59 protein-coding genes (1 of these 59 cut by a window edge) are annotated in these 56,800 nt (G+C 63.1%); 18 read left to right on the top strand and 41 right to left on the bottom strand.

All coding sequences use genetic code 11. The features are described 5' to 3' along the window. From ACFQ6Y_RS12555 to ACFQ6Y_RS12540, 4 genes are all read left to right on the top strand, one after another. Positions 1-508, top strand: partial view of a DUF1003 domain-containing protein gene (locus tag ACFQ6Y_RS12555; RefSeq protein WP_003945067.1) — the 3' portion only. Its footprint begins 35 nt before the window's first position; only the last 508 of its 543 coding nucleotides appear in the window; its start codon lies off the left edge, out of view; its stop codon occupies positions 506-508. Positions 509-583: 75 nt separating this feature from the next. Then, positions 584-2,047, top strand: coding sequence for a lytic transglycosylase domain-containing protein (locus tag ACFQ6Y_RS12550; RefSeq protein WP_378632627.1), 1,464 nt, complete (start codon positions 584-586; stop codon positions 2,045-2,047). Between the two features lie 145 nt (positions 2,048-2,192). Further along, positions 2,193-3,053: a lytic transglycosylase domain-containing protein gene (locus ACFQ6Y_RS12545; protein ID WP_378632624.1), complete on the top strand. Its 861-nt coding sequence runs from the start codon at positions 2,193-2,195 to the stop codon at positions 3,051-3,053. A 24-nt stretch (positions 3,054-3,077) separates the two neighbouring features. Then, positions 3,078-4,214, top strand: coding sequence for an Mrp/NBP35 family ATP-binding protein (locus ACFQ6Y_RS12540; protein WP_378632622.1), 1,137 nt, complete (start codon positions 3,078-3,080; stop codon positions 4,212-4,214). A 64-nt stretch (positions 4,215-4,278) separates the two neighbouring features. On the opposite strand, the gene tatB is transcribed toward ACFQ6Y_RS12540, so the two are convergent. The 4 genes from tatB to sigE all read right to left on the bottom strand — a co-directional run bounded on the left by tatB (position 4,279) and on the right by sigE (position 7,308). Next, positions 4,279-4,671 carry a Sec-independent protein translocase protein TatB gene (tatB, locus tag ACFQ6Y_RS12535; protein ID WP_003945177.1) on the bottom strand — a complete coding sequence of 131 codons (393 nt, stop codon included), beginning with the start codon at positions 4,669-4,671 and terminating at the stop codon, positions 4,279-4,281. A gap of 74 nt (positions 4,672-4,745) precedes the next feature. Further along, complete coding sequence (locus tag ACFQ6Y_RS12530) at positions 4,746-6,224, bottom strand: S1C family serine protease (RefSeq protein ID WP_378632619.1); 1,479 nt, start codon at positions 6,222-6,224, stop codon at positions 4,746-4,748. Between the two features lie 75 nt (positions 6,225-6,299). Continuing rightward, a complete protein-coding gene (locus ACFQ6Y_RS12525) occupies positions 6,300-6,659 on the bottom strand; it encodes a hypothetical protein (protein ID WP_003945180.1) in 360 nt (119 codons plus the stop codon). A gap of 52 nt (positions 6,660-6,711) precedes the next feature. Continuing rightward, positions 6,712-7,308: an RNA polymerase sigma factor SigE gene (gene sigE, locus ACFQ6Y_RS12520; RefSeq protein ID WP_029255812.1), complete on the bottom strand. Its 597-nt coding sequence runs from the start codon at positions 7,306-7,308 to the stop codon at positions 6,712-6,714. A 330-nt stretch (positions 7,309-7,638) separates the two neighbouring features. Between sigE and ACFQ6Y_RS12515 the strand changes: the two genes are divergently transcribed. Continuing rightward, positions 7,639-8,274, top strand: coding sequence for an O-methyltransferase (locus tag ACFQ6Y_RS12515; protein WP_007736091.1), 636 nt, complete (start codon positions 7,639-7,641; stop codon positions 8,272-8,274). Here ACFQ6Y_RS12515 and glgC read toward each other — a convergent pair. Continuing rightward, complete coding sequence (gene glgC / locus ACFQ6Y_RS12510) at positions 8,271-9,485, bottom strand: glucose-1-phosphate adenylyltransferase (protein ID WP_003945185.1); 1,215 nt, start codon at positions 9,483-9,485, stop codon at positions 8,271-8,273. The genes ACFQ6Y_RS12515 and glgC overlap by 4 nt on opposite strands. A 132-nt stretch (positions 9,486-9,617) precedes the next feature. On the opposite strand from glgC, the gene glgA reads away from it, so the two are divergent. Then, entirely contained in the window at positions 9,618-10,790 is a 1,173-nt protein-coding gene (glgA, locus tag ACFQ6Y_RS12505) for a glycogen synthase (protein WP_378632616.1), read from the top strand. A gap of 6 nt (positions 10,791-10,796) precedes the next feature. On the opposite strand, the gene ACFQ6Y_RS12500 is transcribed toward glgA, so the two are convergent. From ACFQ6Y_RS12500 to dapE, 10 genes are all read right to left on the bottom strand, one after another. After that, on the bottom strand, positions 10,797-11,636 hold the full coding sequence (locus ACFQ6Y_RS12500; protein WP_378632613.1) for a putative RNA methyltransferase: 840 nt from the start codon (positions 11,634-11,636) through the stop codon (positions 10,797-10,799). Positions 11,637-11,753: 117 nt separating this feature from the next. Further along, positions 11,754-11,921: a DUF3117 domain-containing protein gene (locus tag ACFQ6Y_RS12495; protein ID WP_003945169.1), complete on the bottom strand. Its 168-nt coding sequence runs from the start codon at positions 11,919-11,921 to the stop codon at positions 11,754-11,756. Between the two features lie 151 nt (positions 11,922-12,072). After that, positions 12,073-12,642 (bottom strand): DNA-3-methyladenine glycosylase I, encoded by a 570-nt coding sequence (locus ACFQ6Y_RS12490; protein ID WP_378549815.1) that lies wholly within the window; start codon positions 12,640-12,642, stop codon positions 12,073-12,075. After that, entirely contained in the window at positions 12,642-13,019 is a 378-nt protein-coding gene (locus tag ACFQ6Y_RS12485; RefSeq protein ID WP_378632608.1) for a DivIVA domain-containing protein, read from the bottom strand. Before ACFQ6Y_RS12485 ends, ACFQ6Y_RS12490 begins: the two co-directional genes overlap by 1 nt. Before the next feature lie 32 nt (positions 13,020-13,051). Continuing rightward, positions 13,052-13,993, bottom strand: coding sequence for a glucosyl-3-phosphoglycerate synthase (locus tag ACFQ6Y_RS12480; protein WP_378632604.1), 942 nt, complete (start codon positions 13,991-13,993; stop codon positions 13,052-13,054). Further along, positions 13,990-14,889, bottom strand: coding sequence for a dihydropteroate synthase (folP, locus tag ACFQ6Y_RS12475; protein ID WP_230817391.1), 900 nt, complete (start codon positions 14,887-14,889; stop codon positions 13,990-13,992). The genes ACFQ6Y_RS12480 and folP overlap by 4 nt, the downstream gene beginning before the upstream one ends. Before the next feature lie 30 nt (positions 14,890-14,919). After that, positions 14,920-16,692 (bottom strand): long-chain-acyl-CoA synthetase, encoded by a 1,773-nt coding sequence (locus ACFQ6Y_RS12470; protein ID WP_378549804.1) that lies wholly within the window; start codon positions 16,690-16,692, stop codon positions 14,920-14,922. 112 nt (positions 16,693-16,804) lie between these two features. Further along, entirely contained in the window at positions 16,805-17,362 is a 558-nt protein-coding gene (locus ACFQ6Y_RS12465) for a TIGR00730 family Rossman fold protein (protein WP_378632587.1), read from the bottom strand. Next, entirely contained in the window at positions 17,356-18,159 is an 804-nt protein-coding gene (locus tag ACFQ6Y_RS12460; protein WP_003945176.1) for a TIGR00730 family Rossman fold protein, read from the bottom strand. Before ACFQ6Y_RS12460 ends, ACFQ6Y_RS12465 begins: the two co-directional genes overlap by 7 nt. Before the next feature lie 16 nt (positions 18,160-18,175). After that, positions 18,176-19,246 (bottom strand): succinyl-diaminopimelate desuccinylase, encoded by a 1,071-nt coding sequence (gene dapE, locus ACFQ6Y_RS12455; protein ID WP_378539208.1) that lies wholly within the window; start codon positions 19,244-19,246, stop codon positions 18,176-18,178. Positions 19,247-19,295: 49 nt separating this feature from the next. On the opposite strand from dapE, the gene dapD reads away from it, so the two are divergent. Together dapD and ACFQ6Y_RS12445 are read left to right on the top strand one after the other, a co-directional pair. Next, positions 19,296-20,249: a 2,3,4,5-tetrahydropyridine-2,6-dicarboxylate N-succinyltransferase gene (gene dapD / locus ACFQ6Y_RS12450; RefSeq protein ID WP_378549798.1), complete on the top strand. Its 954-nt coding sequence runs from the start codon at positions 19,296-19,298 to the stop codon at positions 20,247-20,249. After that, on the top strand, positions 20,249-21,631 hold the full coding sequence (locus ACFQ6Y_RS12445; RefSeq protein WP_378632575.1) for an amino acid permease: 1,383 nt from the start codon (positions 20,249-20,251) through the stop codon (positions 21,629-21,631). Before dapD ends, ACFQ6Y_RS12445 begins: the two co-directional genes overlap by 1 nt. A 9-nt stretch (positions 21,632-21,640) precedes the next feature. Here ACFQ6Y_RS12445 and ACFQ6Y_RS12440 read toward each other — a convergent pair whose 3' ends face one another. Both ACFQ6Y_RS12440 and ACFQ6Y_RS12435 read right to left on the bottom strand, forming a co-directional pair. Further along, positions 21,641-22,399, bottom strand: a complete 759-nt coding sequence (locus tag ACFQ6Y_RS12440; RefSeq protein ID WP_378632573.1) for an ABC transporter permease — start codon at positions 22,397-22,399, stop codon at positions 21,641-21,643. Beyond that, a complete protein-coding gene (locus ACFQ6Y_RS12435; protein WP_378632570.1) occupies positions 22,399-23,388 on the bottom strand; it encodes an ABC transporter ATP-binding protein in 990 nt (329 codons plus the stop codon). Before ACFQ6Y_RS12435 ends, ACFQ6Y_RS12440 begins: the two co-directional genes overlap by 1 nt. Before the next feature lie 124 nt (positions 23,389-23,512). Between ACFQ6Y_RS12435 and ACFQ6Y_RS12430 the strand changes: the two genes are divergently transcribed. Then, entirely contained in the window at positions 23,513-24,805 is a 1,293-nt protein-coding gene (locus tag ACFQ6Y_RS12430) for a DUF222 domain-containing protein (RefSeq protein WP_378632565.1), read from the top strand. Here the strand turns inward: ACFQ6Y_RS12430 and ACFQ6Y_RS12425 are convergent. The 8 genes from ACFQ6Y_RS12425 to ACFQ6Y_RS12390 all read right to left on the bottom strand — a co-directional run bounded on the left by ACFQ6Y_RS12425 (position 24,802) and on the right by ACFQ6Y_RS12390 (position 33,989). Further along, complete coding sequence (locus ACFQ6Y_RS12425; protein WP_378632562.1) at positions 24,802-26,403, bottom strand: substrate-binding domain-containing protein; 1,602 nt, start codon at positions 26,401-26,403, stop codon at positions 24,802-24,804. The two genes, ACFQ6Y_RS12430 and ACFQ6Y_RS12425, sit on opposite strands and share 4 nt — an antisense overlap. A 213-nt stretch (positions 26,404-26,616) precedes the next feature. Then, positions 26,617-28,029: an acyl-CoA synthetase gene (locus ACFQ6Y_RS12420; RefSeq protein WP_378632559.1), complete on the bottom strand. Its 1,413-nt coding sequence runs from the start codon at positions 28,027-28,029 to the stop codon at positions 26,617-26,619. Positions 28,030-28,041: 12 nt separating this feature from the next. Then, on the bottom strand, positions 28,042-28,722 hold the full coding sequence (locus ACFQ6Y_RS12415) for a rhomboid family intramembrane serine protease (protein WP_378632555.1): 681 nt from the start codon (positions 28,720-28,722) through the stop codon (positions 28,042-28,044). A gap of 64 nt (positions 28,723-28,786) precedes the next feature. Next, entirely contained in the window at positions 28,787-29,890 is a 1,104-nt protein-coding gene (dapC, locus tag ACFQ6Y_RS12410) for a succinyldiaminopimelate transaminase (protein WP_378632552.1), read from the bottom strand. Between the two features lie 5 nt (positions 29,891-29,895). Continuing rightward, a complete protein-coding gene (fdxA, locus tag ACFQ6Y_RS12405) occupies positions 29,896-30,219 on the bottom strand; it encodes a ferredoxin (RefSeq protein ID WP_003945248.1) in 324 nt (107 codons plus the stop codon). Positions 30,220-30,365: 146 nt separating this feature from the next. After that, on the bottom strand, positions 30,366-31,124 hold the full coding sequence (locus ACFQ6Y_RS12400) for a hypothetical protein (protein WP_378632547.1): 759 nt from the start codon (positions 31,122-31,124) through the stop codon (positions 30,366-30,368). Continuing rightward, positions 31,124-33,682: a bifunctional FO biosynthesis protein CofGH gene (locus tag ACFQ6Y_RS12395; protein WP_378632881.1), complete on the bottom strand. Its 2,559-nt coding sequence runs from the start codon at positions 33,680-33,682 to the stop codon at positions 31,124-31,126. Before ACFQ6Y_RS12395 ends, ACFQ6Y_RS12400 begins: the two co-directional genes overlap by 1 nt. Positions 33,683-33,800: 118 nt before the next feature. Then, the gene (locus ACFQ6Y_RS12390; protein ID WP_283301526.1) at positions 33,801-33,989 is read right to left on the bottom strand and encodes a hypothetical protein; all 189 of its coding nucleotides are present in this window, start codon (positions 33,987-33,989) and stop codon (positions 33,801-33,803) included. Positions 33,990-34,071: 82 nt separating this feature from the next. On the opposite strand from ACFQ6Y_RS12390, the gene ACFQ6Y_RS12385 reads away from it, so the two are divergent. Both ACFQ6Y_RS12385 and ACFQ6Y_RS12380 read left to right on the top strand, forming a co-directional pair. Then, positions 34,072-34,575: a PH domain-containing protein gene (locus ACFQ6Y_RS12385; RefSeq protein ID WP_214885416.1), complete on the top strand. Its 504-nt coding sequence runs from the start codon at positions 34,072-34,074 to the stop codon at positions 34,573-34,575. Continuing rightward, complete coding sequence (locus ACFQ6Y_RS12380; protein ID WP_378632543.1) at positions 34,572-36,143, top strand: PH domain-containing protein; 1,572 nt, start codon at positions 34,572-34,574, stop codon at positions 36,141-36,143. Before ACFQ6Y_RS12385 ends, ACFQ6Y_RS12380 begins: the two co-directional genes overlap by 4 nt. Here the strand turns inward: ACFQ6Y_RS12380 and ACFQ6Y_RS12375 are convergent. The 6 genes from ACFQ6Y_RS12375 to typA form a co-directional block, all read right to left on the bottom strand. Continuing rightward, the gene (locus ACFQ6Y_RS12375) at positions 36,103-36,948 is read right to left on the bottom strand and encodes a uroporphyrinogen-III synthase (protein ID WP_378539217.1); all 846 of its coding nucleotides are present in this window, start codon (positions 36,946-36,948) and stop codon (positions 36,103-36,105) included. The genes ACFQ6Y_RS12380 and ACFQ6Y_RS12375 overlap by 41 nt on opposite strands. A 51-nt stretch (positions 36,949-36,999) precedes the next feature. Next, positions 37,000-37,416 (bottom strand): hypothetical protein, encoded by a 417-nt coding sequence (locus ACFQ6Y_RS12370; RefSeq protein ID WP_378632539.1) that lies wholly within the window; start codon positions 37,414-37,416, stop codon positions 37,000-37,002. A 93-nt stretch (positions 37,417-37,509) separates the two neighbouring features. Further along, positions 37,510-37,668 carry a hypothetical protein gene (locus ACFQ6Y_RS12365; RefSeq protein WP_003945210.1) on the bottom strand — a complete coding sequence of 53 codons (159 nt, stop codon included), beginning with the start codon at positions 37,666-37,668 and terminating at the stop codon, positions 37,510-37,512. Positions 37,669-37,775: 107 nt separating this feature from the next. Then, on the bottom strand, positions 37,776-38,660 hold the full coding sequence (mshB, locus tag ACFQ6Y_RS12360; protein WP_378632536.1) for an N-acetyl-1-D-myo-inositol-2-amino-2-deoxy-alpha-D-glucopyranoside deacetylase: 885 nt from the start codon (positions 38,658-38,660) through the stop codon (positions 37,776-37,778). Beyond that, on the bottom strand, positions 38,657-40,435 hold the full coding sequence (locus ACFQ6Y_RS12355) for an ABC transporter family substrate-binding protein (RefSeq protein ID WP_378539220.1): 1,779 nt from the start codon (positions 40,433-40,435) through the stop codon (positions 38,657-38,659). The genes mshB and ACFQ6Y_RS12355 overlap by 4 nt, the downstream gene beginning before the upstream one ends. A gap of 151 nt (positions 40,436-40,586) precedes the next feature. Beyond that, the gene (gene typA / locus ACFQ6Y_RS12350) at positions 40,587-42,494 is read right to left on the bottom strand and encodes a translational GTPase TypA (RefSeq protein WP_378449029.1); all 1,908 of its coding nucleotides are present in this window, start codon (positions 42,492-42,494) and stop codon (positions 40,587-40,589) included. 324 nt (positions 42,495-42,818) lie between these two features. On the opposite strand from typA, the gene ACFQ6Y_RS12345 reads away from it, so the two are divergent. After that, the gene (locus ACFQ6Y_RS12345) at positions 42,819-42,995 is read left to right on the top strand and encodes a hypothetical protein (RefSeq protein ID WP_019744526.1); all 177 of its coding nucleotides are present in this window, start codon (positions 42,819-42,821) and stop codon (positions 42,993-42,995) included. Here ACFQ6Y_RS12345 and ACFQ6Y_RS12340 read toward each other — a convergent pair. Continuing rightward, on the bottom strand, positions 42,973-43,398 hold the full coding sequence (locus ACFQ6Y_RS12340; RefSeq protein ID WP_378632532.1) for a (deoxy)nucleoside triphosphate pyrophosphohydrolase: 426 nt from the start codon (positions 43,396-43,398) through the stop codon (positions 42,973-42,975). The genes ACFQ6Y_RS12345 and ACFQ6Y_RS12340 overlap by 23 nt on opposite strands. A 16-nt stretch (positions 43,399-43,414) precedes the next feature. On the opposite strand from ACFQ6Y_RS12340, the gene ACFQ6Y_RS12335 reads away from it, so the two are divergent. From ACFQ6Y_RS12335 to ACFQ6Y_RS12325, 3 genes are all read left to right on the top strand, one after another. Beyond that, positions 43,415-43,717, top strand: coding sequence for a 4a-hydroxytetrahydrobiopterin dehydratase (locus ACFQ6Y_RS12335; RefSeq protein ID WP_283301546.1), 303 nt, complete (start codon positions 43,415-43,417; stop codon positions 43,715-43,717). A 271-nt stretch (positions 43,718-43,988) separates the two neighbouring features. Beyond that, positions 43,989-44,732, top strand: coding sequence for a hypothetical protein (locus tag ACFQ6Y_RS12330; protein ID WP_003945233.1), 744 nt, complete (start codon positions 43,989-43,991; stop codon positions 44,730-44,732). A gap of 78 nt (positions 44,733-44,810) precedes the next feature. Continuing rightward, entirely contained in the window at positions 44,811-45,212 is a 402-nt protein-coding gene (locus ACFQ6Y_RS12325) for a hypothetical protein (protein WP_378539223.1), read from the top strand. Here ACFQ6Y_RS12325 and ACFQ6Y_RS12320 read toward each other — a convergent pair. Next, positions 45,203-45,661, bottom strand: coding sequence for a MarR family winged helix-turn-helix transcriptional regulator (locus ACFQ6Y_RS12320; RefSeq protein ID WP_378632528.1), 459 nt, complete (start codon positions 45,659-45,661; stop codon positions 45,203-45,205). The genes ACFQ6Y_RS12325 and ACFQ6Y_RS12320 overlap by 10 nt on opposite strands. Positions 45,662-45,747: 86 nt before the next feature. Between ACFQ6Y_RS12320 and ACFQ6Y_RS12315 the strand changes: the two genes are divergently transcribed. Further along, on the top strand, positions 45,748-47,193 hold the full coding sequence (locus ACFQ6Y_RS12315) for an MFS transporter (protein ID WP_378539225.1): 1,446 nt from the start codon (positions 45,748-45,750) through the stop codon (positions 47,191-47,193). Between the two features lie 235 nt (positions 47,194-47,428). Continuing rightward, positions 47,429-47,929, top strand: coding sequence for a nuclear transport factor 2 family protein (locus ACFQ6Y_RS12310; protein WP_378539226.1), 501 nt, complete (start codon positions 47,429-47,431; stop codon positions 47,927-47,929). On the opposite strand, the gene ACFQ6Y_RS12305 is transcribed toward ACFQ6Y_RS12310, so the two are convergent. Beyond that, the gene (locus ACFQ6Y_RS12305) at positions 47,916-48,698 is read right to left on the bottom strand and encodes a DUF1906 domain-containing protein (RefSeq protein ID WP_378449024.1); all 783 of its coding nucleotides are present in this window, start codon (positions 48,696-48,698) and stop codon (positions 47,916-47,918) included. The two genes, ACFQ6Y_RS12310 and ACFQ6Y_RS12305, sit on opposite strands and share 14 nt — an antisense overlap. A gap of 879 nt (positions 48,699-49,577) precedes the next feature. On the opposite strand from ACFQ6Y_RS12305, the gene ACFQ6Y_RS12300 reads away from it, so the two are divergent. Next, the gene (locus tag ACFQ6Y_RS12300; RefSeq protein ID WP_378632523.1) at positions 49,578-49,817 is read left to right on the top strand and encodes a PLD nuclease N-terminal domain-containing protein; all 240 of its coding nucleotides are present in this window, start codon (positions 49,578-49,580) and stop codon (positions 49,815-49,817) included. Here the strand turns inward: ACFQ6Y_RS12300 and ACFQ6Y_RS12295 are convergent. The 7 genes from ACFQ6Y_RS12295 to ACFQ6Y_RS12265 all read right to left on the bottom strand — a co-directional run bounded on the left by ACFQ6Y_RS12295 (position 49,805) and on the right by ACFQ6Y_RS12265 (position 56,710). Further along, positions 49,805-50,746: an antibiotic biosynthesis monooxygenase gene (locus ACFQ6Y_RS12295; protein ID WP_378632519.1), complete on the bottom strand. Its 942-nt coding sequence runs from the start codon at positions 50,744-50,746 to the stop codon at positions 49,805-49,807. The two genes, ACFQ6Y_RS12300 and ACFQ6Y_RS12295, sit on opposite strands and share 13 nt — an antisense overlap. A 1-nt stretch (position 50,747) precedes the next feature. Then, positions 50,748-52,148, bottom strand: a complete 1,401-nt coding sequence (locus ACFQ6Y_RS12290) for an amidohydrolase family protein (RefSeq protein ID WP_378632515.1) — start codon at positions 52,146-52,148, stop codon at positions 50,748-50,750. 69 nt (positions 52,149-52,217) lie between these two features. After that, entirely contained in the window at positions 52,218-52,916 is a 699-nt protein-coding gene (locus tag ACFQ6Y_RS12285; RefSeq protein WP_283303001.1) for a CPBP family intramembrane glutamic endopeptidase, read from the bottom strand. Positions 52,917-53,084: 168 nt separating this feature from the next. Beyond that, positions 53,085-54,047 carry an iron-siderophore ABC transporter substrate-binding protein gene (locus ACFQ6Y_RS12280; RefSeq protein WP_378539230.1) on the bottom strand — a complete coding sequence of 321 codons (963 nt, stop codon included), beginning with the start codon at positions 54,045-54,047 and terminating at the stop codon, positions 53,085-53,087. Positions 54,048-54,157: 110 nt separating this feature from the next. Beyond that, complete coding sequence (locus ACFQ6Y_RS12275; protein WP_378539231.1) at positions 54,158-54,637, bottom strand: VOC family protein; 480 nt, start codon at positions 54,635-54,637, stop codon at positions 54,158-54,160. Between the two features lie 85 nt (positions 54,638-54,722). After that, a complete protein-coding gene (locus ACFQ6Y_RS12270) occupies positions 54,723-55,709 on the bottom strand; it encodes an alpha/beta hydrolase (protein ID WP_378632512.1) in 987 nt (328 codons plus the stop codon). Beyond that, positions 55,706-56,710, bottom strand: a complete 1,005-nt coding sequence (locus ACFQ6Y_RS12265; RefSeq protein WP_378632507.1) for an alpha/beta hydrolase — start codon at positions 56,708-56,710, stop codon at positions 55,706-55,708. Before ACFQ6Y_RS12265 ends, ACFQ6Y_RS12270 begins: the two co-directional genes overlap by 4 nt. Between the last annotated feature and the right edge of the window lie 90 nt (positions 56,711-56,800).

The raw sequence follows: 56,800 nt of genomic DNA, 5'->3' as shown, positions 1-56,800 counted from the left end.
ACGACTGGAAACGCCTCGCGGAAGCCGCCGGTTCAATCTCGATTTCGACGTCGAAGCTGTCGGACGCGTCAGTGAACGCATCGCCCGCTTCCTCGGCACCGGGCGTTATCTCGCAATCCAGACGATCATCGTGATCGTCTGGATCCTGATCAACGTGTTCGCGGTGGCTCTGCAGTGGGACCCGTACCCGTTCATCCTGCTCAACCTGGCCTTCTCCACCCAGGCCGCCTACGCGGCGCCGCTGATCCTCCTGGCACAGAACCGTCAGGAGAATCGCGACCGGGTCTCTCTCGAGGAGGATCGCTCACGCGCCGAGCAAACCAAGGCGGATACCGAATTCCTCGCCCGTGAACTCGCAGCTCTGCGCATCGCCGTCGGCGAGGTTGCCACCCGCGACTACCTGCGACGGGAGCTCGAGGAGATCAAGTCGATCCTTGCTGCCGACGGCGAACCGACCCCGAAGAAGAAGCACCGTGACTCGAATACTGCGAAACAAAGTCACAACTAGCTGAGCGTTCGCTGAGTTTTGCTGCACGCACCGTGACCGATATGTAACGTAAGTCACAGCAATACGGATATCACGGTGGGTACTCCGGAGCGGGAGCGCCAGCAAAGGGGAATCGTGCGAGTACGCGGAATGATTGCAGCATCCACACTGGTGGGGGGACTGCTCGTCGTCACAGGTCCAGCGGCCCTCACTGCCGGAAGCGCACCGACCGGAGGGTCACAGGTTCCCATCGCACTGGCGGGCGCCGCCTCGATTGCGCAGCCGGACTCTGTCGACTTCCTCCCGACGCCCCGCACGGTCCGAACGCAAAGATCTGCCCCGCCCAGCGATACGGTCGCCGGCGCCCCGGCCGCCCCTAACGCCGCGGCTGTCGTCCTCACCTCCCTGGGCATCCCCGAGATCGTCCTGAACGCATACCGCTCCGCGGAGCTGGTGATGATGACCGAGGCACCGGGATGCGGAATCCCCTGGCATCTCCTGGCCGGCATCGGCCGCATCGAATCCGGTCACGCCAACGGCGGCAAGACGACGTCGGTGGGTACAACGGTCACCCCGATCCTCGGCCCTGTCCTCGACGGACGGCTGGCAGGCAACGAAGTCATTCGAGACACGGACAAGGGCGCGATCGACGGCGACCCCACTCACGACCGCGCCGTCGGGCCGATGCAATTCATTCCGGCCACCTGGGCCGGATATGCCAGCGACGGTAACGGGGACGGAATCAAGGACCCCAACAACGTCTTCGATGCGGCACTCTCGGCAGCGAAGTACCTCTGCAGCGGCGGACTCAATCTGCGCGATGTCGCTCAGGAGACCAAAGCTGTTCTGCGATACAACAACTCAGCCGCGTACGCAGCAAACGTGATCATGTGGTCGACGGCATACAAGAACGGTGTCATTCCTTCCGGTCAGCTGCCGTACACCTCGGGCATCAACACCGGTAGCTCGGCGATCAACGCCGCCGCCTCGGCAGACTCCGCCGCTTCGGCCGTACTCGCCGCTGCTGCGGCTACCGATCCGGCAGCCGGCGACAAGGAATCAGCGTCGACGACGGCAAGCCCGACCACCACTCCCCTCTTCCCCGGTATGCCGGACATGCCCGCGCTCTCACCCGAGATCCAGGCACTGATCCCGCCGGGAGTAATGCCGGCCGGCCCGACTCCGGGACCCAACGCCGCCCGGAACGCAGCCCCCGGCCCGATCATCCCGCTCCCCGTCCTGACCTCACGGGGTCTCGTCTGGCCGATTCTGACGGCCGAGGGATGGCGCTGGCCCGACGACATGTGCGTGATCCTTCCGGACCCCGCAGCCCTCGACGCCTTGCAGGACGGCATCCTTCTGCCGTGCACGGTCCCAGGCATGGCTGTGGCTGCCACGGCACCCGCCACCACCGACGCCGCACCCGCGGAATCTTCGCCGCCCGCCGCCCCCTCGCCGGAGCCCGCACCGGCACCCGCACCCGCACCGGAGCCCGCTCCGGCCCCGGCTCCGGCATTCGTGCCGTTCTTCCCGGGTCTGCCCGGCATGCCCGCTCTGTAACCTAAAAATCACGAAAGAACAGTGCATATGCCCCAAACTGCCCTTCTAGATCACGGTTGAATAACGGAAACGCAACAAATCAGGTAGCCTCGACTCCGTCAGTTGAACGGAAAACCTCCTCGCGGAGGTTCAGGAGGCATACACAGTGGGTCGGCACAGCAAGAAGACAGATTCGCACATCCGTCGAAATTCGGTCATCGCGCTCACCGGACTCATCCCTATCGGACTCGTCACCGCAGCCAACACGGCCGGCGCCGCTCCCAAGGTCCCGTTCTTCAACGCCAGCTCCGCCGAGACGGTCGACGCTGCGCAGGCCACGCAGGAACCGCAGGCGCAGATCCTGCCCGCTGTCGAAGCAATCGCCGAGCCCGCTCCCGCCGCAGCGCCCGAGCCCGCGCCGTTGGCTCCCGTGCAAGCGACTCCCCCGCTCCCGGCATCCATGGCCGAGGGCGCACTCGGAATCCCGAGCGTGAGCGTCGCCGCCTACCAGAACGCCGAGCGGATCCTCGCCGTCGAGAAGCCCAACTGCAACATGCACTGGACGCTCCTCGCCGGTATCGGCCGCGTCGAATCCGGTCACGCCAACGACGGCAAAGATGCCGACGCGAACGGCAACCTCTACAAGCCCGTGATCGGTCTGCCGCTCAACGGCAGCCTGCCCGGCCAGGCCGTCATCATGGACACCGACGGCGGCGCCCTCGACGGCGACACCGTTTACGACCGTGCAGTCGGCCCGATGCAGTTCATCCCGTCCACCTGGAACCAGTACGCCGGCGACGGCAACGGTGACGGAATCGCCGACCCGCAGAACCTCTTCGACTCCGCATTGACCACCGGCAAGTACCTGTGCGACGGCGGACTGAACATGCAGGACGTCACCCAGGTCGCGTCCGCGATCCACCGATACAACAACTCCGCGGCCTACGTCGCCAACGTTCTGGCCTGGTCGCTCGGGTACTCCACCGGCATCGTCCCCGCCGCATCGGACCTGCCGCGCATCCACTGACCTACCTGGACTTACCATGGAGTCATGTCTGTACTGACCGAGTCCGACGTACGCTCAGCGCTCGCGCGAGTTCTGGACCCAGAGATCCGCAAACCCATCACCGAACTGGGGATGGTCAAGGGGATCGCTCTCTCCAGTGACAACAGCGTCGACATCGGCATCTATCTCACGACCGCCGGTTGCCCGATGCGCACCGAGATCACCGAACGCGTCACCAAAGCCGTCGCCGACGTCGCCGGAGTCGGCGCGATCCGCGTCGAACTCGACGTCATGGATGACGCCCAGCGAACCGAGCTCCGCAAGTCGCTTCGCGGCGATTCCGCCGAGCCGGTCATCCCCTTCGCCCAGCCGGGTTCACTCACCCGCGTCTACGCCGTGGCTTCCGGCAAGGGCGGCGTCGGAAAGTCCAGTGTGACAGTCAATCTCGCGGCGGCGATGGCCGCGCGCGGACTGTCCGTGGGTGTACTCGACGCAGATATCTACGGTCACTCGATCCCCCGCATGCTCGGCACCGACGCCAAGCCGACTCAGGTCGAGCGCATGATCATGCCGCCCGTCGCCCACGACGTGAAGATGATCTCCATCGCGCAGTTCACCCAGGGCAATACACCTGTCGTCTGGCGCGGACCGATGCTTCACCGCGCGCTCCAGCAGTTCCTCGCCGACGTGTTCTGGGGCGATCTGGACGTGCTGCTGCTCGATCTGCCGCCCGGCACCGGTGACATCGCCATCTCGGTGGCTCAGCTCATCCCGAGCGCCGAGATCCTGGTCGTCACCACACCGCAGCAGGCTGCCGCCGAGGTCGCCGAGCGCGCGGGCGCCATCGCCCTGCAGACCCGTCAGCGTGTGGCCGGCGTCGTCGAGAACATGTCGTGGCTCGAACTTCCCGACGGCACCCGTATGGACGTCTTCGGCGAAGGCGGCGGGCAGACCGTCTCCGATCGCCTCACGAAAGCCGTCGGCGCCAAGGTTCCGCTTCTCGGACAGATTCCGCTGGATCCGTCCGTCCGTGAGGCAGGCGACGCCGGTACACCGATCGTCCTCAGCGCCCCCGACTCACCCGCCGCCATCGCACTCAAGGACATCGCCGACAAGTTGGCCGTCCGTCAGCGCGGTCTGGCCGGAATGTCGCTCGGCATCAACACGGTTCGCAACCTGTAGAATCCCGTCATACGAAAGGGCGCCTGTCACCGATCGGTGGCAGGCGCCCTTTCGTATGTCGAATCTAGGTGGCGTCGAAGTCCACGGGAGGACGTTCGCCGGCAGTGAGTGGCTTGTCCTTCGACAGCGTCTTCGGCTCCTGCACTCCGCTCTGCGGCTTCTTGTCGAAGTTGCCAGTGAAGATGGAGTCGTCACCGTCGAGGAGGTGCTGGGTGATCACAGCGCGCGGCGTCATTCCGCGCAGCTTGTTCAGATCTGCGAGTGGTTTACGCAGATCCTCGAAGTCGGTGCCCAGTTCTTCCTTGAGCTGATTGGAAGCGCCCGAGGCATATTCGCGCACCTGCCTCAGGGATTTCGTGACCCAGGAGACCGCACCAGGAAGCCGCTCAGGTCCCAAGATGACCAGAGCCGCTACGAGGAGGATCATGAACTCGCCCCAACCGATGTTGCCAAACACAGGGTCAGCCTACTGTGTGCTCGCTCGGTACGCGCATGTCCGGATCAACCTCACAGGAAGATCGCAGGGTCCGATCAGTCCGACACCGGCGTGACCGAAATGTCGACCTGCCGTCCGTCGCGGATCAACTGAACATTGACAGGCTGATCGACGGTCGTCGCGTTGACCGCAACCACCAATTCGTCGGCACTTGTCACCGGTCGGTCACCGACCTTGACGATGACGTCACCCTCGACGATCCCCGCACGTTGAGCGGGGCTGCCGTCGCGGACGTTGGCCACGGCAGCGCCGCTGGTCGCGTCGTTGACTGCGGTGCGGGCATTCGCGCCGATGTCGGGGTGATGAACCTTGCCGTCGCGGATGATGGTCTGCGCCACCTCGGTGACCGTGTCGATCGGAATCGCGAAGCCGAGCCCGACCGAACCACCGGACTCACTGAGCATTGCCGTGTTGATACCGATGACGCGGGCTTCATCGTCGACGAGCGCACCACCGGAGTTGCCGTGATTGATCGCAGCGTCGGTCTGGACGGCGTCGATGACGGCGTTGGTGTCGGTGCCTTCACCCGACAACCGCAGAGGCCGGTTCAGCGCACTGACGATTCCGCGGGTGACGGTCTTGCTCAATCCGAGCGGTGAGCCGACGGCGACGACGTCGTCGCCCACCTGAACATCCTCGGATTTTCCGAGCTGAGCGACCGTCAGATTGTTGGCCGACACCTTGAGCACCGCGAGGTCTGTCTTGACGTCACGGCCGACGATCTGAGCGTCGGTCTTGGTTCCGTCGGAGAAGATCACCTGGATCTTCGCGTCCTGAGCGGGCGGAACGGCAGAGGAGATCACGTGGTTGTTGGTGACGATGTATCCCTTGTCAGAGATGACCACGCCGGATCCCGTACTCCCCTGGTCACCGACGGCGACCTGAATCGACACCACGGAAGGCAGCACCGCGTCGGCGACCTTCGCCACCTGAGACTCCGGTTGTTCGCCGCCGCCGGATTGGACGAGGGTGACACGTGAGCTGGTGAGTGAACTGCGATCGGCAGTGATGACCGTGGTGAGTAAGCCACCGACGAGAGCGATGACGAGCGCCATCCCGGCAAGTGCGGCCAGCGCCGAGGGAGCGACCTTGCGACCGAACAACACCTCACGCACATCGAGCTTCCGGGCGGGCTGCAACTGCACCGGCGCCTCGGACTCTGCGGGATTGCCCAGGGAGACCGCGGATTCCGGATCACGCCACGGATCGCTCGGCGGCTCTTCTTCGGGCGCGTTGTTCGCCGACGCCTCGGGATCGCGGCCGATCGACTCGGTGGCGTCCGCTGGTCGTCCGAATGCCTCGGCCAGAACCGGGTCCGGAGCGCCGATCACGACGTCGGAGGACGGGGTCGATCGCGCAGCCACCGGAGTGAACGAGCCTTCGACTCCACTCGGCCGACCGAACACCTGGCGCGAGGCCGGATCGATCTGGGGTCGATAGACCGGACGGGGGTCGAGAACCGGCGCATCTGCCGGTCTGTCCACCGAACCGTTTGCCGAAGAATCCGAACTCACTCCGGAGTGCCCCCTTTTTCCGTCAGTCACATCGTCCAGTATCACTGATCCGCGCCGGGAAGCAGGCGCGCGGCGTCATTTGCGCCAGCGACGGGACAACCTCTTGCTGATGGTGGAGAAGCCGGCGGGCTGATTACCGACGGAACTGTCGGCGTTTTCCGAATTGGGTCCGGTAGTCGGACTGTTGCACGAGGGAATCTGGCTGAGAAGTCCCACCAGGGACAACGGCATCGTCATCTCGCCGCTTCGACGCAGCGCACCACGCGCCTGCTGCTGAGCATCGACGGCTGCTGCGCACTCGGCGCAGATCGAGATGTGATGGGAGGCCCTCAGGTAGGCCTGCATCCGGAGCTCTCCGTCGACGTAGGCAGCGATTGCCTCGCTGGCCAGATGTTCGGTCGAACCGAACTGGCGATGTGCCCGCGCCTCCGTCATTCGTCCCTCCAGGTGATTGACCACGTCCCGCTCTGTAGCTCGAACCCGACCGTCAGAAACCGACGAGTTCGGATTCGGCCGCGCGCTGCGCTGCCAGATGATCGCGAATCGCCTGTCGCCCACGATGGATACGGCTACGAACCGTTCCGAGCTTCACTCCCAGTGTGGCACCGATTTCCTCGTACGACAGACCTTCGATGTCACAGAGCACAACAGCTGCACGAAATTCAGGTGCGAGCGAGTCCAGTGCGGCCTGCAGACCTGCGTCGAGGCGCGCGTCATGGTAGATCTGCTCGGGGTCGGGACCAGGTGAGGGAACGCGGTCGTAGTCCTCGGGCAGCGCTTCCATACGGATGCGGTTGCGTCGGCGAACCATGTCGAGGAACAGGTTTGTGGTGATGCGGTGCAACCAGCCCTCAAACGTTCCGGGCTGATAATCGGAGAGCGAGCGGAACACCCGGATGAAGGTGTCCTGCGTCAAGTCCTCGGCGTCCTGGGCATCGCCTGACAACCGGTAGGCCAGGCGGTACACCCGGTCACCGTGCTGACGCACGAGTTCGTCCCAAGACGGCATGGAGGACTTCTCACCAGTTGCATCGAACACAGCTGTGCCGATCAATTCGGAATCCACAGCCGATTCCGTCGTCAAAACTTCCGACTCTCGAGGGCGAGGCTCGTCGTTGACCTGGTAAATAAGTTGATCCTCCTGCTCGGGATCGCGTAGTTCGATCACCGCGTTGTCCGAATCACGTGATGCGCGATATTCGGGAGAACCAGCCGATGCTGTGATTTGTTCCCGATGACCGAGCTGCGAAAGATCAACTTGGTAGAAATCGATACCGCCGTGCGATCTTCGATCCGGCGATGTATACACCTTTTCTCATCGCGGTGTGCACGCCATATGAGGAGCCTGAGGGATTCCTGAGAATCCTGGTGACTGCGCGCCTTGCAGCGACAATCCGAACCGCCCGATAACCTCATGAGCGTGACCCACGCCGAACAGATACTCCGCCACGTCGAGGACGTAGTTTCCGAGGACGAGATTTTGACCGCGGCGCGAGATCGAGCGCTGGATCTCGGAGCCCATCCGGTGACGCCCGCCGTCGGCGCGACTCTCGCCATGTTCGCGAGAATGCTCGACGCGAAGACAGCCGTCGAGGTGGGCACCGGAGCCGGCGTGAGCAGCCTGTGGCTTCTGCACGGCATGCGCGACGACGGCGTCCTGACCACGATCGACAGCGAACCCGAACACCAGCGGGCGGCCAAACTGACCTTCCGCGAAAGTGGAATCGCTCCGGCACGCACTCGCCTGATCAACGGACGCGCACTCGACGTCCTTCCCCGGCTCGCCGACGGCGGCTACGACCTGGTGTTCGTCGACTGCGCCGCGATCGACCACCCGCACTACGTCCGCGAAGGTGTCCGCCTGCTGCGCTCCGGCGGAGTCATCGTTCTGCACAACGCCCTCGCCGACGGACGTGTTGCCGACAGCTCCGCTCGCGATGCGACGACTGTTGCGGTCCGAGAAGCAGCGAAGGCCGTGACCGAGGACGAGCGACTCATTCGAGTGCTCCTCCCCCTCGGCGACGGCCTCCTCTGCGCGAGCAAGCTCTAGATCCAGACGCCTTTCCCGATGGCGACGACGCCACCCTGACTGACGGCGAACCGTTCGCGGTCACGTTCGAGGTCGACGCCGATGATTTCGCCGTCACCGACCACGACGTTCTTGTCGAGGATCGCGCGCCGTACGACGGCACCCTTGCCGATGCGCACACCCGGCATCAGCACGCTGCCCTCGACGGTCGCGCCGTCCTCGATCATCACGTTGGAGCTGAGTACCGAATTGCGCACGGTCGCGGCAGAGAGGATCGACCCCGCACCGACCACCGATTCCTGGGCGAGTCCGCCCTTCACGAACTTGGCGGGCGCGAGGTTCTCGGTGGCGCCGCGGATGGGCCAGCGACGGTTGTAGAGATTGAAGATCGGATGCACGGACACGAGGTCCATGTGAGCGTCGTAGAAGGCGTCGAGGGTACCGACGTCGCGCCAGTAACCGCGATCTCGATCGGTGGCGCCGGGAACGACGTTGTCCTTGAAGTCGTAGACCGACGCCTCACCTGCCGCGACCAAGGCGGGAATGATGTCGCCGCCCATGTCGTGGTCGGAATCGGAGTTCTCGGAATCAGCGCGGATGGCGTCCACGAGCACCTTGGTGGTGAACACATAGTTACCCATGGACGCGAACGTCGAGTTGGGGTCGTCCGGTGTCCCGGGAGGATGGGCGGGCTTCTCGAGGAACTGGGTGATGCGTCCGGACTCGTCACTGTCGATGCAGCCGAAAGCAAAAGCCTCGCTTCGCGGTACACGAATTCCCGCGACCGTCACCCCTGCCCCGGATTCGATGTGATGCTGCACCATCTGTTCCGGATCCATCCGGTACACGTGGTCGGCACCGAAAACCACGATGTACTCGGGGTCCTCGTCGTAAACGAGATTGAGCGACTGCAGGATTGCGTCGGCGCTGCCGGTATACCAGCGCGGCCCGAGCCGCTGCTGGGCCGGGACCGGAGTGATGTACTCACCCGCGAAACCGGACAACCGCCACGTCTGCGAAATGTGGCGGTCCAGTGAATGTGACTTGTATTGCGTCAACACACAAATACGCAGATATCCCGCGTTGACAAGGTTGCTCAACACGAAGTCGATAAGTCGATATGCACCTCCGAAGGGCACTGCGGGCTTCGCTCTGTCCGCGGTCAGCGGATACAAGCGTTTGCCCTCGCCCCCGGCGAGCACGATTCCAAGCACATGCGGCTGGCTTCTCACACCGCTAACCTATCCGCACCGGTGAACTCCCGCTAGCGAAGCAGTCCGAGAGGTCCGATCGTGTCCCTCTCCGAACGGGTGGGGAAAGCGCGATCGGTAGCCGGATCGACCACGGGCGGTTAGGTTTAGCGCGTGCGAGTCGCGATGATGACCAAGGAATACCCGCCGGAGATCTACGGCGGCGCAGGAGTACACGTAACCGAGCTTGTCGCTCAGATGAAGCGGTTGTGCGAGGTCGACGTGCACTGCATGGGCGCCCCGCGCGAAGGCGCGATCGTCCACTCTCCCGACCCCGCACTCGCCGGATCCAACCCCGCCTTGACTACGCTCTCGACCGAACTGCGGATGGCGGACGCAGCGGCGGGCGTCGACATCGTCCACTCCCACACCTGGTACACCGGACTGGCCGGGCATCTCGCCTCGGCGCTCTACGACGTACCGCACATCCTCACTGCCCACTCACTCGAGCCCAGACGCCCGTGGAAGGCCGAGCAGCTAGGTGGTGGCTATCGGATCTCGTCGTGGTCCGAACGCAACGCCGTCGAGCACGCAGACGCGATCATCGCCGTCAGTTCCGGAATGCGACTCGACGTCCTCGACGCGTATCCCGCTGTCGATCCGAGTCGCGTGCACGTTGTACGCAACGGAATCGACACTGCGGTATGGCATCCCGGCGGATCTGCGCCGGGAGCGCCGTCCGCGCTCGCGTCGATCGGTGTCGATCCAGCCAAACCCATCGTGGCCTTTGTCGGACGCATCACCAGACAGAAGGGAGTTGGTCACCTCGTCGCGGCGGCACACCACTTCGACCCGGAGATTCAACTCGTGCTGTGCGCCGGCGCTCCCGATACACCGGAGATCGCCGCCGAGACGGAGAAGGCGGTGGCCGAACTCGCCAGGCATCGAGGCAACGTCTTCTGGGTGCGCGAAATGCTCCCGACCGAACAGATCAGGGAAATACTCTCGGCAGCAACGGTATTCGTCTGCCCCTCGGTGTACGAGCCCCTCGGGATCGTCAATCTCGAGGCCATGGCGTGCGAGACCGCCGTAGTCGCTTCCGATGTCGGCGGCATCCCCGAGGTGGTCGCCGACGGCGTCACCGGGCGACTCGTGCATTACAACGCCTACGAACCGAACGCATTCGAGGAGTCACTCGCGGCCACCGTCAATGCCGTTGTCGCCGACCGAGAGGGCGCCGAAGCGATGGGTCGTGCGGGCAGAATCCGTGCGATCGACGAGTTCTCCTGGGCCGAAATCGCCAAGCAGACACTCGAGGTCTACGCCGATGCCGTCACGAGACGCTGATCCAGGTCAGATTTTGCGGTAGGTCGAGATCGTCGCCGACGCGGTCACGGTGCTCGGCTGCGGCAGCTTCGCCACGGCGGCAGCAAGATCGGCGGGCGTCAGGTGTCTCGCCGACGGTCCCATACCCACCAGGTCGAGGATGTCCTGGTGGGACAGTGACATCGTGAACTCGACCTCGTCGCTGCTCACGCGGTCGAAGTAGCCGGCCATCGAGGATTCGAGGCGTTCTACTTTGCGATCGTCGACCCTGACCATCGCAAGGATGTCGATCAGCTCTCGCAGATGCCTGTCGGTGGGCGTCAACACCACCAGAACGCCGTCATCTGCGAGAACGCGATGGGACTGCGGACCGTTGCGCGGAGCGAACACACAGAGCACGTGAGACAACGCTCCGTCGCGAATCGGTAGTGGTTGCCAGACGTCTGCGACGATCGAGCCGATTCTTTCGTGGACCTTCGCAGCTCGCCGTGCCGCGAACTTGGACACGTCCAAGGCTATTGCGCGAGAATCAGGTAGAGAATCCACCACGTGCGCGAGGTATTGACCTGTGCCTGCACCGATTTCGACGATCCGCGCAGGATCCGACCCGGCCGTAGTCGAGCAGGCCCGGGAGACGGCATCCATCAGTGGGTCGAAATGGCCCGCGCCGAGCAGTCGTGCACGCGCCGCGATCATCTCGGCACTGTCGCCGGTGAACTTCGTGGCTCCGCCGCTGATCAGGCTCACATAACCCTGGCGAGCCACGTCGAATCGATGTCCGCGGTCGCACTCGGCGGCGCCGTCCACCAACTCCAACTCGGCAGCGCACTGTGGGCAGGACAGAAGATCGATCACGGCGGCAAGCATTGATCCGTCCTTTCTGCTACCTGTGGTGCGCACACACTTCAGGCCCCGTACCGAAACGGATACGGAGCCTGCGTGCAATCACGTGCTGTTGTTCGTACTGCTACAACCTGGACCCGACTAGCTGGTGACGTTCGTGAGTTCCACACCGAGCGCTGCAGCTTCATCCGGGGTCAGCTCGACGACGAGGCGTCCGCCACCCTCGAGTGGAACCCGCATGACGATTCCTCGTCCCTCTTTGGTTGCTTCGAGGGGACCGTCCCCGGTCCGGGGCTTCATGGCCGCCATCCTCTGCTCCCTCCAGATCTGCGCTGCATTGCTCTGCGCCTCGACTAACGGTGCGCCCCGCCAACAATCAGCGAGGCTCGTACCCTCCATTGTTCCCTATGGATGCGGGAACCGGGAATCTGAGTCACATTTAGGGGTGTTCAGTCGACCGTCACACCTGCGTCGGAACCCAACAATCGGCCACGTGATCATCGACCATTCCGGTGGCCTGCATGAGCGCATAAGCCGTGGTAGGACCCACAAACTTGAACCCACGTCGCTTGAGTTCCTTAGCCATGGCAGTCGACTCGGGAGTGACCGCCGGAACCTCTGCAATTGATGTCAGTCGTCTGGTGCGTCGAGGCGGCGAGAACGACCAGAGTAACGAATCGAGGTCCAGATCGGGTGAATTCACGAGCACTCGGGCGTTGGAAATCGTCGCTTCGATCTTCGCGCGATTGCGGACGATCGCGGCATCGGAGAGCAATCTCTCGACATCCGCAACTCCGTACGCTGCGACCTTGTCCGGATCGAACCCGTCGAAGGCTTCTCGGAAGGACTCGCGTTTGCGCAAAATCGTGATCCACGAAAGCCCTGATTGGAATGCCTCGAGAGCGAGCCGCTCGAACAGTTCGGCGCGCCCGTGCAGCGGACGCCCCCACTCCTCGTCGTGATAGTCGCGGTAGAGCGTGTCGCCGGGCGTCTCGACCACCCAGCCGCATCGAACCAGTCCGTCTGCCATCAGCCCTGGGAATCCTTCGCTTCGGATTCGGTCTCAGGCGTCTCCTGCGTTGCTTCGGCCTTGGCCGGAGCATCCGCCTTCACCAGAACCTCGGACTTCTCGTCACGGCCCAGTTGCGCACGCAGAGAATCGATTTCCAACCCGAGGCGATGCAGGGCCCAATCCACTTCACTCGCCTTGTATCCACGCAACACCTGCTGAAAACGAAGAGCGTCGACATCCGCCCCGGTGACGTCCTCTGCCGGGAGTACGGTCGCCGTCGTGCCAGGAGGCAGCGGCGGCAGCTCTTCCGAGCGCCCGAACACAGCGCTGGCGGCGAGGAAGATCATCGCGCCGACCAGTGCCATGACAATCAGGTACAGGAGGATCGTCATCATGAACCGATACTCCCATACCCGAGTGTGAGCGGTCAGACCCCCGCGGTGCGCACTATCGAATCCATCGGGGGTCGATCGAGTAGCGAAACCTCAGTGGTCTCGGGCACGAAAGAATCGCCGTCGACCAGGAATTGGGTCAACCCGGCACCCGAATCCTCGATCCCGCACCGCCGGAGCATCGTTCCGATGATCTGCCGGCTCATCACGCCGAGGTCGGCGAGCGGCCGGTTGCGATGCTTGCGCACACCGAGATTGACCTGACCGATCGCCGCTAGCCCCAACGTGTCGTACGTGTCGAGCAGAAGGCCGATCTCGACGCCGTAGCCGGGCGCAAACGGAACAGCCGACAGCAGCTCACGGGTGCCCGCGTATTCACCGCCCAATGGTTGCAGTACCGACGTGAGTTCGGGCCGCAGCGCAGCCAACATGGGCCGCGCAACCAATTCCGTGACTCGTCCGCCGCCGTTGGCGTCCTCCGTGCCGCTCACGCGCAGCGGACGGCGGTAGTAACCCTTCACCAGATGGATGCCGTCAACGGTGAGTAGCGGACCCAGCAGTTTGGGCACGAACGCCGGATCGGGATTGATGAGGTCGGAGTCGACAAATGCGATCAGATCGCCGGTCGTCGCGGCGACCGAACGCCAGAGCACCTCACCTTTGCCCGCGGTCGGCGGGATGGACGGGACGGCGCTCTCACGACTGATCACTGTCGCTCCGGCCGCGCGAGCACGCTCGGCGGTACGGTCGCTCGAACCCGAATCGAGCACGATCAATTCGTCGACCAAGCCGCCGAGCAACGGGTGAATGGTGTCGACCACCGCAGCAACGGTGTCTTCTTCGTTGAGCGCGGGCAACACCACCGAGACGGTTCGGCCACCCTTCGCCCGTTCGAGTTCGGCCACCGTCCAACTCGGATGGTCCCAACTGTTGGCTTCTGCCCATACGCGGGTCGGGCCCGCACCGGTGATACTCATGCCAGACCTCGAACCGTACGTACCGGGGCGCGGCGTCCCTGGATCGCGGCCACCATGTCGACTACTCGACGGGTGGACGCCACCTCGTGAACACGGAACACCCGGGCGCCGCCCGCCGCGGCCATTGCTGTCGCTGCCAATGTTCCCTCCAACCTCTCGGAAAGCTCCACACCAAGAGTCTCCCCGATGAAGTCCTTATTGCTCAGCGCCATCAGCACTGGCCACCCGGTGTTTACAAGAACGTCCACTTTTCGCAACAACTCGAGCCCGTGGAAGGTGTTCTTGCCGAAGTCGTGGGTGGGATCGATCAGAATCGCGTCACGCGGAACACCGAGAGCAAGGGCGCGTTCTGCCGCCGACACCACCTCGGAGACCACATCTGCGACGACGTCGTCGTAGCGAACACGGTGCGGGCGGGTACGCGGAACCGCGCCGCCCGTGTGCGAGCAGACGATGCCGGCGCCCGTCTCGGCAGCGACGACAACGAGTTCGGGATCCGCACCGGCCCACGTGTCGTTGATCAGGTCTGCGCCTTCGTCGCGTGCCAGCCGTGCGACGCCACTGCGCCAGGTGTCGACGCTGATGATCAACTCGGGGTACTTGGCCCTGATCGCGGCGACGAACGGAACCACCCGCCTGACTTCCTCGTCGGCGTCGACGAGGTCACCCGGCCCGGCTTTCACTCCCCCGATGTCCACCAAATCGGCGCCCTCGTCGACGGCACGATCGACGGCAGCCATCGCCGCCGAGTCCGAGAACGTCGCGCCCTGGTCGTAGAAGGAATCGGGAGTGCGGTTGACGATCGCCATCACCAATGCACGGTCGACCGCGACCGGACGCCCACACAGGGTGGGCGCCGGACCTGGCTGCGCGGTAGAACCGGAGAGTGAAGACATGCCACTCATACTGGCATGACGGAACTCGGTCTAGCCCTTGGGTACCGAGCCTGCCGCGACCTTTCCGACGTATTCGTCGTACGAGTCCACGTAACCACCCTCGCGGCCTTCGAGAACGTGCAGAGTGTCGGCGCCGACGTCGTAACCCTCGTTACGCAGTTCCACCTTGCGCGACTTGAAAGTGCTGGTGTGTTCGAGTGAGTCGACGATGCGGATGAACAACGGGACCGCGTAGTTGGGGAGCTTGCCGTAGAGATGAGCCGCGACTTCGCTGCCCTCGAAACTCTGACTGTCCCGTAACTTCACCGCCGCCATGCCCGCGCGCCCGTCGGTGCCCGGAATCTCGACGCCGTAGACAACTGCTTCCTCGACGGCCGGGTGCGAACTCAGCGCGCCCTCGACCTCCGTGGTGGCGACGTTCTCACCCTTCCAGCGGAAGGTGTCACCGAGGCGATCGACGAAGGCGACGTGGCCCCATCCCTGCTTGCGCACCAGGTCTCCGGTGTCGAACCAGGTGTCGTCGTCCTTGAATCCGCCCCGTACCAGTTTGCTGTTGCTCGCCGCTTCGTCGGTGTAACCGTCGAAAGGCGCCCGGTCGGTGACCTTGGACAGTAGGAGCCCGACCTGACCCGTGGACACCTTGCGAAGGCGACCGTCGGCTCCACGCAACGCTTTTCCGGTGTTCTCGTCGAACTCCACGACGGCGTGCGGCAACGGACAGATGCCTGCTGTCTTGTCGACGTTGAGTGCGTTGACGAACGCGATGTTGCATTCACTGGCACCGTAGAACTCGGCGACGCGGGGAATGCCGAAGCGCTGGGTGAATTCGGCCCAGATCTCAGGGCGCAGACCGTTGCCGACCATGAGCCGAACGGCGTTGTCACTGTCGGTCGGCTTGGCCGGCTGGTTGAGCAGATAGCGGCACAGCTCACCGATGTAGGTGAAGGCGGTCGCCTTGTTGACTGCGATGTCGTCCCAGAACCGGGAGGCTGAGAACTGACGTCCGATTGCGATGGTTGCACCGGACGCGAGCACCGAGGACAACGAGACCGTCAACGCGTTGTTGTGATAGAGCGGCAGGCAGCAGTACAGAGTGTCGGAGCCGCGCAAGCGCACGCCCATCAACCCGAGTCCGGACATCGACTTCAACCAGCGGAAGTGAGTCATCAAGCTGGCCTTGGGCATTCCGGTGGTGCCCGAGGTGAAGATGTAGAACGCTTTCTCCTTCGCCAGCACCTCGGCGGTGACCGCCGGGTTGGCCGGATCAGCCGTCTTCGCCAGATCCGAGAGTTCACTGACAAGAAGTTGATCGGGCCCGGCAAATCCGGCAGGCAACGATTCGAGGGCTTCTTCGCACTCGTCGGCGACCACCAGGACGCGAGCGTCGAGCAGCGTAAGGCTGTGTGCCAGAACGTCGTCGCGCTGGTTGTAGTTCAGCATGCCCGCTGCCGCACCGAGTTTGACGGCAGCGAGTGCGATCAACAGGGCTTCGGGAGTGTTCTTTGCCAGCACTCCGACGACGTCTCCGCGGTCGACTCCTCGGCCGCGGAGAACGTCCGCGTAGCGGTTCACCAGTTCGTTGGCCTCGGCATAACTGGTCGCGTGGCCTTCGAACCGGATGAACGGGCGCGACGGGTGAGCGTGTGCAGCCTTCTGGAAGATCAACCCGATCGATTCCTTGGCCGAAGGCTTGCGGGTGAGGCCGGCGGCCCCCCGCGCCAGGATCGGCACCTCGGTGATCATCGACGGCAGTTTTGCCGCCAGATCCAGCAGGCCGACGGTCGAACGGGCTTCCGAACTCATGGCTCCCCTAACACGTATCCGGCGCCCATTCGGCCGCCCAGTCTGCGGCCACCTTACTTCACGGTAATAAAGCCCGCCATGCCCCAGGTCAGGGTTTCACGCACGCGTCTGATCAGGATTTGACGCACGCGTCGAGCGCTGCCTCGACGTCCGTCCTCACCAGCAGGGTGTCCAGCGCCTGACGCCCGACGAAGCCGGTCCCGTCGAGCTTGTTCAACCACTCGAGCAGGCCGGTGAAGTGCCCAACGGGATCGAGCATCACCACTGGTTTCTCGTGCATTCCGAGGTAGCCGGCGGTCCACGTTTCGAACAGCTCTTCCAGCGTCCCGATTCCGCCCGGCAGCGTGATGAACGCGTCGGCGTGATCTTCCATCAGCTTCTTGCGTTCGCGCATGGTGTCCGTGACGATCAGCTCGTCGGCATCGACGTCGGCAACTTCCTTGTGCACCAGGGCCTTCGGAATGACGCCGACGGTCCAAGCGCCCGCCGCGCGAGCGGACTCGGCGACCGCGCCCATCATCGAGACGTTGCCACCGCCCGAGACCAACTGCCATCCGCGTCGACCGATCGCGGTTCCCACCTCTGCCGCCAACTCCAGGAACGACTCGTCCACCGGCCCCGACGCGCAGTACACGCAGATCGAGTACTTCTTGTCGGAATCGGTCACCATTCTTCTTCTTTCCCCAGATCTGCGGCCTCGTCGACGCCCTTGTCTGCGTTGAGGACGATTCGTACTGCTTCTTCGACGCTGTCGGTGACGTGCAGCAGATTCACGTCACCTTCGGAAATCTTGCCGTCACGCTCGAGGGTGCCGCGAATCCAGTCGACGAGTCCGGACCAGTACTCGGTGCCGAAGAGGACGATCGGGAAGCGCGTGACTTTGTGGGTCTGCACCAGGGTGAGTGCTTCGAACAGCTCGTCGAGTGTTCCGAAGCCGCCGGGCAGGCAGATGAATGCCTGGGAGTACTTCACGAACATCGTCTTGCGTGCGAAGAAATACCGGAAGTTGATTCCGAGATCCACCCACTCGTTGAGTCCCTGCTCGAACGGCAACTCGATGCCGAGACCGATCGAATATCCGCCTGCTTCGCTGCAACCACGGTTGGCAGCTTCCATGACTCCCGGCCCACCACCGGTGATGACGGCGTACCCGGCTTCGGCCAAAGCGGTTCCCAGTTCACGGCCGGATTGGTACTCGGGATGATCGACCGTGGTGCGGGCCGAACCGAACACCGTCACCGCACGCGGGACCTCGGCGAGCGCGCCGAAACCTTCGATGAATTCGCTCTGGATACGCAACACACGCCACGGATCGGTGTGTACCCAATCCGTGGGTCCGCGCTTGTCGAGCAGGCGCTGATCCGTCGTGGTCTTCTCGTCCTTGCGCTTGCGTCGAAGCTGAACCGGCCCGCGGTGCTTGATCGACGAGCTCTGCTTCTTCGAAGCCGAATTCTTCTCTGGTGCCATGCGGCAAGGCTAACGGTCAGGCCGACAGATACTTCCTCAGCACGGCCGCGACGTCGGTGATCTGCTGCACCGGAACGTGCTCGTCGCGCTTGTGCGCGAGATTCGGATCACCCGGTCCGTAGTTCACGGCAGGAATGCCGAGCGCCGAGAACCTGGACACGTCGGTCCACCCGTACTTCGCACGGAACTGACCACCGGCCGCCTCGATCAGCGCGGCAGCGGACGGGTTCGCCAAGCCAGGCAGCGCGCCGGGCGAGGAGTCGGTGACCTCGAATCCGAGGCCCAGACCGTCGAACACTTCGCGCACGTGTGCCTCGGCTTGTACCTCGCTGCGATCGGGCGCGAATCGGAAGTTGACGTCCATCTCGGCTTCGTCCGGGACGACGTTTCCGGCGACACCGCCGGAAATCCGCACCGCCGACAAACCCTCGCGGTAGCCGCAACCGTCGATGTCGACCGAGCGCGGCTGGTAACTCGACAACCGCTCCAATGCACCCCCGAACTTGTGAATGGCGTTGTCCCCCAGCCAGGACCTGGCCGAATGTGCGCGAGTTCCCGACGCCGTCAACCGAACCCGCATCGTGCCCTGGCACCCGGCCTCGATGAAACCGGCCGTCGGCTCACCGAGAATCGCGACGTCGGCCGTGAGCCATTCCGGGATCTCGCGTTCGATTCTTCCCAGGCCGTTGTACGTCGCGGCGATCTCTTCGCAGTCGTAGAAGACCAAGGTCAGATCGTGAGCCAAGTTCTCGATGGTCGCAGCCAGATGAAGAAACACCGCGTCCCCCGACTTCATGTCGACAGTCCCGCATCCGTGCAGAATGTCGCCTTCGCGTCGCGAAGGAACGTTGTCGGCGATCGGCACCGTATCCAGATGTCCGGCGAGCATGACGCGACTGGGCAAACCGCGCGACGTACGCGCCAACACGGCGTTGCCGTTGCGGATGATCTCGAAGCCCGAAGTCTGCTCACGCAGCGCATCCTCGACGGCCTGCGCAATGACGGATTCGTCGTGCGAGACGCTGGGGATGTCGACCAGGGCGGCCGTCAAGTCGATGGGGTCCGAAGCAAGATCGAGGATGCTCACACGCACCAGCCTAGGCCGGTGCACCCACCACCCAGTAATCTCTAGTCCCGTGAGCGCACAGGGAGCAACAGCAGTAGGTATCGCCAACGTGACCGCGGACGGAACCGTCCTCGACACCTGGTTCCCGGCACCGGAGCTGGGAACATTCGACAAGACCGGTACCGAGAACGTCGAGGGAACAGACATTCCTTCCGATCTTGCCCTGCTGGCAGGCACTGACGACGCTCGCGAGGTCTCGCAGGTCGTCGTGCGCACCACCATCGCCGATCTCTCCAAGGCACCGGTCGACGCCCATGACGTCTACCTGCGCCTCCACCTCCTCTCGCACCGTCTCGTCGCGCCCCACGGCGTCAATCTCGACGGCCAGTTCGGCCTGCTCACCAACGTCGTGTGGACCAACTTCGGTCCGTGCGCCGTCGAGGGCTTCGAGCAGGTTCGCTCGCGTCTGCGCATCCGCGGAGTCGTCACCGTGTTCAGCGTCGACAAGTTCCCCCGCATGGTCGACTACGTCGTGCCGTCCGGAGTTCGCATCGGTGACGCGGACCGTGTCCGACTCGGCGCACACCTCGCCAGCGGAACGACCGTCATGCACGAGGGCTTCGTCAACTTCAACGCCGGCACCCTCGGCAACTCGATGGTCGAAGGCCGCATCTCCGCGGGCGTCGTCGTCGACGACGGATCCGACGTGGGTGGCGGCGCCTCGATCATGGGCACCCTCTCCGGCGGCGGCAAGGAAACCATCTCCCTCGGCAAGCGCTGCCTCCTCGGCGCCAACGCCGGCCTCGGCATCTCACTCGGCGACGACTGCGTCCTCGAAGCGGGCCTCTACGTCACCGCGGGCACCAAGGTCACCGGCCCGGACGGCACCGTCGTCAAGGCCAAGGAACTGAGCGGCAAGTCCAACCTTCTCTTCCGTCGTAACTCGGTCTCGGGTGCCGTCGAGGTCGTGCCGTGGAAGGGCACCGGCGTCGAACTGAACGCTGCTTTGCACGCCAACGACTGATGACCAGCACCGACGTCTCCGACGGAACAACCACTGCTCTCGGCCACGGTCTCAAGGTCCGCCATCTGACGATGATGGGCCTGGGCTCGGCCATCGGCGCCGGCCTGTTCCTCGGAACCGGCGTCGGTATCGCCAAGGCCGGCCCGGCCGTCCTGATCTCCTACATCCTTGCGGGCGCCGTCGTGGTGTTCGTGATGCGCATGCTCGGTGAGATGGGCGCGGCGATTCCGGCCAGCGGTTCCTTCTCGCACTACGCACGTCTGGGCATCGGCGAGTGGGCCGGCTTCGTGATGGGCTGGCTCTACTGGTTCATGCTCATCATGGTGCTGGGCGCCGAGATCACCGGCGCTTCTGCGATCGTGAACGACTGGGTGCCGTCGATCCCGCAATGGGTTGTCGCACTCGTCTTCGTGGTGTTCTTCGCCGTCGTGAACCTGGCCAAGGTCAGCAACTTCGGCGAGTTCGAGTTCTGGTTCGCGGCAATCAAAGTCACCGTCATCATCGGCTTCCTGATCATCGGTGTCCTGCTGGTGTTCGGCCTCCTGCCCGATACCGACCCGGTCGGTACGAGCAATCTGTTCGGGCAGGGCGGCTTCATGCCCAACGGGTTGTCCGGCATTGCCGCAGGCCTTCTCGTCGTGGCCTTCGCCTTCGGCGGGATCGAGATCGTCACCATCGCTGCAGCAGAATCCGAGAATCCGGAACGGTCCATCGCCGTCGCTGTCCGAAGCGTCGTGTGGCGCATCAGCGTCTTCTACATCGGCGCCATCTCGATCATGGTTCTGGTGCTGCCCTGGAACGACCCCGAACTCGAGAGCGGCCCGTTTGTGGCCGTCTTGAACAAGGCGAACATTCCGGGTGTTGCCGGGTTCATGGAACTCGTCGTAGTGGTGGCGTTGCTTTCTGCGTTCAACGCCAACATCTACGGCACCTCTCGTATGGCGTTCTCGCTGTCGCGTCGCGGTGACGGGCCCGCTTTCATGGCGAAACTGTCGAGCACTGGAGTTCCGACCAATGCCGTTCTGCTGTCGGTGTTCTTCGGCTTCGTTAGCGTCCTGCTCAACTGGCTGCTCCCCGACGACCTGCTCGGCATCCTGCTCAACGCAGTCGGCGCCGCACTGCTGGTCATCTGGATCTTCATCGTCGTCTCGCATCTGCGACTGCGTAAACAACTCGAAGCGTCGGGGAAGCTGACAGTTCGGATGTGGCTGTTCCCGTATCTGAGCTACGCGACTCTCGCGATGCTTGGCGTATTCGTCGTCCTCATGCTCTTCGACGCCGATGCCCGTGCACAGTTGATCTCGACCACCGTGTTGTTCCTCGTGATCGCGGCATTGGGTTTCCTGAACGCCCGCTGGCGTAAGCAGAATCAGCCCGCCTGATCTGTGTGCCTATGCATCTCGTCTGTTCACGACGACGGTGCTGAGGCCGAAGACGACGAGAACGAAGAGGGCAAAGTAGATCAGGCTGCCCCAAGGGCCCCAGTGGAAGTCGACGCTACCGCCGGAACCGAGAAAGTTATTGGCGTTCATGAACGGCAGGAACGGCATGATCTTCTCGCCGATGCTGCCAAACAGGTTGAATAGGTTCTCGATGAGCAGGGGCCACAACAGCAGTAGCGCGATCGCACCCGCAGACTGCCGGAGCAACGCCCCCACTCCGACTGCCAGTACCACGCAGAAGAACGCGTAGATCGGTGTTCCGTAGACGACCCGCCAGTTCTCGTCGCCGGACAGAGTAAGGAATGTTCCGGCGTCGCCTGCTGTGGCCTTCGTCAGAGCGAAGGCGCCGAACGACAATACGAGCGTCAATATCGCTCCGAAACCGCCGATGAGGCCGGCCTTGGCAATCAGCACCGAAGCCCGATTCGGAACCGCCTGGAACGTGGTTCGGATGGTCCCGAAGCGGTATTCGCTGGTGATCGCGAGGGCCGCCATGATCATCAGAACCAACACACCGAAGCCGGTCACTCCGCTGAGCGCCCCCGACACTGTCGGCAACATTGCGCCGTTCGAATTGCGGAGCGACGACTTGGCGCTGAGTCCGAAAACGGTAGCGAGCCCCAACCCGAGCACGATGATGATGATCGTGCACCACAGCGGCGACTTGGTCGTGGTGATCTTGATACGTTCAGCACTGAGAACAGCCATTACAGTGCACCTCCCATAGCCTGCTGTGTGTTTGCCTGGTGTGCATTTGCTTGGTGTGCACCGGCACCCGGATCGATACCGGACGCGTGGTATTGGACATCGTCTCCGGTCAACTTCATGAACGCATCCTCGAGCGATCCCTGCACAGACGCCAACTCGTACAACACGATTCCCTGCGAACCAGCCAAACCACCGATCACATCAGTGGTCGAATCCACCACCACCAATGCCGGCGCAACACCGGAACCGTCTTCACGCACCGTCAACCCCTGCGAAAGCAACACACTGCGCAACGCATCGAGCTGTGGGCTGCGCACCCGCACCGTCGACTCCGACGAACGATCCACGAACTCCGCGACCGTCGAATCCGAAATCAACCGACCCCGACCGATCACCACCAACTGCTCCGCCGTGAGCGCCATCTCCGACAGAAGGTGACTCGACACCAGCACCGTGCGGCCCTCGGCCGCCAACCGCTGCATGAACTTACGAATCCAGACGATGCCCTCCGGATCGAGACCGTTGACCGGCTCGTCGAACAACAACACCTTCGGATCCCCCAACAACGCACCCGCCAACCCCAGACGCTGCGACATACCCAACGAGAACCCGCCGGCCTTCTTGCCCGCCACCTCGGACAATCCGACCAACCCGAGCACCTCGTCGACGCGGGACTTCGGGATCCCGTTCGAGGCGGCCATCCACTGCAGATGCGCCCGCGCACTGCGATTGGGGTGCACCCACTTCGCATCCAGCAACGCGCCCACCGTCCGCAACGGTGTCTTGAGCTCGCGGTACGGCTTGCCGTCGATCAACGCCGCACCCGACGTCGGCTGATCCAAACCCAGGATCATCCGCATCGTCGTCGACTTACCTGCACCGTTCGGGCCCAGAAAGCCCGTCACGATGCCCGGCTTGACCGTGAACGACAAATCGTCCACCGCTTTCGTCGGTCCGTAAACCTTGGTCAATCCCCTCAGCTCGATCATGAGGACCAGTCAACCATGAAAACCGAACTGTCGGAACTTTCAGACGCCAACAGAGAAATGCGTTGCGTCCGTTCACTGTCGAAGCTAGTATCGAATGTATGTTCGACACTACCGGGGGGTAAAAGTGACGACGCAAGTATCTGAACAGGCGATATCCGAAGAGACCATCGGACAATTCCGAGCATCACTCGTCAGCATGGATCGTTCCATCGACAACGCAGCACGCGTGGATCTTCTGCGCGCATTGGAAGAATTGAAGGCCAGTTGCGCTGGGGCCCAAGCGATACTGGCTGCCGATCTCGACGCTTTCACCCGCAAGGACCGCGGCGAACGGGGAGTTCGGCGCTCATACCAGGGCCGCGGCATCAATGCGCAGATTGCACTCGCACGGAGGGAGTCTGCGTGGTTCGGAACTCAGCATCTGAGCCTGGCCCGCACACTGAACGACGAGATGCCGCACACACTTCGACTACTCGTCGACGGCTCCATCAGTGAGCATCAGGCGACGATCCTCATGCGCGAGACTTCATGTCTCACCGCCCAGGATCGCGCTACATTGGATCGCGAGTTCTGCTGCGACGCTGCAATCTTGGACGGATGCGGCAACCATCAACTGACGGAAAGAATCCGCGCACGCACTGCCGAAATCGACGCCGACAGTGTCGCCAGACGAGCACGCAAAGCCGTGGGAAACAGACGAGTGACGGCGCGGCCTGCGCCCGACACGATGTGCTGGCTCAATGTGCTTCTTCCCGTTGCCGAAGGTATCGCCGTACATGCGACGCTCGGGCGCGATGCAGATTCCGTTCGTGCCGGCGGGGATGAGCGCACGCGAGCTCAGATCATGGCTGACCTCCTGGTCGAGCGTGTCACCGGAATCGGCCGCGCCACAACGACACCCGTTACCGTGAATCTGGTTGTCTCGGATCAGTCACTGCTGGGCGACAGCACCGACCCTGCACACGTCCACGGGTACGGACCTGTGCCAGCCGACATTGCACGCGAATGGATCGCCAAGTCCAGCGAAGACTCCGAAACGATGGCAATGGTCCGAAAGATCTACGCATGCCCCGAAACCGGCGCGATGACCGCGATGGAATCAACGGCGAGAACCTTCCCGAAGGGGTTGGCGCGATTGATCGAACTCCGTGATCGAAGCTGCCGCACTCCGTGGTGCGACGCGCCGGTTCGCCACCGCGACCACATTCGCGATCACAACAAGGGCGGACCCACCAGTGCAGCCAACGGCGCAGGATTGTGCGCGGCATGCAATTACGCCAAGCAGGGCTTGGACTGGTCTGCCGAACCTGCACCAGGCAACCGGCACACCTTCACCACGACGACACCTACCGGGCACCGATATTCATCTGCGGCTCCGCCACTTCCGATACCGTGGGCCGGTCCCGATGCGGCCTAAGTTCCTCGGTGAGCCAATGCATTCACGAACACCTCGGAAATCTCCGAGGGATCGCGAGCGATGTACGTCGAGCCGCCCGTCACGCGGGAGATGTCGGCGAGCGCCGCAGCATCAGCGTCGTCGGTTATGCCGATGGTGACGATGATGACCGGTCTAGCCGGATCCTGCTCGCGTGCAAGAACATCGAGCAGCTGCTCACGGCTGATGCTGTCAGGGTCCTCGTTGGCACCGTCGGTCAAGATGATGACGCTGTTGACAGCTCTCGGATCGTACGATTCCTGAACCTTTCGGAAGGCGGCCAAAGTCGTGTCGTACAAACCTGTGGCGCCACGCTTGAGTTCGGTGAGCCGGTTCGCCTGATCCGCCATCAACTTTCGTTGAGTCATGCCGTCGACAATGGTGTCGTAGCGCCTGATCGGCACCAATTCCTGGAAGTCCTGGGTTCCGTTCATCCCCTGGGAGAAGGCCCACAGACCGGCAGCAACACTGTCCGGGAAGACCTGATTGCCGGCAAGGGCAGCAGCAGTGGTCAACTGCATGCGCGTCTTGCCGCCGGCTGCGGGATAGTCCATCGAAGCCGACACGTCGATCGCGACCAGCGTTCGGATCGGCTTGGCCATCAACGCCCAAGCACCCAGTGTCTGATCGGCCACCGATTGTTCGGACACGGTCAGTGCCGTGACGTCACCGACGCCACCTTCGACGGCTCCACCACCGGAAGTACGGAAACCGTTGCGTGTCAGAACTTCCTGTGCAGATTCACTGTGCAACAAGTCGGCGATGGCGTCACTCTTCTTGGCTGCGGCGTAGTGCCGATCCGGTGCCGAAGCACTCACCACCAAGGGGTAATCCATGATCATGGTTCCAGTCGCCGGCACTGTCGCGGAAATCTTCGACTCGGCTTTCGTGAACTCGACTACCTGCTGCTCGGTCGAAACACCGACCTTCCCGGAGCTGACCAATTCGGTGAGCATCTTCTGTCCTACCGGCTGATCTTCGGTACGAACACTCTCCGCTTGGGCATGGGGTACAAGTGCCGCTCGAACCGATTCGGAAGTGGCGCCGGTCTCCGCGAGAGCTCCGAGAATGGGCGCCGATGCAACCCCGGTGAACAACGGATTGCCCAGCGCGAGATCGGGGACCTGTAGCGCGGTGAGCCAACTGGCAAACTGTTCGCCACCGCCGGAGGCAAGAACAACAGGCGAGGTGGCGATCGAACCTCCCGCGGCAGCCACCGGCCCCTTGGCCGTCAATGCAGCTTTGCCGACCCACGCTGTCGAATCCGGGATCCACATGTCCGGAGCGTCCACGCCCTTACCCAAAGTTCCCGCAACGTCGCCGGGCAGCGCAGAGGTGACCGTGATCCGCGAGCAGCCCGTCTGCTCCGGCGACGATTCTGCGAGGATCTCCGTGACCGCAGGCGCGATCGCAGGATCTGCTGCCAGCGAGTACTCGTCGACGCTCTCGCAGGAATCGGACTGTGTTGCCTTGAAGACCACCACCCCGGTGGCGACTACCGCGACGGCAACCAACCCACCCACTGCGTAGAACCCGATCGACCGCCCGCTGTCAGGACTCGAATGCCGTCCGCCCGCCATGAAATCTGCCCTTCCGAGGCCACTCGCACTGGGGCATACCGACGGCATGCGTGCGACTGGAGCTATCCCTACCGGGCGGTAGTGTAGCCAAGAACACAGAAATTCCAACTAGCACTGAATCATCCAAGAACCGGCGAGCCCACATTCCGGGACAGGTCGGCTGAATTCACGAACATTCAAGCGTCGCAGCGACTTTTCAGCAAACCGATCGGCTCAGAACAGCTCGCGCTTCTGGACCTTACCCATCGCGTTACGCGGCAGTGTCTCGGCAAAGCGAACCTCACGGGGACGCTTGTGCGCCGACAACTCTGCCCCGACCAACTCGACCAATTCAGCTTCGGTGACCTCAGGACTGCCGGGCTTTCGGACTACGACGGCAATGATCCGCTGCCCCAGGTCGGCGTCGGGGACACCGATCACCGCAACTTCGGAGACCGAGGGATGCCCGAGGATGGCGGTCTCGATCTCACCGGCGCCGACTCTGAATCCGCCGGTCTTGATCAAGTCGATGGATTCGCGGCCGACGATTCGGTGGAACCCACCCTCGTCGATGACGGCGACATCACCGGTCTTGAAATAGCCGTCCTCCGTCCAGGACTCGGCGGTTGCGTCTGGACGGTTCAAGTAGCCGTCGAAAAGCATCGGCCCGCGTACCTGTAGGCCGCCGATGCTCTCGCCGTCGTGTGGCACGTCGTTGCCCTTCTCGTCACGAAGACGAGTCTCGACACCGCGCAGCGGCACGCCGACCCACCCCGGGCGTCGTTCGCCGTCGAAACGCGTGCTCAGGGTCAGCATCGTCTCACTCATGCCGTAACGCTCGATTGGCGTCAATCCTGTTCGCTCACGCAGCTTTTCGAAGACCGGCACAGGAAGAGGCGCGCTACCGGAAACCAGAAGTCGGGCACCGGACAACGCGCGGGCAGCTTCTTCGTCTTCGGCGATACGCGACCAGACGGTGGGGACACCGAAGTAGAGGGAGCCTTTGGCCCGTGCGTAGTTTTCCGGCGTCGGCTTGACGGTGTGGATGACCCGGCTGCCGATCCGGAGTGGCCCGAGGATTCCGAGAATCAGTCCGTGCACGTGGAAGAGCGGAAGCCCGTGCACCAGCGTGTCTCGCCACGTCCAGTCCCAGGCCTCGCCGAGCGCGTCGATCCCGGCTGCGATAGCCGAGCGACTGAGCAGAACACCCTTCGGTGGACCGGTCGTTCCGGACGTGTACAGGACGAACGCTGTGGACTGCGGTGCCGGTTCGGGATAGCTGTGCCACGAGCGCGCGTGCAATCGGACGGGAACTACGGGCAGGCCTTCGCAGTGTTCGTCCGTTTCGCCGAGCCACGCCTGGGCACCGGAGTCACGCAGAATGTGCTCCCGCTCGGCCTTCCCCGAGTCCGGCGGGACCGGCACAACAGTGACGCCGGCGATCAGTGCCCCGACGACGGCGAGGATCGTTTTTGCTGTGGGAGTTGCCAATACGGCAATCCGATCGGCCTGCGCCACTCGCTCCGCGACCGAGGTCGCGGCACCGAGAATGGCACTCCGCGAGAGAACCGTGTCACCGATCGTCACGGCGTCGTCGAGGTCGTCACCGCGGGCAACAGCAAGGGGGTTCAGGGATCTCAGCAGCACCACGACAGCATCTCACAGCGCAGATGGTCGCAAACTTTCTCCTGCCCGACGCGCATCCATCGAGTGCGGCGGGAACAGCGTCACCAGCGCCGCCCCCAAGAGAGCCCCGGAAAGAACGGCGAATCCGTGCGCGTCGTCGACCGTCACCAGGGTTGCGCCGCCGACCACAATCACGGCAGTCAGAACAATCTCGGGCATTCGCGGGCGCACCAGAACGCCGATCCCCGCGGCCGCCGCTGCCAGAGCAAGTGTGGCGCCGGAGTTGCCTGCGCCGGTCGACGGGAAAACTGCGGTGGTGAGCAAACCGAACAGCAGTTGACCGAGCAGGAAGAGAGCCCAGCCGCGTGCGGCGCCCCAGAGCCGAAACGCCGGCGGCGCCACCACCGCCAGCGTCACGAGATTGGTGATGGTTCCTGCGACCCCTCCGTCCTGAACGAGCACCGAGGTCAGAATGCGCCACCATTGACCGTCGCGAATCAGAGCGGGATCACGACGAAACATGTCCAGCAGTCCCGGCATCAGCGCCTGCAGGATCGATGGAACTGCCACCACCAGCCAAAGAACAGCGGCCGAAAGAGGGAAGTCTCCGAATATTCGACGATCCTTCAGCCAGGTGAGCATCAACGCAACCGAGGCAACAACGACGGCGACGATCAGTACCGCGTCCAAGCCGCCGGTCCCTGAGGTGGTCACAGCGCGACCTTACATCGGACTGATACCGACATCAGGGAACCTGACACCTGCGAAAGCACACAGTTCAGGCGGAGAGGCGCTTTGCTGCTGCGGCGATTCGTTCGTCTGTCGCGGTGAGAGCGATCCGAACGTGCTTGCTTCCGCTCGGTCCGTAGAACTCACCGGGAGCAACGAGGATCCCGCGATCGGCGAACCAACTGACCGTCGCTCGGCATTCCTCGCCGCGGGTTGCCCAGAGGTACAGGCCGGCCTCGGAATTGTCGACGGTAAATCCGGCGCCGCGAACAGCTTCGATCAACACGCTACGACGCTCGCGGTACCGCTCGCGCTGGATGTTCTCGTGTTGGTCGTCGCCCAAGGCTGCGGTCATCGCGGCTTGGATCGGCAGCGGCAAGATCATTCCCGCGTGCTTGCGCACCTCGAGCAGTTCCGACACCAGAGCAGGGTCACCGGTGACGAACCCGGCGCGATAGCTCGCGAGATTGGATGTCTTCGAAAGTGAGTGGACCGCAAGCAAACCGGTCAGATCGCCGTCGTTGACGCGGGGATCGAGAATGGAGAGTGCATCCGCTTCCCAGGTCAATCCGAGGTAGCACTCGTCGGAGACGACGATGGCGCCGCGCTCGCGCGCCCAGGCCACGACCTTCTGCAAGTGCTCGAGGCCGAGCACCTTGCCGGTGGGGTTGGACGGCGAGTTCACGAAGATCATCGCCGCCGACTCGGGACCGAGCTTGTTCAAGCCGTCGGCGCGCAGGACGCGTGCGCCTGCCAACTTCGCCGCGACCTCGTAGGTCGGGTACGCCAACTCCGGAATGACCACTAGATCGTCGGCTCCGAGACCAAGCAATTTCGGCAGCCACGCGATCATTTCCTTGGTACCGATGGCCGGCAGCACCGCTGCCGGATCGACGTCGGGAATGTTGTAGCGGCGATCCAGTGACTCCGCCACGGCCTCGCGAAGCTCGAGCGTGCCATGAGTCGTCGGATATCCGGGCACCTCGGCAACAGAGGCGAGGGCCTCCTGAATCACCGGATCCACCGGATCCACCGGCGTACCCACGGACAGGTTCACGATGCCGTCGGGATGAGAGTGCGCCTTCGCCGTGACGTCGGCGAGCGAATCCCACGGAAAGTCAGGAAGCCCAGCGGCCACCGGAGTACGAGACAAGATCTCTATTCCTCACCCATGGGAGGCAGCGCCTTGATGAACGGCGTGTCGTAGTCGACCTTGCCGAGCTTGGCGGCTCCACCAGGCGAACCGAGATCGTCGAAGAAATCGACGTTGGTGCTGATGTACGCGTTCCACTGATCCGGGACGTCGTCTTCGTAGAAGATGGCTTCGACGGGACAGACAGGCTCACACGCGCCGCAGTCGACACACTCGTCGGGGTGGATGTAAAGCATGCGTCCACCCTCGTAGATGCAGTCGACAGGGCATTCTTCGATGCACGCCTTGTCCATCACATCTACACACGGTTCAGCAATCGTGTAGGTCACTGCCGATCTCCCTGCCTTCCTGTCGTGCATCGCCGCCGCAACACGCAGTTGCTCGGGGCCGAAAATCCGATACGACTCTCACGTACCGCGGGAACAGCCTATTATCCCCCTGCCTACCGACTCTGAGCAGGCGGGGGTAACACATTTCAGCCTACTGCGGTGATGTTCCTCGACCGAATCGCGATCCACTTCTCCCCCAGGGCGGCCGCGCGTACCAGTGCGCCCCGCTCACCGAGGTAATCCGCCACGACGCCGACCACCGGAATCTTGCCGAGAATCTCGTACGGTTTTGTCCGCGACGGCCGCTTGTGCAACTCGTCGGTGATGGCGCGGAAAGTCTTCGACGTGCGCCACAAGGTCCCGATCAGGGCGAAGGGGCGCCAGGTCTCGTCGTTGCCACTGACTGACTTTTCGGCGAAATCCTCACCGGCGAGCAGATCTCGGGACTTGGTCTCACGCCGGCACAGCACCGACGCCAAGAGGTCCACTTGCTGATCCCGTTCGGTCACTCCGTGTTCACGGGCAACCGCAACGAGCACAACGGCCTGATTCGCGAAAGCCAGCAGGTCCTGGATCGGCAACCGATTGAGGAGGACGCCGAAGATGCCGGGGAACGCGACGGCAACGGTGTTGAGTGCACCCAACCTGGTCGTCCACCACTTCGAGCGCTGCTCGTCCGTCATCACCGACCACGCCGCCGTCCCGGGGAACTTGACGACATCGAGGACCCAAGCTGCAGCGTCCAACACCATCGCGGCAGCGTTTCGCTCAGGATCGGTCGGCTCGAAGGTCCGACGCTTGATACCGAGCGGATCGCTGTAGGCGAGGCCGAGAACCGGGTTGATCCCCCATACCGCTCGATCGAGAACCTCGACGACCTTGCGGTCCCCCAGTACATCAGCCATCAGGCAATCGCTCCTTCGCGTCGTGCATGTGTGGTGGTTCGTTCGCGTGCCGGACGTCCGATTCCCTCGGCGATGGCGCGCAGTTCTGCGACGGTCTTCTCGGACCCGTGTTCGGAACCCGCCATCCGCGAGATCGTCTCTTCCATCAGCGTTCCGCCGAGGTCGTTGGCTCCGCCGTTGAGCATCATCTGCGTTCCGGTGATGCCGAGTTTGACCCAGCTGGTCTGGATGTTGGGTATTCGGCCGTGCAGCATGATGCGTGCCAGCGCGTGCGCAGCGCGGTTGTCCCGATTGGTCGGCCCTGGTCGTGAAGCGCCTGCCAGGTACAGCGGCGCGCTCTGGTGCACGAACGGTAGAAGTACGAACTCCGTGAATCCGCCTGTGCGGTCCTGGATTCCGCGAAGAACATTCAGGTGCCCGACCCAGTGGTGCGGCTGATCGACGTGTCCGTACATCATCGTCGAACTCGACCGCAGTCCTACCTCGTGGGCCGTGGTGACCACTTCGATCCACTCCGCCGTCGGCAGTTTGCCCTTGGTGAGGATCCAGCGCACCTCGTCGTCGAGGATCTCCGCTGCCGTGCCGGGAATGGTGTCGAGGCCCGCCTCACGAAGAGCCGTCAGCCAATCCCTGATACTTTCACCGCTGCGCGATGCGCCGTTCACGATCTCCATCGGTGAGAACGCGTGGACGTGCATCGACGGCACGCGCTTCTTGACGGCCCGGACCAGGTCGGCGTAACCGGTGACGGGAAGTTCCGGATCGATACCGCCCTGCATGCACACCTCGGTAGCGCCGGCGACGTGCGCTTCCCACGCACGGTCGGCGACCTGGTCTGCCGACAGTGTGAAGGCGTCGGCATCGCCCTTGCGCTGCGCGAACGCACAGAACCGGCAGCCCGTGTAGCAGATGTTGGTGAAGTTGATGTTCCGGTTCACGACGTAGGTGACGTCCTCGCCGACGGCTTCCTTGCGCAGCGCATCCGCCAGCGCCACAACGGCTTCCAGGCCCGGTCCCTCTGCGGTGGCAAGGGCCAGGTATTCGTCGTCGGAGCATCCGGCGGGATCGCGTTCGGCGCTGCGCAGCGCAGCCAGCAGATCGGTGTCGACGCGAATCGGAGCACTGAGCTCGAGGACCTGTTCGCGCACGGTCTCCCAGTCGCCGAACGCACTGCCCAGGTCACTGCGGGTCTCGGTGTTGCGCCCGTCCGTGTCGATCTCCGTATTGAGATCCACACGTCCGCTCGATTCCCACGACTCGTCCGGCTCCTGCCACGGCCGACCCACCGGCTTGGTATCCGGCAAGGCGAGCCCGGTCTTGGGGTCCGCGAGCGCCTGAACGTGACCCGCAATGCGCGGATCGATCCACGGAGCCCCGGCCAGGACATACGCCGGCTGGGCCGCAGTGCGTTCGGTGAGGGTGAAGCCGCCCTCGGCGCTGATCTCGGCCAAGGTCTCGAGATTGGGCCACGGGCGCTCGGGGTTGACGTGATCGGGGGTCAGCGGTGATACCCCGCCCCAGTCGTCGACGCCTGCGCCGAGCAGCGCGAGGCACTCGCTGTTCGAGACGAGATTCGGCGGACTCTGAATCCGCATCGTGGGCCCGAGCAGTAGGCGCGCGACGGCGATGGCCGCGAGAAATTCGTCGAGTCCTGCGTCAGGGGTGTTGCGCATCGCGGTATCAGGCTTGGCCAGGAAGTTCTGAATGATCACTTCCTGGATGTGGCCGAACGCCTTCTGCGACTTGCGTATCGCCATGATCGACTCGGCGCGCTCGAGGAAGTTCTCCCCGATGCCCACGAGAATGCCGGTGGTGAACGGAATGTTCAGTCGGCCTGCGTCGGTCAGGGTGCGCAACCGAACCGCGGGGTCCTTGTCCGGGCTTCCGTAGTGGCATTCGCCCTTGTCGGTGAACAGCCGAGTTGCCGTCGTCTCGAGCATCATGCCCATCGACGGCGCGACGGGCTTGAGCCGTGAGAGTTCCTGCCAGCTCATCACACCGGGGTTCAGGTGTGGGAGCAGTCCGGTCTCCTCGAGCACCCGAATCGACATCGCTCGCACGTAGTCGAGGGTGGAATCGTAGCCACGTTCGTCCAGCCATTGCTTTGCTTCCGGCCAGCGAGCCTCGGGGCGATCCCCCAGCGTGAACAGGGCTTCCTTGCAGCCCAATTCGGCGCCTGCCCGGGCAATGTCCAGAACCTCGTCCGGCTCCAGGAACATGCCGTGCCCTTCGGCACGCAGTTTCCCCGGCACGGTGACGAAGGTGCAGTAGTGGCACTTGTCCTGGCACAGACGAGTGAGCGGAATGAAAACTTTCCGCGAGTACGTCACGGTGTTCGGCCGACCCGCTGCCAGCAGACCGGCGTCGCGAACCTTGGCCGCCGAGGAACACAGATCGGTCAGATCGGTTCCCCGTGCCTGCAGCAGCATTGCCGCCTCGTCGACATTCAGGGTCGCTCCGTCGCGTGCACGACGGAGGACTCGCCGCATCGCCGACGCTGACGGGCCGGGCGACGGACTGGACGAGGCGGACGCGGAAATACCTGGCATCGGAAGCATGGTGGGTTTGCCGGAGTCATCACCAGTTCGGTTCACCTAGCGATCATGCGCCATGTGAGACGACTAGTGCCACCCGGTGCCAGAACAAGGAGGCCTTACTGCCGCGATACCGCCTCGATCACGACGGCCGATAGTCGTCGTCGACCGAGACCTCGACGCGTTGATCCACCACGTCAGCCACTGGTGCGTCGAGTGGAATATCGGTCAGATCGGGTTCTTCGGGGGCGTTTGGATCTACGGGTGTCGATTGTTCGAGCGCATCTGATTCCGGAGCCTCCGGGTCGAATGTCGCATCTTGTTCGGTCATCACGTGCTCCCTTCGCGGTCGCCACACTCCACGATAGGGCCGATGTCGACAGATCGCCCCTCACTCGACCAAAGTAGTGCCCATGACTGCGCCGCAACCGCTGACCATGGCCGACCCACTATGGCGTCCCAGCACCAAAGCCCCGAGGCTGTGGGCAATCACGGCCTCACTGTTCTGGGTACCTGTCATCGTCGCCGAAATCGTCTGTGCCGTCTTGATACCCGGAATCCCGTCCTGGGTGGTCGGCACCGTATTCGCAGTCACCGTGCTCTTCGCTGCCACCTACATTCTGATGGTTCCGGCGTGGCGGTATCGCGTCCACCGATGGGAAATCAGTGACACCGCGGTGTACACACGCACCGGCTGGTTCACCCAGGAACGACGCATCGCACCGATCTCGCGCGTGCAGACCGTGGACACCGAGCGCGGACCGATCGACCGCATGTTGGGTCTGGCAACCGTGACTGTCACGACGGCGTCGTCGGCCGGGGCCGTGAAGATCTCCGCACTCGACCAGGAAATCGCCGACCGCACAGTGGCGCAACTGACGGAGATCGCGGGCACCAACGTGGGGGACGCAACATGAACGAGAAACAGTTGGGCGACCCGACCGCGATCGAGATCCCGGTCGAGGCGGAAACGGCGGCTGCCGAGGCAGCCGAAGAGGAGCAGCCCTGGCTCCGCCTCGACCGCCGCATGCTTCTGGTCCACCCCGTCAACGAAGTCGTCAAACTCCTCCCGGTCCTACTCGTCTCCGTCGTTCTCGGCAGCCAATCCGGAAACCACTGGTGGGGTCTCGGCGTCGTCACTCTGCTCGTCATCTTCGGCCTGTTGCGGTATTTCACCACCACGTACCGCATCGGGCCCGTTCACGTTCAACTGCGCACCGGGGTATTCCAGAAAAAGCTGCTCTCGGTCCCGCGTAGCCGCATCCGATCCGTCGACGTCGAGGCCGGGGTCATGCACCGACTGCTGGGGTTGTCGATCGTGCGCATCGGGACCGGCCAACGCGCTGGGAGCGGCCACGATTCGAACAAGTTCGAACTCAATGCCCTCTCGACCGCCCTGGTTCCGGACCTTCGTGCCGCGCTGCTGGCCGGCGCGCAACAGGCACGCAACCCTGAGGTCCCCGGCACTCCGGTCGAAAACATCGCCGAACCAATCGATACCGAGATCGGCCACTGGGAGCCGAGTTGGGTTCGCTATGCCCCCTTTTCGTTCACGGGAATCGCCATCATCGCGGCGATCATCGGCATCTCGTTCCAATACGGCATCGGCACTGCCGTCGCGAAGTCCTCGGCAGTCAGCGACAGCTTCGACTCCCTCGAGAGCCTCGGCATCGCGGTGATGGTCGTCATCGCACTCGCCGTGCTGCTGGTGCTGTCGAGTGCACTCGCCTGCGTTCAGTATCTGATCGCGTTCGGCAACATGAAGCTCACCGACAACGGCCGCATCCTGCACGTCAGTCACGGCTTGTTGAAGACCCGGCAGACCACACTCGACCGAGCCCGCCTGCGCGGCACGACGCTCAAAGAGCCGCTCCTGCTGCGTCTTGCCCGCGGCGCGCGCCTCGACGCCATCATGACGGGCGTGAGTGCCGAGAAGAAGGAATCTTCGCTGCTGCTCCCGCAGGGACCGCGCAAGGAGGCCGAGCGAGTGATGGCCACCGTGATCGGTGACTCACGCCAAGCGTCCGCTCCCCTGATGAATCACGGGCCGGCCGCGCGGCGTCGCCGGTACACCCGAGCGCTGTTTCTGGCGGCAGTGGCGTTCCTGGTCTGCGTGGCGTGCGCGGCATCGGGCCTCCACGTGCCGATCTATGCGTGGTTCGGAGTCGCTGTACTCGCGATCGGCGGCGCTGCCCTTGCGCACGACCGATACAACGGCCTCGGCCATGCAGTTCTGCCGGGGTGGTTGATCACCCGAAGCGGCTCGCTCGATCGCCAGCGTCACAGCCTCGAATCCGAAGGTGTCATCGGCTGGACGGTGCGCGAGACGTTCTTCCAACGTCGCGCAGGCGTGGCAACCGTCGTCGCCGCGACGCCCGCCGGCACCGGAAGCTACGAGGTGATCGATCTCCCCGCCGAGAATGCGTGGGCTTTGATCGAGGCCGTCACTCCGGGCGGAGGCGACGTCTGGGCAGGTCGTCGATGATGAGCCTCGCCAGCGAACCGAGACGCGATCGCTCCGGCTGGATGGTGGGAACACCGAGCAGTTCCAGCGGGGCGGCCGTCACCGGTCCGACGCAGTAGGTCGGTACCGGTCCGCGCATGGCTGCGACGAACCGCTCCAGTTCGCCCATTTCTTTTGCCGTGCTGAGCATCGAGGAGACGGCGGGGGCACTGGTGAAGGTCAGCGCGTCGATTGCGCCGGAACGAACCGCAGCAACCAGCGCGCGGACGGGCGACTGATCCGGCGGCCGGATCCACCGATAGACCGACACCGGAGTGACTATCGCGCCGGTATCGGCAAGGGAAGCGCTCAGATCCGTCAACGGCTCCCATTCGGTGATGGTGCCGTGCAACTGGACTGCGACGCGTAAGCCTGCCACTCCCTCACTCCCGAGGTGCGCCAGAACTTCCTCGGACGACTCACCCGAGGGGGACCACTCCTCACGCAATCCCGCGCCTCGAATGGCGCCCGTCGCCTTCGGGCCGCGGGCGATGATGCGTGTCCGGGCCAAAGCTCCGAGGAACTCGTCGGTCAAACCCCAGGAGGCGACGGCGTCGAGCCATCCGCGAAAGCCGATTCCGGTACTGATCACGACCAGATCCGGTGGATCGGCGATCAGTGCGGAGGTCTGGGTGCGCAGGTCTCGATCGTCCACTAACGGCAGGACATGGATCACCGGTGTCCGCACGATCTCTGCACCTCGACGCTCGAGGAGCGTCGCAAATTCTTCGGCACGCCGTTCTGCGGTCAAGGCGATCGTCGCGCCCGCCAGATCATGTTCAGCCACAGGCTGAGTGTCCCTTATGCACGGGTCAGTTTCCTACGCGCGCGCCGAGAACTATTGCGAACTGAGGGTGGCAAGCCTGTTGATCGCCACTTTGAAAAGGAAAACTGCGGCCGGAGCGATAGCACCGACCAAAAGCAAGAACGTCAGTGGGGACGACAGCACCAGCACGTCGCCGCCGGGGCCGCCCACCATGCACACCAAGAACCCGACGATCCAACCGGCGAGCGGCAATGCGGCTCTGCCCGGAGTCGTGACAGTGCGGGCCGCGATCACCAACACGAGGTTCGCGACTGCGGCTACGAGAATGCTGATGGGAAATGCCGTCGTACCGAGATGAGTCGGCAGGAACAGAACGGACAGCACCGCGCACAGGAATCCGTCGAAAATCAGGACGCCGAGGATGACAGGGTCGAGCCACGACAGCGACGTTCCTGTCGAGGCGTCCGTGTTCTTCTCGACCGTGATCATGGTTTTGATAGTGGTCTATCGGTCGCCATCGCGCGAGCGCGGGGTCCCCTCCCGACAAGCACCCCGGCTCGCGCCCGAAAAGAACGAAGACGATCAGGGAACCGGCGGGAACCCGAGCAGAGTCAGCAGATGACTCTGCTGATCTGCGAATGCGTAGAGCGACCCGTAATACAAGTCGTGGTAATAACCAGCCATCGGACGCAACGAATCGACAAAGGCGACGATCTGGTTCTGCAGGTCCCAGTTGTACATTTCTTCAGCCCCCAGGCTTTGCTGTTACCGAAAGGACCACCCATCCGGTGACACGCATCACACACCACTACGGCGTCGATCGCAATGCCTGTGAGCCGACGCCCAGGTCAGCTGTGCAGTCCGCCGAACAGATCGCTCTCGCGACCGTCCTCACCGACGGGACCGAGCGTGCCCGCCACCAACACGAAATGCTCGACCGTCAGGATCGGCTGGACCACGTTGTTCGACAATGCGAATTCGGCTCCGCTCGGGGATACCGTCACCTGAGTGGCATGGGCGCTCAATGCCCGCGCCTTCGCATCGACGACGCCGCGAACGTCGATTGCCGTCGTCACGTCTCCGTCATCGACGCTCGGCAATTCCGCGGGCTCGGGCAAGCGCCAGTTCGCCGGGAACTCGGAAATGGCCGCGATGCCACGCTCGAGTCCGCTGCGCTCGGTCACGGTCCAGTAGAACTTCGGGGTCGTCCACGGATCGCCGGCGTCGGGATACGCCGTCGTTCCTGCAGCTTCGACGGCCGCTGTGGTGATCGCGTGTGCCTGGATGTGGTCCGGGTGCCCGTAGCCGCCGTTGGGGTCGTACGTGATCACGACGTGCGGCCTGATCTCACGAATGACGGCGACCGCCGCGCCGACTGCCTCGTCGAGTCGAGCATTGACAAAAGCACGGGGATTCGCGGCCGACGGTGTGCCGATCATTCCGGAATCGCGATACCGACCGGCGCCGGCGAGGAATCGAGGAGCGGCACTGCCCAGTGCCGACAGCGCTGCGCTCAGTTCGGAAATCCGATAGCCGCCTAGTTGATCCGACTCGGCAGCCACGAGCCCCGCCCACGCGTCACCGATGACTTCGCCTTCCTCCCCCAACGTGCAGGTAAGGACCGTGACCTCGACGCCTTCGGCCGCGTAACGCGCGATGGTGCCTCCGGTGGTGATCGTTTCGTCGTCCGGATGTGCGTGTACCAACAGCAGTCGTTTCGCCGAGGTCGTCACTTTGCCACCCTCACCCAGTCCGTCGCGTTTCCGAATATCCCCACCTGCACCGGGCCGTCGAGCACGACGCCCTCGACTCCGGTCCCGACCGCGACCAGCGCTCGGCTCTGCACGATCGGCAAGACCGCCGCGAGGTCCCACAGCTTGGGCTCCGCGTCGGCGATCAACGATCCGAGATCCCCGACGCCGCTGAGCGCTTCGTCGATCCGACCTTGCAGCGCAGGATCGCAGAGCCCGGACAGGTTGCTCGGAGCCTCGACGCTTGTCGTGCGGACAGGCTCCGGAGACGGCGTCGGTGCGGGTACCGCCGAACTTGTTGCCGGAGTGGAAGGTGCGCTCGGGCAACTGAACCGCGATGCGAGTGAAGTGGCCGTGTCGGCGCCTGCCCGACTCCAACCGACAATCATGTCGACGCGTCCTGTCGTCAGGTCCTCGCCGTAGAGTTCCTCCGGCGGCACCGATTCGACAGTCGCGAGGATCCCCACGTCGCGCAGTTCGTCGGCCGCGGTGTTTGCCACGGCGATCGCGATGTCGTCGTTCTCGGGGGCACCGATCAGCAGGGTCAACTGAGCACCGTCCCGGACGATCGATCCGACTGTCCCAGTGCCCGTGACGATTCCGGTGGCCGGCGTCGTCAGGTAGCCGGCTGCAGTCAGCTCGCCCAGCGCCTGCTCTCGGGTCGGCTTCGGCGGCGCGGTGGGTGCGTATCCCGGATCCGACGGAGCGAGGATCTGAGCTTTCACCGGGGCCGACGCCGATTCACTCCCGGCCGCCACTACGGCGAGCAGGTCCGGATCGAGCAGTCCCAGAACACCTTTACGGACCCGAACGTCCGCGAAGTTCTTGCTGCGCCCGTTCACGTTGATGTCGAGAGTGCGCGGAACGTACGAGAATGCGGTACTGACACCCGGGATCGCAGACAGCTGAATATCCGTCGCACTACCCGAATGAACTTGCGCCACTTGAGCGTCGTCGGTGCGCAGGGCATCCGCCAACTGCGACGCCGTTCCGCCGCGTCGCAGAACTATCTGATCCGGGTCGGACGGCTTGCCCCAGAATCGGTCGTTGCGTTCGAGCACGATTTCGTCCCGGCCACGGTCGACAGAGCGCACGTGAAAGTGGGCTCCCGACACCGGAATCCCCTCGCTCAATCCGGTGCTGAAACCGCCGGGAGTGTCCTTGATCAGGTGGGACGGAAGAATATCGGTGAACAACTCTCGCCACGCCGGGTACGGTGCACGCATCACCACGTTGACCGCCTTGCCACCGCCGGACGAGTTCACGTCGTCGATCATCTGATAGCCCGCGGGGTTGACCACACCGGGAACCGAGATCATCTGCTGCCACAGGTAGCGAAAGTCCTCTGCCGCAATGGGAGCACCGTCCGACCACTGGGCTTCGTTGCGCAGTTGGTAGCGAATCGTGAACGGAGCCTCTGACGTCACTTCAGCCGAAACGAGAAAAGAATCGTCGATCGCCCACTCCGTCGCACCAGGTTGCGTCGGCGATTTGATCGGGCGAAACGCACTGGGCAGCACGAGATTACCGACTGCGGAGTTGACCGGCGACTGATCCGCGAGCAGGTGCGGGTTGAATCCGCCTCCTACCTCGTCGATTGCCACAGTGACCTGCTTCGTCGCCGGGACGACCGGAGTCGGTGTGGGCTTGACGGTTTCGGTGCTCTCGACCGGAGGCGGCGGATCGGCTGTACATGCAGTCAGCGACAACGCCGTCACTGCCACTGCCAACGCCAGGTAGCGACGTCCTGAGGCCACAGACAATTCCTTCCGTACGGGGCCGCGTCGCCCCTTCGCACTCGATTTCCGGGCAGCACTTTCGCCCGGAAACCATGAAGGCGAATGTACCTTTCCGCCGAAAACTCGGCCGAAAGGCACATCCGCCTGTCAGGTTGTAACCGACGAAAGACTACAGAGCAGCCTTGTCGCGAGACTTGCTGCGCGAACGCTCGCGAGCGCGCTCGGTTGCATTGAGATGCACCTTGCGGACGCGGACGTCCTCGGGGGTGACCTCGACGCACTCGTCGCCGGAGCAGAATTCCATGGCCGCTTCGAGCTCGAGCTTGATGGGCTTCGCGAGGGTCTCCATCACGTCTGCGGAAGACTGACGCATGTTGGTCAGCTTCTTCTCGCGGGTGACGTTGATGTCGAGGTCTTCCTGACGGGGGTTGATACCGACGACGTGACCCTCGTAGGTGTCTGCGCCGGGCTCGACGAAGAAGGTTCCGCGGTCAGCAAGCTGGATCATGGCGAACGGCGTCACTGTGCCGGAACGGTCCGACACGAGTGAACCGGTGTGGCGTGCACGAATCTCGCCGGCCCAGGGGCCGTAGCCGTCGAAGACGGCATTGGCGATGCCGGTACCGCGGGTATCCGTGAGGAATTCCGTACGGAAGCCGATAAGACCACGTGAAGGAACGATGAACTCCATACGAACCCAGCCTGCGCCGTGGTTCGACATCTGAACCATCTTGCCCTTGCGGTTGGCCAGAAGCTGAGTGATGGCACCGAGGTACTCCTCGGGGCTGTCGATGGTCAGCTCTTCGAAAGGCTCGTGGATCTTACCGTCGACAGTCTGGGTGACCACCTGCGGCTTTCCGACGGTCAGCTCGAAGCCTTCGCGACGCATCTGCTCGACGAGGATGGCGAGCGCGAGCTCTCCACGACCCTGGACCTCCCACGCATCGGGACGTCCGATGTCGAGGACCTTGAGCGAGACGTTACCGACCAGCTCCTGGTCCAGGCGAGCCTTGACCATGCGCGAGGTGAGCTTGTGACCCTTGACGCGGCCGACCAGCGGTGAGGTGTTGGTACCGATCGTGACCGAGATGGCCGGCTGATCGACGGTGATGCGAGGCAGCGCAACCGGGTTGTCGAGGTCGGCGAGCGTGTCGCCGATCATGATGTCCGGGAAACCTGCAACAGCGCAGATATCGCCGGCGAGCGCAACCTCGGCGGGAACACGCTCGACACCGATGGTGGTGAGCAGTTCGGTGATCTTGGTCTTGGTGATGACGGGCTCGCCGTCGACCTCTCGGCACCAGGACACGGTCTGACCCTTGCGCAGCTCGCCGTTGTGGATGCGAACCAGCGCGAGGCGACCGAGGAATGCCGACGCGTCGAGGTTGGTGACGTGAGCCTGGAGCGGTGCGTCGACCGTGCCCTTGGGGGCCGGGACGTACTCCATCAGAACCTGGAACAGAGCGGCGAGGTCTTCGGCGTCGGGAGCCTGACCGTTCTCGGGCTGCACCGTCGAAGCCTTGCCCTCGCGACCGGAGGCGTAGAGAACCGGCAGCCCGAGCGCAAGCTCGGCGGCCTCTGCAGCCTCGTCGGAGAGATCGGACGCGAGGTCCAGGAGCAAGTCCTGAGCCTCGGAGACAACCTCTTCGATGCGCGCGTCGGGGCGGTCCGTCTTGTTGACGACCAGGATGACGGGCAGCGAAGCGGCAAGCGCCTTGCGCAGCACGAAACGCGTCTGCGGAAGCGGGCCCTCGGACGCATCGACGAGCAGGACGACGCCGTCGACCATGGACAGACCGCGCTCGACCTCGCCACCGAAGTCAGCGTGGCCCGGGGTGTCGATGACGTTGATGACGGTGACCGAACCATCCTCGTTGCGCTTGTGCACCGAGGTGTTCTTCGCGAGGATCGTGATGCCCTTCTCGCGTTCGAGGTCGCCGGAGTCCATGACGCGATCGACCAGCTCGGCGCGCTCCTCGAACGCGCCGGACTGACGAAGCATGGCGTCGACGAGGGTGGTCTTGCCGTGGTCGACGTGTGCGACGATGGCAACGTTACGGAAGCTGGTGGTGGTCACGCGATGGCTCTCCTGGCTGAGTTGATTCGGCCACGCGAAAGTCAAGTCGCACGGCTCTTCTGGTGGCCGCTGCACGAGTGTGTGATCCGAATCAGGGCACGAATCGCCTGAATAGGCACCGCGGCCTAGTAAATACTACTCGCTCCGAGCGGATACTCCTGCATTGTGCGGCCTCTATCACCGCCCCCACCAGCCAATAGTGATTTGCACCACGCTGAAGCGGGTAGGATTACGACCTGGAGAAACAGGGTGTTTAAGGGTACGCTAACCTCGTTCCAAGAGCGGGCTCTCCGCCGTAGTGAAACAGGAAAGCCGCAGCGTCACATGGGAAAAATCAAGGCAAGCAAGGTCTCGAAGCTCAAGCCGAAAAAGAAGTGCTGCCGCAAGAAGACGCGGTGCATCAAGTGCCCCGTCGTCATCATGCGGATGAAGAAGCTCGAGAACGAGGGCGCATCCAAGAAGGAACTGAAAGCCGGTCTCAAGAAGGCCCGCGCGGCGTAAGCGCCCTCAACTCCTCGAGCAGTTCGGGGATCCAGGCCCGATCGTTGTCGACCAGATCCATCGACAACAGTTCTTCGGCGTCGACCCATGCCAACTGAGCATGGTCGAGCGCGACCGGTTCGCCGGACACCAACTCCGCCCGGTACGCCCGCAGGACCAACCCCGGCGACAATGGCACGTCGACGCCGATTCTGGCGCCGCACCGAACTTCGACCGCGAGTTCCTCGAGTAGCTCTCGCACCAACGCGTTCTGTGGTGGTTCGAACTCCTCGACCTTCCCGCCCGGCAGTTCCCAGCGGCCGGCCAACGCCGGCGGACTCGTCCGCTGCGCGAGGAGCAGCCTTCCCCCACGGAAGATCGCGCCGGCAACAACTTCGCGATCCCTTGCAGGCACATCACTCATCGCACCATGATGGAGTATGGCCACTTTGTTGTCCGACTCCGCAATCCAAAGCGCACTCGACGAACTGCCCGCTTGGCAGCTGTCCCCGGGCTCGATCACTCGCACCGTCGACTCCGCGACCTTCCCGGACGCGATCGCCCTTCTCCAACGCATCGCGGCCGTCGCCGAGGCCGCAGATCACCATCCCGACATCGATGTTCGATGGCGCAAGGTCACGTACACACTCTCGACACACTCGGCCGGCGGACTCACCGATCTGGACTTCGACCTGGCCCGTCGAATTGACGTACTTGTCGACGATTCGGTCCGTTTCGACTGATCTTCGAGTGAACAATCCTCGCAATCTGACGTAACAGTTGCATCAACTTTCACATAGATCACTTCAGTCACAGGTATGGTCGCCGTAAATCACGATCGAGGCCGGTCATGCCATAGACTCCCCCCGGTGCGTAGCTGCTCAGCAACTGAACAGCTGTACAACCCGGGGGCTCTGTACATAGAGTGACCCCTCGAGCCGTCAAACGCGGAGCTCGCCTAGGCGCCCGCGCGGTATGACTAAGGATGGGGAAACAGTGCTTCGAACCCGAGGTATGCGAAAGGCGTTCACCGCCGTCGCTATTGCCGCAGTAGCAGGACTGGCATTGCCGGCACAGGCAATGGCCGATCCGGCAGCACCGCCCGCACCCGAAAGTGTGCCGATCGAGTTCCTCGCCTCGTTTGCGCCCGCCATCATCGGTGCCGCTGCAGGCCCGGCTGACGTCGCCGGCGGCCCGCAGCAAGCGTTGCTCGACCAGGCTCGCGCGATCCTGAACTCCCCCGGCATTCCGCCCGAGATCAAAGCCACCCTCGAGAAGGTCATCACCTTCCTCGACGGCAGCGGCGGTGGCGGACCGGCAATCCCGGACGAGAACGCCCCCGTCATCGCGCAGTTCCTGTACCCGACACTGGGCAAGGGCTGCATCTCGGCAACCGCCGATTCGGTCGGAACCGCACTTGCTGTTCCCGGCCCGGCTCACCTGCCTCCTCCCGGCCCCGCTGCCGGTCAGGCCGGATTCGTCTTCACCGCTCTCGGTACGGCTCCCGCCGTCGACGACCAGCCGGTGCCGATGACCGTGACCTGGGTCAACATCGACAACCAGCGCAGCGCAACCCAGAACCTGACCAACGCCGCGCGCATCAACCCGGACGGCCCCGCCACTCTGTCGGCTATCGCCGATACAGGCCCCGGACGCGTCCTCTCGGTGATCAGCGGTTCGCTGACCACCCAGCCGGAAGGCGCAGACCGCATCACCTGCAGCTTCCTCCCGACCGTGGGCATGTTCGCGGTAGCTTGATCGAAGTCTCGTGAAAGGGACCCACCGAATTTCGGTGGGTCCCTTTTGCATCTCCGAGCACCGTGATAGACCCGATAGATGGGACATCTACGAGTGGACATCACGCATGGCCGTTCAGACCGGAAATCAAGCCCAGCCGACCAGTCGATACGGTCGCACAAGTCGACTCGATCGATACTGTCCATCCGATCCGAGGGGTCCATCCTGTCGATCGGATCGGCGTACTCGATACTGTCGATCGGTAGTGTCGGCTCTTTCCTTTCCATCGGAAGCATCGGATCTACGGCATCGGTCCTGAGTTCGGGCTCGTTCGTCAGTCTCGGGTCCGCGCTGTCCGGGCTGTCACGCTGGTCGTTGCTCTCCTGGCGTGGAAATCACGCAGCGCCCGAGCAACATCCGAAACTTGTTGTCATTGCGCCGGAATCGGATTCGAGCGATCCGGATCGCTCGCTGCGGTCCGTTTCGCACTCTCAGACCTGATTCGGTCGCGGCCAGTCGCGGCCTTCCAGGGCTTCGACCGAGGTATTGAATTGCCTGAGTAGATCACCGAGCGCAAGACGTTGCTCGGGCGTCCACTCGCGCAGGACCTTTTCGACGCCCGCTGTCGAATGTTCGCGATCAGCACGAAGTTTCAACAGCCCCTGCGCTGTCGGCCGGACCTTTCGCGCCAGGCCACCGTCCGGATCCTCCACCCGCTCCACCAAGCCCTGACGCCTGAGCGCGCCGATCTGCCGGTTTATGGTCGAGATGTCGAGCGAGAAAGCGCAGGAGAGCTCCTTGAGGCTCATGGGATGTTGCAATTCCAGTCGACCGAGCAGTAGATACGCCGACCGGTCCAGATGAAGTTCGGCCCGTTGAGCAAGCGCGTGGTAGCGCGAGAGCAGAGTCAACTCGTACTCGATATTCACCAGTTCGGGGTCCCGGTCCATCCTCATATTGTGCAGACTACACACGATGTGTAGCGTGCACACTGGGGCGAACGCACCGAAACAGAACATGCCAGGGCGGGAGCCGAATGTCCGTTCACACAGGGTCGTCGAATGTCGACGGGAATACCCCTGAGACGAAAACCACGGACACGAACTACGCACCGTCGGGTCCCGTGCTCACCGTTCTCGGACTGTGCGGAATCGTCGTCGCCTTGATGCAGACGCTGGTCGTCCCGATCATTCCGCAATTGCCGCACCTGCTGAACTCTTCTCCCGCCGACACGTCGTGGGCGATCACGGCAACGCTCCTCGCCGCCGCCGTGATCACGCCGATCAGCGGACGCCTCGGCGACATGTTCGGCAAGAAACGAATGCTGCTGGTCAGTCTCGGGATGGTCGTTCTGGGCTCGGCCATCTGCGCGATCGCGCCTTCACTGATCGTGCTCGTTGTCGGCCGTGCACTTCAAGGAGCATCGGTCGGGGCAATTCCATTGGGCATAGCCATCATTCGTGACGTTCTTCCACCGAAGAAAGTGGCCGGAGCCATGGCGGTCATGAGCGCCACCCTCGGTGTCGGCGGTGCGATCGGACTGCCGATCGCCGCAGTGATTGCTCAGAATGCCAACTGGCACTTTCTCTTCGTCACCTCGGCAGCATTCGGATTGATCTGCATCGCACTGGTTGCGTTCGTCATTCCCGAATCGACCGTACGACGCCCGGGCCGTTTCGACTTCGTTGGAGCGCTCGGCCTCACAGTCGGCCTGATCACCCTGCTGCTGCCCATCACCAAAGGCGGGACTTGGGGGTGGGGCGACGCGAAAACACTGGGACTCCTTGCGGTTTCCGCGCTCAGCTTCCTGGTGTGGGGATGGTGGGAACTTCGACGCAGCGCACCACTGGTAGACCTTCGCGTATCGGCCCGACCGCAGGTCCTCTTCACCAACTTCGCGTCGATCGCTGTCGGTTTTGCCATGTACGGCAATTCCTTGACGCTCCCCCAACTCCTCATGGCGCCGACGTCGACCGGTTACGGACTCGGACTGTCCATGGTCGCAGCGGGACTCGCACTGGCCCCCGGTGGACTCGTCATGATGGCGCTCTCACCCGTCTCCGCTCGAATTTCGGCTTGGCGTGGCCCACGAATCACGTTGATGCTTGGCGCCCTCGTCATCGGATTAGGTTATGCCTTCGCATATTTCACGGTGTCGAGCGTCTGGCAGGTCGCCGTGGCCGGAATGTTCATCGGCGCGGGCGTCGGGCTCTCCTACTCGGCCATGCCGGCCTTGATCATGGGCGCGGTACCCATCACGGAATCCGCGGCCGCGAACGGACTGAACTCACTGATGCGATCGATCGGCACGTCGACGTCTGCCGCGATCGTGAGCGTCGTTCTGGCCGGGATGACCATCACGGTCGGCACCGCAGTGATCCCCTCGTTCGAGGCGTTTCGCGCCACGTTCCTGATTTCCATCGCCGCCGCCGTCGTGACAATGGTGTTCGCCGGATTGATTCCCAAACAGAAAGTCTCGTAAGGGAATCAACCCGGCGGAGGACTCACTTCTCCGAAGAGCCTTCGATGCTGCCCGTCTGCAACTTCGACAGAAGCGTGTAGATGAAATTGATGATGATATCCACGTGGTGCCCTCTCACATAACGGGTCCCCGACCCGCCAACGACGGTACCGCAGAACTCTTCTGCGTCGAATCGCCGACAATCAATTCTGCAACGTGTTCTAATTTGAGGCGACGACTACCCGAGGAGCCTTTCATGACCTGGACACGCACGGAACTCGAAGATGCCTTCGCGGGTTACCAGAACACCGTTGTCGAGTGCACTCGTTCCGGCGACTGGAACGCCTTCGCGGACATGTTCACCGAGGACGTCGTCTACGTGGAACACGCCTTCGGCACCCTCGACGGCCGAGAGGCCGTACGCAAGTGGGTGACTCGCACGATGACCGAGTTCCCAGGGCGCCGGATGACCGAGTTCCCGGCCAACTGGTTCGTCGTCGACGAGCAGCGTGGATGGATCGTGTGCGAGATCGACAACCCGATGGAGGATCCGGGTGACGGATCAGAGCACGGCGCCGCCAACATCACGATCCTGCACTACGCAGGCGACGGTTTGTGGTCTCGCGAAGAAGACGCATACAACCCGATGAACTTTCTGTCGATGGCAAAAGCATGGTGCCTCGCCGCCGAAGCAGCGGGCAACCTCCCCGAAGACGCCAAGGCCTGGCTCGCCAAATTCGGCGCTATGGTGCGATAGATCCCGTCGGCAACGAGGACCCGACGGGCTGAACCGGACCGACCGAGCCTGCCAACGACCACTGCCCGTAATCGCGCGTGAGGATCGAATTCAGATCCACGCCGACGCCGTCGACCTTGCGCTTGTCGATTTCGAACTGGTGCAGGTTTGCCCGCGGGTGCACATACCCTGCGGGTGAGCCCCAGTTGTGCTGCCAGAACCAGGTTCCGACGCCTGCACTGATCATCGCGTCGATCACGCGAGTGTTTCCGTAGACACCGAGTGCCCCGTTGCCCACAACCGAGGCCCACCCTTCGAGGTATGGCGCAATCAGCGTCGTGATCTCGGTACTGGTTGGATTGTCGTCGATCGACGCGTAGATCGGCCGACCGGACGGTCCACCGGCCGCAGCATGTAGTTCGAGGCCACGGGACGCATGACGCTTGCCTGCCTCGCGGGCTCCGCGCCAGTCCGCTGTTCCGCCCTTGCCGAATTGATAGCAGGAAACGACTTGGAGTCCGGCCGCCGTCAACGCGTCGGTTTCCCGCGCCAGTACGGGCTTACCGACCATCCAATCGGCGCCCGGCCGTCGATCCGAGACGTACCGGATGGCGCCTGCGTACCCGGCGGCCTTGATTGCCTGAGCGGACGGCACACCGGCGGCGTAATCGAGCAGGGTCCCGAGCGAACCGGCATTGGCCACCGACGTCGTACCGCTCAAAGCAGCGAGTCCGGCAGCCGCCGATCCAGCGGCTGCGTACTTGAAGAGGTTTCTTCGCGAGACGTGCACAAAGCTCCGATCATCGGCGTGTCCCGCTCGAAGTGGCGGGCAGGCAAGCTATCTTCTTTCGCTCGCATTCCACCACAGTCACATCAACCCCGCCATGCACTTGGCCAACAATGCTCACATTGTCACCAAATTGGACGCTAGGCAGAGAATCAGGCAGACAACAGTGGCCCCCGAAGACGTCGTCTTCGGGGGCCACTGGGTCGGCCTATCGGCCGGAAGCTATCAGCTGAGCGAGGTGAAGAAGCTCAGAGCGCTGAAGAGATCAGACGCGTTGCTGAAGAAGTCGTTGAGGAAGGTGAAGGCATCCGAGAATTCTGCGCTGCTCATGCGATGTGCTCCTGTCGAAGATACGGTCCAGAGGATTTGCTGCCACGTGAGTGGCTGCTGGCGATAAGAGTAGAGGTCTTCCGTTACTTCCGCGACACCAAATGTGTCCGGGACGTTACATTTCGGCCCCTTCAGGTCACAGACATACACACAGGTAACGCACACCTGCAGTGATCAAACTGTCACCTACGGACGATTTATTGACACATTCCGAACATCGTTCCCGATAGCAGCTACCCTTCAGCACTAAATCTGTACATCGACTACAAGATTGGCAAGCCTTACTTAATAGAGTGGATGTTGCACTCCATAGTGCGCGTACCAGCAGATTGGCCAAATCACTTTCGCGGATCGGGCCACGCGAGCTTAGTGCGCGCGCAAACATTCAGCCACAGTTCGGGTTAGCGAGATCTTTACGCCGAAAACGACCGTCCCGGCGGCCCACCAGACCATACTTAGCGGTCATCATGGTGACGCTATTCACACCGTTTCGGGGAACTTCGGGTGCCGATTCAACCCCATCTCGACACAAATTGAACGTTCGAGGGCAAAGTGGAGTTCATGAACCTCACGAAAAAGAAGTCCTGGAGTGAGCTGTCACCCTCGCAGCGCCGCGTCGTCGCCCTGCTCGCAGCGATTCAGTCCCTGCTGGCGATTGCCGCGTGGATCGACCTCGCGCGACGACCTGCCGAAACGGTGCACGGTAGCAAGAAGAAGTGGGCAGCAATTATCTTCGTCAACTTCTTCGGACCGCTCGCCTACTTCCGCCGAGGCCGGATTCAGTCGAAATAGTCCCAGAACTGCAGCCACTTCACCGACGCGAACAGCGTCAGAGTCGCTGCGTACACCGCAATAACCGCCGCGACGCCGCGCCAGTTGGTGCGAGGGACGGCGCCGTCGACCGGGTCCAGCCAATGGCGGAACCACCTGGTGACCGTCGGCATCAGAAACCACGTCATGGCGCCGACGCTGACTATCTGGCTCAGCCACATCGAGAGCCACGGCGGCGCTCCGATCCCGTCGAGCAACGGCCCGAGAAACCTCGACAGCGTCATCACCGTCGGATAAAGAACGAGCAGGATGATCATCGCCGTCTTCCAATTCGGCGTCGCACGGGTCTGCCCGTTCTCCGTGCGCAGAATCGTGCCGAACGGTGTCGACCGCGTGGTCTCGGTGAAGTCCTCGGCTAGCTCGGCTCGCAGTTTCGGTAGTGCCGCGGCCCTTTCAGGCGACGCCATCCACACCGCCAACTGCTGCTCGGTCCGAAACCGAAGGACGGACTTCCACTGGGTGGAGTCGGTGACCGACCGCAACAACATCACCGACTCGTAGCCGGAGAATCGCGAACTGAGGTCGATGAGGTGCCGTTGCGTTCGCAGAAACTCGTTCTCCTTACCCACGACGACGGCGTGGTCGTACACACCGATACCGGGCGGCGGCAGAACGCCGTCGACCAGTACCAGATCACTCGTCTGCGCGAGAATTCCCGTTGCTACAGCAGATCTTTCGAGATCGCGGCGATCAGTCGACTCCAGCCAGCGATGAAGATCGTCGGCACTGGCGAAAGTGACGGACAACCCGTGCGACACCGGTTCCGGTTGATCACTGACAGCGCAGCTCAGGTAGCCGTCGAATCGACCGGCGATCTCGGCCGCACGCTCTACCCACGCCCGGAATCCCGAACTCGTTCGGTGGTACCCGGTGATGGCGGTTGCGGACACGTCAGCCCGACACCCGGCGCCCTTGCACGTACACGTGCGCAATCGCGGGTTCGCGCATCGCCATCAGGAGCCCGAAGAGCGTCTGGTCGCGGGCGAGAATCGGATCATCCGAACGCGTTCCATGGTTGACGAGCCCGGCGAGCGGCGGCCATCCGGACGGATCGATCACCAGGAAGTCGGCCTCCTTGCCCTCGTCGAAGTTGCCGATCCGGTTCTCCATGTCCAGCGCGCGAGCACCGGCGAGAGTTCCGGTGAACAGCAGTTCGGCGGGGTGCATCGATACTCCGTCGTCGCCGGCTTCGGAGATGTGAACCTTGAAGGCGTCGCCGAGGACTCGGGTGAGCAGGCACTCGTCACCGCCGCCGAAGTCCGATCCGATCGCGATGTTGACCCCTGACGCAACGGTTCGTTTCCACGGCATGGTGCCGGAGCCGAGAAACTGTTGGGACGTCGGACAATGTGCGACCGAGGTTCCGGTCTCGGCCATTCGTGCGAGTTCGGAGTCCTGGCAGTGCACCGAGTGCGCGAGAATCGCGCGCGGACCCAGGAAGCTCTTTCCGCCGACCTGCGAGCCGGGGAGGAACTTGCCGTCGTACGTGTCGAGATAGGTCTCGACCTCGTACTCGGCCAGCGTGGTCGCCACCTCGCCGGTTCCCGGCCGGTTGTTCTCGTTGAGGTGACTGTGGAAGTAGACGCCGCGGTCGCGGACCGAGTCGTACAACTCGCCTAAGTCTTTCAGCGTCTGTGTTGTCACTGCGAGGGAGAATCGGGGAACCACTGCGACGTGAACAAGCGCAGTGTTCACGTCACCGGTATCGGCCGCGTGCCACTTGTCGATCTCCTCGCGAGTGAGTCTGATCGCGTCCTCTTCGGAAGTGATCAGTGCAGCTGCGGAGGCCGGGCCGGTGGTTTGAATCCCCCGCCCGCTGACCACCCGAAGGCCGCGTTTCAGAGTTTCCGAGAACAGGGCGTCCTGCGCGTGCGGAAACGCCGATCCGAACACCATCGCGGCCGTGGTTCCCGTGGCGATTCGGCGAGCACAGAAGGCCTCGGCAGCGTGTTGGGCGAACTCGGGATCAGCAAACCTCGATTCGGAGGGAAAGATACAGAGGTCGAGCCACTCGAGGAGTTGACCGCCGCCGTATGCGTCGCCGGCGTAAGTCTGCGGGAAGTGAATGTGTGCGTCGACGAATCCGGGCAGCAGGAATCCTGGCCGGTGATCGTGGGTTTCAGTGCCTTCTAGTTCACTCGGGAGGGATTCGAATTCTCCGCAGTAGACGATGGTTCCCGCATCGTCGATCGCCAACACGCCGTCGGGGATCGAGACGAGCGACTGCGCCGCATCCTCAACCGTCGGACGACCGGAAATGTGGAAGACATGGCCTCGATGAAGGTGCGTCACTTACTGAGCAAATCACAAAACTACCCGGAACCGCGCGGCGAATGCTGTCCTTTTTGTCAGATATTGGGATCAAGCAAGAGTTGCATGCCAAACAAGAGCCGCAGCCAGCGCGCCTGCCCCGTTCAACGACCAATGCAGAGCAATCGGCGCAATGAGGCTGCCGCTGCGATGACGGAGCCAGGTGAACACCAGTCCAGCTGCAGCGGTGGCCAGAACAGCCCCGAGGATTCCGGCGACCTGACCGACGACTCCGGTACCGAGAAAGCCGGAAAGTCCTTCGTTGCCGCTGGTCAAACCCATCGACGACGCGATGTGCCACAGTCCGAACATCAATGAACCGGCCGCTGCGACGCCCCGGAATCCACTGACCCGGTTCAATGTGCCGTGCAGGACGCCGCGGAAAGCCAACTCTTCGGGAATGACGGTCTGGAGCGGAATGACGATCATCGACGCGATGATGGCGCCGGAAATCGTGGCGTAGCGATCCGCCATGAAAAACGGGCGCGTAAGCGGAAGCAGTGCGCCGACGGCGACAACCGTCAGGACCAGGCCGACGGCGGCCAGGGCGTACTTCGACCCCTTCCGCAGGTCACGAGGCGACAGCCCGAGCTCCGCCCAACCCATTCCCCGGCGCTTGGTGAGCGCCAACAGAACAAGAGCAGAAATAGGTACCGTGGCGATGCTCGCCCACGCGGTGGTGAAGTGTGCAATCAAATTGGTTCCCACCAGCACCACGATCACAACAGCGATATCCACGTATGCATGCATCCGCGGAAAACGAGGAGCGGTCGCTGCGGTCTCCACTGGACCGATCTCCACGGGGGCGCCGCTCGTTAGCTGAAAGTTCACTTTTTCCAGTGTACTGACGCACGAGAACTGCCCGCCACTGTTTGCGAACACGCTCACAGTGACGGGCAGGCCCCGAAAACGCTCTGATCAGGCTCCGAGCGTGCTCGCAAACTTCGGAACCGCGTTGTCGATTGCGTAGGTCAGCCCCGGTACAGAGCCACTCGAGAACGCATTGACAAGCGAAACGTCATCGAGGATCAACAAGTGTCCCTGTTGGGCCGACGGAATTGCACGCAACAGCGGATCGTTCGCAAACGCACTGCTGTCGAGGAAGATCGGGAACAGCACGGTGAGATCGGCGTCGAACAGGTTGAGGTTCTCGTTGGCGACCGGAACGTAGAAATTGCCCGTGGCCTTCTCGGTGATCGCGGCCGGAATCGTGAAGCCGAGACGGGTCATGAAATCTGCGCGTGCGTCGCCGGGTACGTAGGCGCCGTACCCGTCGGAACTGTAGGCGCCGACCGCCGCGGTCTTGCCCGCGAAGTTCGGATTGGCGGCAATCGCGGCGTCGAACTTGGCGTCGAGGCCGTCGAGTAGCGCCTTGCCTTCCGATTCTTTGCCGAGTGCCTTGGCGACGAGTTCGGTCTGCTGCTCGACCGTCGTCCCGTAGGCCGTGGCGAGACCTGGAGGCGGCCCGACCGTCGGCGCGATGGCACTGAGTTTGTCGTAGGTCGCCTGCGTGTTGTCGCTTCGCGTCCACAGAATGAGGTCCGGTTCGAGCGCGATGACGTCTTCGACGCTCAGGTCCATCGTTCCGAGGATCTTCGGGTCGGTGGTGAACTCGTCCGCGATCCACGGTCCGACGCCCTTGCCGCCGAACGCCATCCAGTCCGCGACGCCCACTGGTTGAGTGCCCAGAGCGAGTGCCGTCTCGGCATCCGACCAACCAAGCGCCACGACGCGCTGCGGGTCGGCCGGGACCTCGACGTCGCCGAACATCGTCGAAATGGTTGCGCCCGCTTCGGCCGGTGCGTCAGCACTGTCGCTACTGCAACCGGCAAGGCCGGCGACGGCAAGCGCGGCAGTCACCGCCGTGACTGCAATCTTCATTCGAGAGACTTTGATCCGCATGGTTACCAGCACTCCTCCAACGCTCCAGCGAGAATTAGGGAAGGCTAGCATCAGCTAACGAAGACTGTCGCCCATCGGCCAGATCGTGTTCAGGACACGTCTGCGGCCCGTTCGAGCTCTGCGATATCGATCTTCTTCATCTTCATCATCGCGTCCGTGGCGCGTTGTGCCCTGGCTCGGTCTGGATCCTTCATCAGTTCGAGGAGGCGATTCGGGACTACCTGCCAGGACAATCCGAACTTGTCCTTGGCCCAGCCGCACGGGCCTTCTTCCCCGCCTTCGGTCAGCCTGGACCAGTAGTGATCGACCTCCGCCTGATCGACGCACGGAATCTCGAATGACACCGCCTCCGAGAACGTGAACATCGGTCCGCCGTTCAGGCCGGTGAATCGCTGACCGTCGAGCTCGAAGCTGACAGTCATCACCGATCCCGCCGGCATTCCGGAGGGCGATCCTTCGACGTACCTTTCAATTCCGAGGATCTGCCCGGAACCGAACACCGAGATGTAGAAGTTCGCTGCTTCTTCTGCTTGGTTGTCGAACCACAAACAGGGAGTGATGGAAGGCATGTTCTGTCCTTGTCGGAGAAGTTTCGAATCAGGCGTACAGGGTTATAGACCCGACCCGAAACGAAAACTCATCGCCAGAAACTGCTCAAGGTGACAACGCAGATTCGAGCATCGGCCAGGAACGAACGAGTTCGTCGCGCCAGTACGGCCAACCGTGCGTTCCCACCGGTTGAGCGCTGCGGGTGACATCGACTCCACGATCGCGCAGCACCTGCGTGATCTGGTCGGTGCACAGGTTCGATCCCAGTTCCATGACCCCGCCTACGACCAGCACACGACCCAGGGCAGGAGTGTCGAGGGTTTCGTGTGGGCCTGGCAGTCCCGATCCCGACGCAAGGTACACCTTGGTTCCGCGGAGCTTGTCGGCATTGGCGAAGATGTCGTGCTCTTGCCAAGCGTCACTACCGGCCGGACCCCACATCTGCTCCGAGCGGGCATTTCCGTTGATGACCACAAGATCGGTCAACGCCTTGCCGAATCCTCCGACGGTTGTGTAGCAGCCGCTGTAGCCGGCGACCGCGTCGTACAACCCGGCCGAGCGTTGGGCCAGGATCAGCGCGGCTTCTGCGCCCATCGAAATCCCGCCGATTGCATTGTGCCCGTTGGTCGCGAACCTCGCGTCGATCAGTGAGGGAAGCTCTTCTGTCAGAAAGGTCTCCCACTTCAGACGACCGAATTTCGGGTGATCTTCCTGCCAGTCGGTGTACATGGTGCCGGTGCCGCCGATGGGGAGTACGACGTTCACGTTCTTGTCGGCAAAGAACGGGACGATATCGCCGTTAGCGGGGGCCAACCAGTTGTTCTCTTCGATCTGCCCGGAATTGCCGTCCAGGAGATACAGCGTCCCGCGCGGTTCCGAGCGGTCGGCCGGAAGCAGTACTTTGACCTGCATGGTACGCCCCATGGCGGGACTGAGAACGTCGAGAAGAACCAAGCGCGAGGACAGTTCAGTGACGCTCGTTATTTTCGGGGACTCGTCAGCGAGTGCGGTCGACGGCAGCGCCAGTAGTGAAGTCAGGGCGAGCGCGCCGACGAGAACAACGCTTCGAAGGCTCGCTCGACGGGAACTCACACGCCGAGTGACGCGGCGATCATCGGCCACGAGTCGTGTAAGTCGTCTTCCCAGTATCCCCATGAATGCGTTCCTGCCGGCTTGAAGTTGTAGCGAATGTTGTTCATACCCAATGCGTTCGTCTTGTCCGCAAGCTGGGTAGTGCAGTAGTGAGTTGCTGCCTCGATTCCGCCACCGAGAACGAGCTGCAAAGCCAAATCTGTGACGTCGTTGTCGATCCGTGGATCGGCAAGTGTGTCGTACGGACCGGGAATCCCCGTTGCGGTGGTGATGTACATCGGAATGCGAGGTAGCTTGTCCGCGTTGACAACCGGATCGTGAGCCGGCCAACCCGGACCATCGTACGGACCCCACATGTTCTCCGCGTTACCGCCACCCACTGCGACCACGAGTTTCACGAAATCCTGACCGATCCCGGGACTCGTCATCGCACACCCACTGAAGGACCCGACGCTGTCGTACAACGCGGGTGCTGACATCGCCAGGTCCAGTACCGACGTGCCCGCCATCGACAACCCGGCCAGTGCGTTCTCGCCGGTCGTCCCGAACGTCGAATCGATCACCGGCGGTAGTTCTTCCGTCAGGAACGTGGTCCACATGTTGACCCCGTTGTTGTTTCCGGACTTCGCGAGGCCGGGGTCCGGCCGCTCCCAATCGGTGTAGTAGCTGAACGCCCCACCGAGAGGTGTCACCACGTTGACATGTTTGTCCGCGAAGAACTTCGGCGCATCGGTCCGCACCGACCACGTCGCGTCGTCCTTACCTCCGTCGACTCCGTTGAGTAGGTAGAGCGTCGGAGCGGGCGTCGAGGTATCAGCCGGCCGCAAGACCTGCAACGGAATGTCGCGCCCCATCGACGGTGAGTACACCGAGATGTCGACCAGCCTGCTGTTTACTGATTGAGCGCGAGCCGGTGCGCTGAGAAGGTGGAACCCACATACCGCCGTGGTCAGCGCGACGAAGACGCGGAAAACCGTTCGTAACGCACCAGTCTCGATCATCCGGGTCACTCTCTTCGGCAGCGGAACTTTTCGAACGCTACAGCCTGAAACAGGCAAACCCGACGTGATCGGAAAAACTCGATCCCGTCG

This window comes from Rhodococcus sp. NPDC056516, assembly GCF_042794655.1.
Lineage (GTDB): Bacteria > Actinomycetota > Actinomycetes > Mycobacteriales > Mycobacteriaceae > Rhodococcus_F.
The sequence above is the reverse complement of the archived record's forward strand: the minus strand, read 5'-3'. Positions and strand labels throughout refer to the sequence as shown.

Coding starts and splice junctions, on each gene's coding strand:
- ACFQ6Y_RS12540 (WP_378632622.1), top strand. CDS start 3,078: ATGTCTGTACTGACCGAGTCCGACGTACGCTCAGCGCTCGCGCGAGTT.
- ACFQ6Y_RS12525 (WP_003945180.1), bottom strand. CDS start 6,659: ATGACGGAGGCGCGGGCACATCGCCAGTTCGGTTCGACCGAACATCTG.
- ACFQ6Y_RS12515 (WP_007736091.1), top strand. CDS start 7,639: ATGAGCGTGACCCACGCCGAACAGATACTCCGCCACGTCGAGGACGTA.
- ACFQ6Y_RS12500 (WP_378632613.1), bottom strand. CDS start 11,636: ATGCTTGCCGCCGTGATCGATCTTCTGTCCTGCCCACAGTGCGCTGCC.
- ACFQ6Y_RS12495 (WP_003945169.1), bottom strand. CDS start 11,921: ATGGCGGCCATGAAGCCCCGGACCGGGGACGGTCCCCTCGAAGCAACC.
- ACFQ6Y_RS12490 (WP_378549815.1), bottom strand. CDS start 12,642: ATGGCAGACGGACTGGTTCGATGCGGCTGGGTGGTCGAGACGCCCGGC.
- ACFQ6Y_RS12485 (WP_378632608.1), bottom strand. CDS start 13,019: ATGATGACGATCCTCCTGTACCTGATTGTCATGGCACTGGTCGGCGCG.
- ACFQ6Y_RS12480 (WP_378632604.1), bottom strand. CDS start 13,993: ATGAGTATCACCGGTGCGGGCCCGACCCGCGTATGGGCAGAAGCCAAC.
- folP (WP_230817391.1), bottom strand. CDS start 14,889: ATGTCTTCACTCTCCGGTTCTACCGCGCAGCCAGGTCCGGCGCCCACC.
- ACFQ6Y_RS12470 (WP_378549804.1), bottom strand. CDS start 16,692: ATGAGTTCGGAAGCCCGTTCGACCGTCGGCCTGCTGGATCTGGCGGCA.
- ACFQ6Y_RS12465 (WP_378632587.1), bottom strand. CDS start 17,362: ATGGTGACCGATTCCGACAAGAAGTACTCGATCTGCGTGTACTGCGCG.
- ACFQ6Y_RS12460 (WP_003945176.1), bottom strand. CDS start 18,159: ATGGCACCAGAGAAGAATTCGGCTTCGAAGAAGCAGAGCTCGTCGATC.
- ACFQ6Y_RS12445 (WP_378632575.1), top strand. CDS start 20,249: ATGACCAGCACCGACGTCTCCGACGGAACAACCACTGCTCTCGGCCAC.
- ACFQ6Y_RS12440 (WP_378632573.1), bottom strand. CDS start 22,399: ATGGCTGTTCTCAGTGCTGAACGTATCAAGATCACCACGACCAAGTCG.
- ACFQ6Y_RS12435 (WP_378632570.1), bottom strand. CDS start 23,388: ATGATCGAGCTGAGGGGATTGACCAAGGTTTACGGACCGACGAAAGCG.
- ACFQ6Y_RS12425 (WP_378632562.1), bottom strand. CDS start 26,403: ATGGCGGGCGGACGGCATTCGAGTCCTGACAGCGGGCGGTCGATCGGG.
- ACFQ6Y_RS12400 (WP_378632547.1), bottom strand. CDS start 31,124: ATGGCTGATGTACTGGGGGACCGCAAGGTCGTCGAGGTTCTCGATCGA.
- ACFQ6Y_RS12395 (WP_378632881.1), bottom strand. CDS start 33,682: ATGCTTCCGATGCCAGGTATTTCCGCGTCCGCCTCGTCCAGTCCGTCG.
- ACFQ6Y_RS12390 (WP_283301526.1), bottom strand. CDS start 33,989: ATGACCGAACAAGATGCGACATTCGACCCGGAGGCTCCGGAATCAGAT.
- ACFQ6Y_RS12385 (WP_214885416.1), top strand. CDS start 34,072: ATGACTGCGCCGCAACCGCTGACCATGGCCGACCCACTATGGCGTCCC.
- ACFQ6Y_RS12380 (WP_378632543.1), top strand. CDS start 34,572: ATGAACGAGAAACAGTTGGGCGACCCGACCGCGATCGAGATCCCGGTC.
- ACFQ6Y_RS12370 (WP_378632539.1), bottom strand. CDS start 37,416: ATGATCACGGTCGAGAAGAACACGGACGCCTCGACAGGAACGTCGCTG.
- ACFQ6Y_RS12365 (WP_003945210.1), bottom strand. CDS start 37,668: ATGTACAACTGGGACCTGCAGAACCAGATCGTCGCCTTTGTCGATTCG.
- ACFQ6Y_RS12345 (WP_019744526.1), top strand. CDS start 42,819: ATGGGAAAAATCAAGGCAAGCAAGGTCTCGAAGCTCAAGCCGAAAAAG.
- ACFQ6Y_RS12340 (WP_378632532.1), bottom strand. CDS start 43,398: ATGAGTGATGTGCCTGCAAGGGATCGCGAAGTTGTTGCCGGCGCGATC.
- ACFQ6Y_RS12335 (WP_283301546.1), top strand. CDS start 43,415: ATGGCCACTTTGTTGTCCGACTCCGCAATCCAAAGCGCACTCGACGAA.
- ACFQ6Y_RS12330 (WP_003945233.1), top strand. CDS start 43,989: ATGCGAAAGGCGTTCACCGCCGTCGCTATTGCCGCAGTAGCAGGACTG.
- ACFQ6Y_RS12325 (WP_378539223.1), top strand. CDS start 44,811: ATGGGACATCTACGAGTGGACATCACGCATGGCCGTTCAGACCGGAAA.
- ACFQ6Y_RS12320 (WP_378632528.1), bottom strand. CDS start 45,661: ATGGACCGGGACCCCGAACTGGTGAATATCGAGTACGAGTTGACTCTG.
- ACFQ6Y_RS12315 (WP_378539225.1), top strand. CDS start 45,748: ATGTCCGTTCACACAGGGTCGTCGAATGTCGACGGGAATACCCCTGAG.
- ACFQ6Y_RS12310 (WP_378539226.1), top strand. CDS start 47,429: ATGACCTGGACACGCACGGAACTCGAAGATGCCTTCGCGGGTTACCAG.
- ACFQ6Y_RS12285 (WP_283303001.1), bottom strand. CDS start 52,916: ATGCATGCATACGTGGATATCGCTGTTGTGATCGTGGTGCTGGTGGGA.
- ACFQ6Y_RS12280 (WP_378539230.1), bottom strand. CDS start 54,047: ATGAAGATTGCAGTCACGGCGGTGACTGCCGCGCTTGCCGTCGCCGGC.
- ACFQ6Y_RS12275 (WP_378539231.1), bottom strand. CDS start 54,637: ATGCCTTCCATCACTCCCTGTTTGTGGTTCGACAACCAAGCAGAAGAA.
- ACFQ6Y_RS12265 (WP_378632507.1), bottom strand. CDS start 56,710: ATGATCGAGACTGGTGCGTTACGAACGGTTTTCCGCGTCTTCGTCGCG.